General features: G+C 59.1%; 26 protein-coding genes, 1 tRNA gene and 7 pseudogenes (1 of these 34 only partly in view). 17 read left to right on the top strand and 17 right to left on the bottom strand.

Going from position 1 to position 47,119, the window contains the following annotated elements; genetic code table 11:
- Positions 1-385 (top strand): hypothetical protein (locus tag BLW78_RS24610; protein ID WP_210186900.1); only part of this gene is annotated, 385 nt, incomplete at its 5' end.
- A gap of 527 nt (positions 386-912) precedes the next feature.
- Here the strand turns inward: BLW78_RS24610 and BLW78_RS24605 are convergent.
- The 4 genes and pseudogenes from BLW78_RS24605 to BLW78_RS24590 all read right to left on the bottom strand — a co-directional run bounded on the left by BLW78_RS24605 (position 913) and on the right by BLW78_RS24590 (position 6,159).
- Positions 913-2,589, bottom strand: coding sequence for a methyl-accepting chemotaxis protein (locus BLW78_RS24605; protein WP_091682648.1), 1,677 nt, complete (start codon positions 2,587-2,589; stop codon positions 913-915).
- A gap of 472 nt (positions 2,590-3,061) precedes the next feature.
- Positions 3,062-3,376 (bottom strand): hypothetical protein, encoded by a 315-nt coding sequence (locus BLW78_RS24600; RefSeq protein WP_139307735.1) that lies wholly within the window; start codon positions 3,374-3,376, stop codon positions 3,062-3,064.
- 174 nt (positions 3,377-3,550) lie between these two features.
- Positions 3,551-4,734, bottom strand: a protein-coding gene (locus tag BLW78_RS24595; protein WP_091682645.1) for an IS3 family transposase whose coding sequence is annotated in 2 segments (ribosomal slippage) — positions 3,551-4,470 and positions 4,470-4,734 — 1,185 coding nt in all. Because the reading frame shifts where the segments join, the coding sequence is not laid out codon by codon here.
- A gap of 226 nt (positions 4,735-4,960) precedes the next feature.
- Positions 4,961-6,159 (bottom strand): annotated as a pseudogene (locus BLW78_RS24590) (IS256 family transposase).
- Positions 6,160-6,482: 323 nt separating this feature from the next.
- Between BLW78_RS24590 and BLW78_RS30785 the strand changes: the two are divergent.
- From BLW78_RS30785 to BLW78_RS31835, 6 genes and pseudogenes are all read left to right on the top strand, one after another.
- Positions 6,483-8,462, top strand: a complete 1,980-nt coding sequence (locus BLW78_RS30785) for a peptidoglycan-binding domain-containing protein (protein WP_210186899.1) — start codon at positions 6,483-6,485, stop codon at positions 8,460-8,462.
- A gap of 77 nt (positions 8,463-8,539) precedes the next feature.
- Positions 8,540-10,204: a hypothetical protein gene (locus tag BLW78_RS24580; RefSeq protein WP_091682644.1), complete on the top strand. Its 1,665-nt coding sequence runs from the start codon at positions 8,540-8,542 to the stop codon at positions 10,202-10,204.
- Positions 10,186-11,865, top strand: coding sequence for a Dyp-type peroxidase (locus tag BLW78_RS24575; RefSeq protein WP_139307734.1), 1,680 nt, complete (start codon positions 10,186-10,188; stop codon positions 11,863-11,865). The genes BLW78_RS24580 and BLW78_RS24575 overlap by 19 nt, the downstream gene beginning before the upstream one ends.
- Complete coding sequence (locus BLW78_RS24570) at positions 11,862-13,091, top strand: cytochrome P450 (RefSeq protein ID WP_091682641.1); 1,230 nt, start codon at positions 11,862-11,864, stop codon at positions 13,089-13,091. The genes BLW78_RS24575 and BLW78_RS24570 overlap by 4 nt, the downstream gene beginning before the upstream one ends.
- 122 nt (positions 13,092-13,213) lie before the next feature.
- Positions 13,214-13,453 carry a hypothetical protein gene (locus tag BLW78_RS31035; RefSeq protein WP_139307733.1) on the top strand — a complete coding sequence of 80 codons (240 nt, stop codon included), beginning with the start codon at positions 13,214-13,216 and terminating at the stop codon, positions 13,451-13,453.
- A gap of 2 nt (positions 13,454-13,455) precedes the next feature.
- Positions 13,456-13,587, top strand: a pseudogene (locus BLW78_RS31835) (IS701 family transposase); the annotation flags it as partial.
- A 34-nt stretch (positions 13,588-13,621) separates the two neighbouring features.
- Here the strand turns inward: BLW78_RS31835 and BLW78_RS31030 are convergent.
- Both BLW78_RS31030 and BLW78_RS24565 read right to left on the bottom strand, forming a co-directional pair.
- A complete protein-coding gene (locus tag BLW78_RS31030; protein ID WP_139307732.1) occupies positions 13,622-14,707 on the bottom strand; it encodes a hypothetical protein in 1,086 nt (361 codons plus the stop codon).
- A gap of 338 nt (positions 14,708-15,045) precedes the next feature.
- Positions 15,046-15,245 (bottom strand): annotated as a pseudogene (locus BLW78_RS24565) (transposase); the annotation flags it as partial.
- 95 nt (positions 15,246-15,340) lie between these two features.
- Between BLW78_RS24565 and BLW78_RS24560 the strand changes: the two are divergent.
- From BLW78_RS24560 to BLW78_RS31025, 3 genes and pseudogenes are all read left to right on the top strand, one after another.
- Positions 15,341-16,610: pseudogene (locus BLW78_RS24560) on the top strand (IS256 family transposase).
- A 335-nt stretch (positions 16,611-16,945) separates the two neighbouring features.
- Positions 16,946-18,148: a hypothetical protein gene (locus tag BLW78_RS24555; protein WP_210186898.1), complete on the top strand. Its 1,203-nt coding sequence runs from the start codon at positions 16,946-16,948 to the stop codon at positions 18,146-18,148.
- Positions 18,149-19,249, top strand: a complete 1,101-nt coding sequence (locus BLW78_RS31025; RefSeq protein ID WP_139307731.1) for a hypothetical protein — start codon at positions 18,149-18,151, stop codon at positions 19,247-19,249.
- A gap of 58 nt (positions 19,250-19,307) precedes the next feature.
- Here BLW78_RS31025 and BLW78_RS24550 read toward each other — a convergent pair whose 3' ends face one another.
- Both BLW78_RS24550 and BLW78_RS30780 read right to left on the bottom strand, forming a co-directional pair.
- Positions 19,308-20,237, bottom strand: a complete 930-nt coding sequence (locus tag BLW78_RS24550) for an IS110 family RNA-guided transposase (protein ID WP_107645856.1) — start codon at positions 20,235-20,237, stop codon at positions 19,308-19,310.
- A 185-nt stretch (positions 20,238-20,422) separates the two neighbouring features.
- A pseudogene (locus BLW78_RS30780) lies at positions 20,423-20,654 on the bottom strand (transposase); the annotation flags it as partial.
- Between the two features lie 273 nt (positions 20,655-20,927).
- On the opposite strand from BLW78_RS30780, the pseudogene BLW78_RS30775 reads away from it, so the two are divergent.
- From BLW78_RS30775 to BLW78_RS31020, 3 genes and pseudogenes are all read left to right on the top strand, one after another.
- Positions 20,928-21,074, top strand: a pseudogene (locus tag BLW78_RS30775) (transposase); the annotation flags it as partial.
- 6 nt (positions 21,075-21,080) lie between these two features.
- A pseudogene (locus tag BLW78_RS24545) lies at positions 21,081-21,952 on the top strand (integrase core domain-containing protein); the annotation flags it as partial.
- A gap of 744 nt (positions 21,953-22,696) precedes the next feature.
- Positions 22,697-24,184: a mitochondrial import receptor subunit TOM20 gene (locus BLW78_RS31020; protein WP_139307730.1), complete on the top strand. Its 1,488-nt coding sequence runs from the start codon at positions 22,697-22,699 to the stop codon at positions 24,182-24,184.
- 247 nt (positions 24,185-24,431) lie between these two features.
- Here the strand turns inward: BLW78_RS31020 and BLW78_RS24540 are convergent, their stop codons facing one another.
- The 3 genes from BLW78_RS24540 to BLW78_RS24535 form a co-directional block, all read right to left on the bottom strand.
- A complete protein-coding gene (locus tag BLW78_RS24540; protein WP_170855230.1) occupies positions 24,432-26,216 on the bottom strand; it encodes a type IV secretion system DNA-binding domain-containing protein in 1,785 nt (594 codons plus the stop codon).
- A gap of 77 nt (positions 26,217-26,293) precedes the next feature.
- Positions 26,294-26,797, bottom strand: coding sequence for a hypothetical protein (locus tag BLW78_RS31015; RefSeq protein ID WP_139307729.1), 504 nt, complete (start codon positions 26,795-26,797; stop codon positions 26,294-26,296).
- The gene (locus BLW78_RS24535) at positions 26,797-27,549 is read right to left on the bottom strand and encodes a hypothetical protein (RefSeq protein ID WP_091682635.1); all 753 of its coding nucleotides are present in this window, start codon (positions 27,547-27,549) and stop codon (positions 26,797-26,799) included. Before BLW78_RS24535 ends, BLW78_RS31015 begins: the two co-directional genes overlap by 1 nt.
- Before the next feature lie 320 nt (positions 27,550-27,869).
- On the opposite strand from BLW78_RS24535, the gene mobF reads away from it, so the two are divergent.
- The 3 genes from mobF to BLW78_RS24520 all read left to right on the top strand — a co-directional run bounded on the left by mobF (position 27,870) and on the right by BLW78_RS24520 (position 33,357).
- Positions 27,870-30,602: a MobF family relaxase gene (gene mobF / locus BLW78_RS24530; protein WP_091682634.1), complete on the top strand. Its 2,733-nt coding sequence runs from the start codon at positions 27,870-27,872 to the stop codon at positions 30,600-30,602.
- A 288-nt stretch (positions 30,603-30,890) separates the two neighbouring features.
- Positions 30,891-31,544, top strand: a complete 654-nt coding sequence (locus tag BLW78_RS24525; protein WP_091682632.1) for a hypothetical protein — start codon at positions 30,891-30,893, stop codon at positions 31,542-31,544.
- 145 nt (positions 31,545-31,689) lie between these two features.
- Positions 31,690-33,357, top strand: a complete 1,668-nt coding sequence (locus BLW78_RS24520) for a recombinase family protein (protein ID WP_091682631.1) — start codon at positions 31,690-31,692, stop codon at positions 33,355-33,357.
- 883 nt (positions 33,358-34,240) lie between these two features.
- Here the strand turns inward: BLW78_RS24520 and BLW78_RS31010 are convergent.
- The 6 genes from BLW78_RS31010 to BLW78_RS24485 form a co-directional block, all read right to left on the bottom strand.
- The gene (locus BLW78_RS31010; RefSeq protein ID WP_139307728.1) at positions 34,241-38,917 is read right to left on the bottom strand and encodes an NACHT domain-containing protein; all 4,677 of its coding nucleotides are present in this window, start codon (positions 38,915-38,917) and stop codon (positions 34,241-34,243) included.
- A 361-nt stretch (positions 38,918-39,278) separates the two neighbouring features.
- Positions 39,279-40,325 carry a hypothetical protein gene (locus BLW78_RS31005; protein WP_139307727.1) on the bottom strand — a complete coding sequence of 349 codons (1,047 nt, stop codon included), beginning with the start codon at positions 40,323-40,325 and terminating at the stop codon, positions 39,279-39,281.
- 15 nt (positions 40,326-40,340) lie between these two features.
- Positions 40,341-42,296 (bottom strand): AAA family ATPase, encoded by a 1,956-nt coding sequence (locus BLW78_RS24500; protein WP_091682625.1) that lies wholly within the window; start codon positions 42,294-42,296, stop codon positions 40,341-40,343.
- Between the two features lie 924 nt (positions 42,297-43,220).
- Complete coding sequence (locus BLW78_RS31000; RefSeq protein ID WP_139307726.1) at positions 43,221-44,993, bottom strand: hypothetical protein; 1,773 nt, start codon at positions 44,991-44,993, stop codon at positions 43,221-43,223.
- Between the two features lie 482 nt (positions 44,994-45,475).
- The gene (locus BLW78_RS24490; protein WP_091682622.1) at positions 45,476-46,540 is read right to left on the bottom strand and encodes a tyrosine-type recombinase/integrase; all 1,065 of its coding nucleotides are present in this window, start codon (positions 46,538-46,540) and stop codon (positions 45,476-45,478) included.
- Positions 46,541-46,645: 105 nt separating this feature from the next.
- Positions 46,646-46,722: transfer RNA gene (locus BLW78_RS24485), tRNA-Arg, on the bottom strand.
- 177 nt (positions 46,723-46,899) lie between these two features.
- Between BLW78_RS24485 and BLW78_RS24480 the strand changes: the two genes are divergently transcribed.
- Positions 46,900-47,119: the 5' portion of an acyltransferase family protein gene (locus BLW78_RS24480; RefSeq protein ID WP_091682620.1), read on the top strand. Its footprint extends 872 nt past the window's final position; 220 of the gene's 1,092 nt are visible here — the first part of the coding sequence; its start codon is at positions 46,900-46,902; its stop codon lies beyond the right edge, outside the window.

Raw genomic sequence — 47,119 nt, 5'->3', positions numbered from 1 at the left:
GGCGGCGGTGCTCGGCGCGGCCCTTCTCAGCACCTCAACTGCCGCGGAAGCGCGACGCGCCGCGCTTCGGGCAGACGTCGAGGGTTACGCGATGGCTGCCTGTCTGACCCGGCAGGACGTGCCGTACCTGCGCGAGCAGGGCCATCTGTGGGGCAATGCGATCTTGCAGCGCGGGCACGGATCAGTGGAGGATTGGACCACACTCGCCGACGCCGTCGGCGCAGCAGCCGCGCGGCAGACCATGTCCATGGCTCGAGGCGACGGAGCAGTTCATGACGCGCTGAAACCGATGCCGCTGCTGTTCTGTCACGAACTCGTCCGCAGCCCAGCGGTCCACGCCGCCAAGGTTCGGGCGATGCGGCGCTTGGGACCGGATTACCGATAGACCGACCGTCCCGACCGACGATTTCACAGGCGAGCGGGTGGCAGAAGCGATCAGTGAAGGCGTGGATCTTGGTTGTGCGCCCACCGCGTGAGCAGCCGATATCTCGGCTTTGCTCCTCTTTTTGCCCCTCAGGCGCAGCATTGGGCCTTCGGCGGCGGAGTCGCATAGCACCTGGGAAGCGGTCCGCCAGCTTGAGTGAACGTCCCGAACGACCTGACCTTGCCCCCTTGGCTGCCCAGGGCACGAAGCCGGTTGTAGATGGTCGCGTTCGGCCCGGTGAGGGCCCGCGGTGCGTCCGTCCAAACGTTCGCTTACGGCGGAAGCGCGGAAGCCTACGGCCCGGATCTGAGGCGAAGGTGTCTGCTTTCGGGGCGTGCTTATGGGTGTCCGTACGGCTGCCGGGGGTCGCTATCGGACTGTCTACTCGGGGTGGATTTCCGCCAGTCCGCTTCCACTCGGAGACAAAGCGGAAGCGGACGTTCACACGTTCAGCCAATTGACGGCGCGATAGGAAAGGTAGGGGCAGCTCAGGCTGCGCGCACGGTGGCGAGGAAGCGGGCGACCTCGGCCGTGAGGTGCTCCGATTGGCGCGACAGTTCCGAGGCGGCTCCAAGCACTTCGGTCGCCGCCGCTCCGGTCTCCTCGGCGGCCCCCGCCACGCCGGCGATGTTGCCCGTGACCTCCCCCGTACCCGATGCCGCCTGGGCCACGTTGCGGACGATCTCCTGGGTCGCAGCCCCCTGCTCCTCCGCGGCGGCGGCGATCGACGTGGCGACGTTGCTGATCTCGCGGATCCGCCCGGTGATCCCGCCAATCGAGGCGACGGCCTGCCCGGTCGACACCTGGATCTGCAGGATCTGGCCGGAGATCTCGCTCGTCGCCTTGGCGGTCTGCTCGGCCAGCGCCTTCACCTCGGCGGCCACCACGGCGAACCCTTTCCCGGCCGCCCCCGCCCGGGCCGCTTCGATGGTGGCGTTCAAGGCCAGCAGGTTGGTCTGGCTTGCGATGTTCGAGATCAGGCCCACGACGTCTCCGATCCGGGCGACGGCCGTGCTCAGTTCATGGACCAGCGTGCCCGCTTGATCGGCCTCCCCCACCGCCTGCCGCGCCAGCTCGGCGGCCCCGTCGACCTGCCGGCCGATCTCTTGAACCGAGGAGCCCAGTTCCTCCGCCGCCGCGGCGACGGTGTTGACGTTCGAGGCTGCCTCTTCGGCAGCCGCGGCCACGGCGGACGACTGGGCTGCGGTGTCGGCGGCGGTGCCGCTCATGGTTCCGGCGGTCGCCTGAAGCTCGGTGGCCGAGGATGACACCATCCCGATGACGCCACCGACCGCCGCCTCGAACCCGTCGGCCATCTCGCGCATGGCGCGCTTGCGATGCTCCTCGGCTGATGCTCGCGCTTGCGCCGTCTCCTCTTCCAGCTGTCGTGTGCGGATGAGGTTGTCCTTGAACACCTGCACGGCCGCCGCCATCGCCCCGATCTCATCTCTGCGCTCCGCGCCTGGCACCTCTCGGGTAAGGTCCCCCGCAGCGAGATCGGTCATGAACACCGTCATGGCTCGCATGGGTCGCGCTACGCTTCGCCCTATCAGGGTAGCCAGCAGACCGATCATCATCGCAATGATGGCCGCGCCACCGAGCAGACGCATCAGGGTCGGGCGCATCTGCGCCGCCGTGTCGTCCGCATAGATGCCCGATCCGATGATCCATCCCCACGGAGCGAAGCCTCTCACGTAGGAGATCTTTGCCACCGGCTGATCCAGGCCGGGCTTCGGCCAAAGGTATGGGACGAAGCCCGCGCCCGACTGCTTCACCTGTTCGACCATGTCGACGAATAGGTGCTTGCCAGCCGGATCGACGATCCCGCCAATGTCCTTGCCTATCAACTCGGCCTTGGGATGCAGCACCATGCGCGGTTGCATGTCCTGGATCCAGAAGTACTCGCTGCCCGCGTAGTGCAGGTTCCGAACTGCCGCTACGGCCGCTTGCTGTGCGGCATCGCGGGTCATCCGGCCGGCGCGCTCCTCAGCTTCGAAGTAGGCGAGCACCCCTTGCGCGGTCTCGACGAGGTCGCGCGTCTTCAACTCGCGTGCGTCCGTGACCGTCTGGGACATATCCCAGCCTGCGAGCCCGATCAGCGCCGCCATGCCACCGAGTGCGATCAGGGTGATCAGTTGAAGGCGCGCACCAACGCGGAAAGCCATGAGATCCTGCTACGAGCTGCGCCAGACGGGCGGGTGGGCAATCGTGTTTGGGCGCGTATCGCCGTGCCCGCGGCCTAACGTACAAGGTGGCCGTCGGTGGCTAAATGCATGGCGATGACAGCGGTCTATCAAGCAATGCGGTTAATAAATTTGCTTACACGCTTGGTGTAAGTGCCCAATCATACAATGCGTAGCTGGCCGCCTTCTGAAAGTTAGAGGTACTTTTCGGGATATCGCGATCGAATTGGCGCGATTTTACCAAGAATTAGCTCGTCACCCCTTCTGAGCAACCGCTGCCGGCCAGCCAGCATGACGGGTTACGGGATGCGCCTATCTTCGGCGGGATAGACGGTATGGGTGGTTTTCCGCCCGACCGCTCATGACCTACAGATGCCTCGAAGCGGACATCGCTGCCAATTTCCCTCGCGACCCATTGTTCGGTCTGCTACGAATACCCGACTTGCCGCGTAATTTAGGACTGGTTGGCCACCTCTAGCACGAGGGCCAGCAGCTGCTGACGCTTGTCGGGATCAAGAATGCGCCTGTAGACGTGCAGAAGCGCCTCGCAATCCCGCCCTAAGATATCATCACCGTCGGTTTTGTGCACTGGCATGACGGCAGTGGGCAGATTGTAGAGCTCTGCTGGGGGTACGTGCAGCGCTTCGGCGATTTGCGACACGAGCCGCGTCGCTCCAAAGGGGCGCGACCACGGAGATCCGCAATCTTCAACGTCTTCCCGCACTTGCTCACTCACGGAACTCAACGTTGGCCGCATCCGCTGTCCCATCGGTACCTCCACACTGAGGCAGAACGTCTCCTGTCTTCGATCTTAGCATAGGTTGAATTCTGAGCGACGGTGGGCACATTTTTGGGTTGCCGAGATTGCGACAGGCACAATTTGTGCGATATGTAGACAGGCCCGCCTACTGACCAGCCCCCACGCGGTGGTCCGAGTTCAAAGTTAGTGCAGGGTCGGCCTCTGCTCTACGGGTAGCTTGGCCGACGGAGCCGGTCGGGCGAGCGCAGTCGGCCAAGCGGTCATGGCTGGCACGAACACCTCCGGCGCTGGTGGCTTATAGCCAAGCGCACCGTGCGGGCGGATCGTGTTGTAGTGCCGACGCCAGCTTTCGATGATGATCTGTGCCTCCCTCAGGGTGTAGAAAATCTCGCCGCTCAGGAGTTCATCCCGCAATCGCGCGTTGAAGCTTTCGACAAAGCCGTTCTCCCACGGTGAGCCCGGCGCGATGTAGGCGGCCTTTGCGCCAATGGCCGCAATCCAGGACTGCACCGACTTGGCGATGAACTCGGGTCCGTTGTCTGAACGAACGTGCTCGGGCACGCCGCGCAGGATAAACAGGTCCGAGAGCACGTCGATCACGTCAGCTCCCTTCAGCTTGCGCGCAACGCGGATCGCCAGACATTCGCGGGTGAACTCGTCGACGATGTTGAGCATCCGGATTTTGCGCCCGTCATGGGTGCGCGCCTCGACGAAGTCGTAGGCCCACACGTGGTCGCGCCGCTCCGGTTTGAGCCGGATGCAGGAACCATCCCCGTCCCACAGCCGGCCCTTCTTCGGCTGGCGGCCGGGCACCTTCAGCCCCTCGCGCCGCCAGATCCGCTCGACCCGCTTGTCGTTGACCAACCAGCCGGCCGCCTTCAGCAGCGCGCCGATCTTCCGGTAGCCGTAGCGCCCGTACCGGCGCGCCAGCTCCACAAGATCGGCGGTCAGCGTCGCCTCGTCGTCTCTGCCCCGCGGCACCTTGCGCTGGGTCGAGCGATGCTGCCCGAGCGCACTGCAAGCGCGGCGCTCGGAGACGTCCAGGACGTCCATGACATGCTCGATGCAGGCGCGTCGGCGCGCGGGGCTGGTCAGTTTCCCCGGGCAGCCTCCTGCAGGATCAGCTTGTCGAGCGTGAGATCGGCGATTGCCTTCCGGAGCCGCTGGTTCTCGGTCTCCAGGTCCTTCATGCGCCGGACCTGGTCGCTCTTCAGGCCGCCGTACTCCTTGCGCCAGCGGTAGTAGGTGACCTCCGTCACGCCGATCGTGCGGATCGCGTCCCCAACGCTCTGGCCCTGCGAGACCAGCACATCCACCTGCCGCAGCTTGGCGACGACATCCTCCGGCTTGTGCCGCTTCGTTCCCATCTGTCCGTCCTCATCCTGGCCCGAAAGCCATACCTCAGGGCGGACCACTTCATTGGGGGCAGATCACAGGCGCGCGACCGATTCGTCGCGGATCACGGGATTACATGGAGTTACGTACCTCGAAGTCGTCGGAGGTTTGCCTTTTCCTGCCCCTCGGCGGGTTGTGTCCCCTGGCGTGGTGTAGCTTCGGCGTGGCCACCACGATCACCGGCCGGGGCCGGATTGATCAGGCTGCCAGGTTGGGCAGGCTGACGAGGGGATCATCGCCGATCGGGGCGATGCTTTCCAGGGTGATGTAGCGGGGCGCTGGACGGCCCACTCGTCGTTCTGTTCCAGCAGGATCGCGCCGACGAGGCGTGTGATGGCCGCCTCGTTGGGGAAGATGCCGACCACCTCGGTCCGGCGCTTGATCTCACCGTTGAGGCGTTCCAGCGGGTTCGCGGAGTGCAGCTTGACCCGATGCTGGGTGGGGAAGCCCATGTAGGCCAGCACGTCCGGCTCAGCCTCGTCCATCAGGGCGGCGAGCTTGGGGACCTTCGGCCGGAGCTGATCGGCCACGCGCCGCCACTGCTGACGGGCCGCCTTGGCGTCGTCCTGGGCGAACGCCGTGGCGATGAAGGCGGAGACGACACGCCGCCCGCTGCGCCCGGCATGGGCGAGCACGTTGCGCATGAAGTGGACGCGGCAACGCTGCCAGGTCGCGTTCATCACCTTGGCCACCGATGCCTTGATGCCCTCGTGGGCATCCGAGATCACCAGCTTGACCCCTCGCAAGCCCCGGCGCGCCAGCTTGCGGAGAAAGTCCGTCCAGAACGTCTCGGCCTCGGAGGGGCCGACATCCATGCCAAGCACCTCGCGATGGCCGTCAGTGTTCACACCGACCGCCACGATCACGGCGACAGAGACGATGCGTCCGTCCTGGCGCACCTTCACGTAGGTCGCATCAATCCAGAGGTAGGGCCACTCGCCCTCGATCGGCCGGTCGAGGAACGCGCCGACCCGCTCGTCGATCTCCTGGCAGAGCCGGCTGACTTGGCTCTTCGACACGCCTGTGCCGCCCATCGCTTGGACGAGGTCATCAACCGAGCGGGTCGAGATGCCCTGGATGTAGGCCTCCTGGATCACAGCCGTGAGCGCCTTTTCAGCCATCCGGCGCGGTTCCAAGAAAGCCGGGAAGTACGAGCCCTTACGCAGCTTGGGGATGCGCAGTTCGGCTGTCCCAGCCCGCGTCTGCCAGTCCCGGTCACGATAGCCGTTGCGCTGGACCAACCGCTCTGCGCTCTTCTCGCCGTGGGCCGCGCCGGTCAGGCCACCGACCTCCGGCTCCATCAGGCGTTCGGCCGCAAAGCCGATCATCTCGCGCAGGAGATCTGTGTTGGCGCTCTTCTCCATCAGCCCGCGCAGGGCCATCATCTCGTCGGTCATCGGGGGTCTCTCGGGTTCGAGGTTGGTGCTCGCAACCCGACCCTACCCGGCAACCGCCGATGACCACCCCGCGAGAGAGCCCGCCTGCTACAGCGCTGTGAAGGGCGCGCAGGCGGGCTCTCCCGCTACCGGCGAGCTACACCACCTCCAGGGACACGACCCCCCAGCAGTATGATGGTCGCCTGATAAGGATAATCTCGATTGGGAATGCGCTCGACTGTCATCTTTGCATCTTCCAGTTGCGACAGCTCCGGGTTAGGCTTTCATTTTCGCGAGCGATGAGTCGTGGATAGGGCTCATCGCCGCGATTGGAGGATGTTCTCATGACGAATTGTGTCGTCATTACGAAGACATCGCTTAGGCCAGATCCCGACGACACTTCTGCCGAAGTGATGGGGCTGGATATCGGACACGAAGTTGTCGTCTTACGCGAACTAAAGCCTTGGACCAAAGTGTCGGTCGCTTCTACAGGCGCTCAAACTTATCTGGGCTGGGTCCATTCGGACGCCCTGAAGGAGAACCAAACCAAGCCTATCCACCTCTACGATCAGCCGGAAGGAGAGGGGACGACAGTCATCGGCGACATCGTCGGCGTCCGCTTGCGGCTGCCGCCGTGGAGCAAAGCCGACGTGCGACTGGCGGACGGTCGCGTCACGACAGGTTGGATCTCTTCGGCCGAACCGGGGAGCGGAACGCCAGACCCCGCCGCTGCGGGGCTGCAGCCAGGCGGCAACCTCGTCCTCGGGCCCAACGAGATCTACCGCAGCTTCCTGATTGAGGCCGAGATTCGGACCGAGATCGATGCGGCGGCCATCGCTGCCCTCATCAACGCCGAAGCCGCCAAGCTGCCGAATGGACAGTGGAACAAGGACTCGCAGGCCGGGACCAGCAGCGCCGCTGGCCTCACCCAGTTCCTCGCCTCGACGTGGCTGGGCGAAGCCAAGAAGGCGCAGACGCTGCTGAACGAGTGCGGCCGGGCCAAGGGCTTGTTAACCGCGGCCAACGCGATCGTGGCAGGACGAGAGGCCGAGCTTCTCGCCTTGCGCTTCGATCCACGGCTCTCAATCGTCGCGGCGGCCGAATACGGATTGTTCAACCTGAACGCCCTCATCAAGACCGGCATCGTCGCCGACGAGATCGGCGACGACGAGAAGGCCCGCTTCATTTATCTCGCCCATCACGAGGGCCTCGGAGGTGCACAGGCTTTCCTCAAAGGAACGAAAGTCTACAGCTTCAGCGATTTCGCAACGCAAGTCGGGCAGAGCAAGGCGCAGGCTCTCGTCAACGCGGCCAACGGCAACACGACCCTGGCCTATCGAACTTGGCTCAACGGTTACCTCGATCGGAACATCCAGCCATCCCGTTATCGGAAAAGGTTGGAAATCGGCCCCTCATCGAGCGGCGAGGGCACCAAGGCGCTCGAGCTCTTCGACGGTCCGCCGCTCCTTATCACGAACCTCAGCTCCAACGGGGCCCTCGCCAAGGCCATCCAGTGGAGGTTGTCGGAACTTGGCTACCTCGATCCGCCGGCCGATGGGATGTTCGGCCCCGTGTCGGCTTGGGCGCTTAGCGAGTTTTGCGAAGGGAATGGCGTGTCGCTGCGCGACGGATTCACCCGAGCCGTAGCGCAGAGGTTGCTTGCGCCGGCAGCCCTCCTGCCCGATATCACCCAAAGCGGTACTTGGCTCGACAAAGTCATCGCCTATATGAATGCCAAGTTTTACTTTATCTGCCGCCATCCCGAGTGCAAAAATATCGTCTATCTCGAAGGAGTCGATCCGGACGGAACGCTAAACAACGATGCGTCGAATAGGTTCAACGACCTACGCATCGTTTTCACGATCGGCGCTGACGGAAGGCCGAATCTTGACGGTTCGATATGGGACAGCACAACCGAGCCCGGCCGGTTCTGGACGATGAACCCGATGAACGCCAAGGGCGCCGCACGCATTGCCTTCAATCAGTACAAGGCCTGGGTGGTGGGCACCCACCACCCCAATACCCCGTCGGCACACGAGGCATTGGTCCAGGCCGAGCCGATCAGCGTCTACCGAGACCTGAACAAGGACTTTAAGCGGACAGGCGATCAACTCGACACGGGCCTCTTCGCGATCAACCAGCACTGGGGCTACGATGCCTCGAAGGACGATCTCGGACGCACGAGCGCCGGTTGCCTCGTCGGTCGCACCAGGGACGGCCATCGTAAATTCATGGCGCTCGTCAAGGACGACCCGCGCTACAAAACCAACCATTCCTACCGCTTCATCACAGCAGTGATGCCGGGTGACGAGGTGCTCAAGTGACCGTGCGGATGCGCCTCATCCCTGTGCCGGGGCACAGCGGCGGCGCCGCTCGAGGCGGACCGGCCATGGGACCGAGCATGAGACAGTTGACGCTGTGTGTGCCTTTGGAGGTCAAGCCGGAGAGCTGCAGCCGGCTTTCGGCGCTGATCGAGAACTTCAAGGGGCGCGAGGACGCTTCGCGCACACCCGAAACGCCGAACTTCGCCCGCTTGAAAGTGCAGGTTCCGACCCTGCACTTCATGTCGATGAGCGTATTCCCAGGTGCAGAGTACGATCCGATTTTCATCATCGAGGCGAATATCGACGGCGAGCCCGGGCCTTTCTGGGGCCAGCTCCATGTTGTGGCCGGCGATATGCTCCAAGCCATGATCCGTTGTTGCAAGCGGCCTTCCGACGGAACGGGAGATCTCTATGACGCGGCGACGAAGGGGAAAGCGTCGATTACGGCGGCCGCCTACCTTGAAGCGCGAACGCAATGGCCAAGCGTCTTCCACCATGGGAACCGGGGCCTAACGCGCGACCGGATCCTGGAGGAGCACGCACTGTTCCTCGCCCTCAGCGAGGAAGTCGACCGTCCGGCCAAGGGTTACCACCGCCTCGCCAGGGCGGGCGCGTGCAGCGAACTCCATGCGGGACTGCGGCGCGTGCTGCGACCACGATTTCCTTGGCTCGACCAGGCCGCCCCTAAACGGGTGACCACGCGCGAGTTCCTCATGGACTACATCCGGTTCGTTCGCTTCCTGGTTCTGACGCTGCTTGGCTTGTCGCTTCCGGGCGTGCTGCTCGCGCCCCTCCTGCGTTGGCAACTCTACCTGATCGTCGTCGGCCTTGGAGCAGTCGCCGTCGTAGCGCTTTTGTGGGCGAACCGGAATGCGTTCGTGGGGAAGGAGGTCTTCAATCGTGTCCAGTTGAAAATCTTCGACGGGCAACGGTTGCTATTACTGATGCTGGGTGTCCTCGTCTATGTGGCGCTGGCTGTACTCATCCTCTCGCCCATCATCGTGTTCGCCCACGCCTTCGGTGTGCTGGCAGCAATTCTCCAACTCGGCCCCCAAATTTCGCTCTGGACGGCCGCGCACGAAGTCGTCCGCGCCGTGAGCCTCGGCCTGCTAAGCGTCTTTCTCACCTTCCCGCTCCTTCTTCTCCTCGTGCGATGGAGCGAGATGCGCGACAGCAGCCAGGACGCGCCGCCTGTCGCCGACGACACCCTTCGCGAGATCGTTCGGCGGGAGGACTGGATCACCCAGAACCATATGGGCTCTATCGTACTCATCAAACCAGGGGTGCTTCGGGCGACGATCATCCGCCTTGGCCACTATGGGCTCGGCCTCATGCTGCGTGCGACCGCACGGAATGGATATCTCGGCAACATGCGCACAGTGCACTTTGCGCATTGGGCGTTCCTCAATAATGGAAGCCGGCTCCTCTTCTTTTCGAACTTCGATCACAGCTGGAGCAGCTATCTCGACGACTTCATCGAGAAGGCACATGTCGGGCTGACACTTGCGTGGGGATGCGGCGTAGGCTTCCCGGCGACCCGCATGCTTATCTACGATGGCGCCAGCCACGGGCGACAGTTCAAGGCCTGGGCTCTGGCTTCACGGGCTGTGAGCCGCTTCTGGTACAGCGCTTACCCTAACCTGACCGTTGACCAGATTGAGCGCAATCACCGGATTGCGAACGGGCTTCGACTAACGACGCTGAGCGATAAGGAGGCCGAGGCATGGCTGTCGGAACTGTAGAGACTGCCGACACGCTCTGTGCGCCGCCGAACTGGAAGCTGGCCGAGCCGATCAGAGGGCGCACGCAGGGCCTGATCGCGAGCGGGTTCGGGCACCTGCCCTACGGGCGAGCCCTTTTTCTTGAATTTGTCTGGCCAGCTGAAACGCGAGGAGGGGCTTGGCTGAATGCCCTTGCGGCCAAGGTGACCGTGACGCACGGAGCGCCAGACGAGAAGGACGAGAAGCCGCCCCAGGCGGCGAGCCTTGCCTTCACGTGGACGGGGTTGAGACGGATGGGCCTCGGCAAGCAGGCGCTCGCCAGCTTTTCGCGTCCGTTCCGGGAAGGGATGTTCCAGGAAGACCGCATGCGCCGGCTCGGCGATTGCCGCGCCGGCGCTTGGCTGAAGTCGGTTGTCGAGGGCGGCCCGAGATGGAGCGCCAATACCCCCCGCAGGGATCCCACCCGCGACGAAGCCAAGCCGGTAGGGGGCTATGCCGTCCCACATGCGGCTCCGGCCGAGATGGAGGTGAAGACATCGGTGACCGTCCACGCCCTTCTGCTGCTCTATACCAAAGAGGAGCCGGCGGCGGACGGATGGGCCCTCCAAGTCAAGCAACTGCTCGGGAACGTCGGCGTCGACGTCGTCCATGAACTCGACCTGCTGCTCGATGTCGAGAAGAAGGGCATCAGCCGCGAGCATTTCGGTTTTGCCGACGCCCTGTCGCAGCCGATTCCCTTCGGGCTGAATGTCCCTGTCGATGAAACCAAGCTCGTCCTCATCGATCAGCAGCCCATGCAGAAGGATGAAGTTCACGGGATCCCGCTCGGCGAGATCTTGTTCGGTTACCAGAACGGTCACAGCGAGCCGGCACCTGGGCCGGTGGTGCCACGTCAGATCGACGGGGATCCGGCACAGGAGGATCCTCGTCCCAAGCAGGCGGACCTGCTCGATCATCCTCAGGCCGAAGGCTTCGCCGACCTCGGGATCGATGGCAGCTACCTCGTCGTTCGGGAACTGAAGCAGGACGTAGCCGCGTTCTGGAGGTCCCTCGACGAGCAGGCGGCCCGCATTCGGACCGCCGACCCCGACGCGGATCACGTCACAGCCATCTGGCTGGCAGAGCGAATCGTCGGACGTAGCCTTGATGGACACATGCTCTGTCCCGGCGGAGGCTACCATCCGGCCGACAAGTACGGTCTTCCAGATAGCTCCTTCCTATTTGCCAAGATTGACCCGCAGGCCCGGGGGTGCCCACCGGGCAGCCATGTTAGGCGCGCCTTCCCCCGTGATGCGCTGGCGCCCAGCCCGACAGAGGACAGCCGCCGCGAGATGCTGCAGGCCGCCAACAATCACCGCATTCTGCGGCGAGGTCGCAAGTTCGGTCCCAGATTCATGGTTGATCGCCGAGCCGACACGGAAGACCGCGGCCTTTTGTTTATGTGTCTTAACACGGATATCGAGCGGCAATTCGAGTTTATCCAGCAGACGTGGCTGCTGAACTGCAGTTTTGCGACACTGTTCGACGAGGTCGATCCGCTGCTGGGTCCGGCCGGCAAGCAGACGATCCGAGACGGGCCGCTCCGCCGGAAGATCGATGTCGAGACATACGTTCGGATGGCCGGCGGGGACTACTTTTTCCTTCCGAGCATGCCGGCCATCAAGTACCTCTCTCTGCTATGAGCGCGCTGACCTCGACGGACCCCTACCGGGCACCTGGCGGTGTCCGGGGCTGGCTGACCTCCCGAGTCTTGGCCGCAGCGCCGTTCGTCATGCGCATCTTGCGGAGATGGTGGCCCATCGCGGGCGGCCATTCTATCTGGATCGTCACGCGCTTCGATGATGTCGTGGAAGTGTTCGCGAACGACGCGGCTTTCGGCGTTCCCTATGCCGAGAACCTCCGGGTGATCACCGGCGGAGAGTTGTTCTTCCTAGGCATGGGCGACACGCCCGAATACCGTGTCCAACTCGAGGCCATGCGGTCGGTCGTGCGCCGAGAGGACCTCCCCGCCCTTGGCGATGAGGCGGAGGCTCGGGCCCAGACCCTGGTAGATAGAGCAGGCGGCCGCGTAGAGGTGGTCCAGCTTGTGCGCCGGGTCAGCTTCGACCTCATCGCCTCCTATTTCGGAGTTCCGGAACCGCGGAACGGACGACTCGAAGTCTGGGGAACTAGGTTGTTCGAGTTCCAGTTCACCGGCTCCCTTTCGGATCAAGCCTGGGTCGACGAGGTGTCCGAGATCGCCCGTGCATTCCGGGAGCACATCGATAGCGCGGTCGTCGCGCGCAAAGGCGTACGTGGCCAAACCGACGACGTGTTGGAGCGCTGCCTCGCGAAGCAGGACGACGGCCGGGACGGCTTCTCCGACGCGGAGATCCGAACCGCACTGCTCTGCATGGTGGTGGGGGGCCCGCCCCAGCCGCCGATGGTCGTTACCCAGGCACTGGAGCAGCTTCTGCGCCGGCCAGCGTGGCTTGGGCGCGCGGGAAGCGCGGCGCGGGAAGGCCGCGATAGCGATCTCCACGACATAGTGTTCGAGGCCATGCGCTTCGATCCTTTGGCGCCGGGCCTCAAGCGGCTCGCCCTGACGGACAATGAGGTCGCCGCCGGAACGTCGCGGGCCAGGACGATCCCCAAGGGCGCGACCGTCGTCGCGGCCTTCGCGTCCGCCATGATGGACGAACGCCGCATCGCGGAGCCGCAATCCTTCGATCCCGGTCGCCCCGCCCACAATTACGTCCATTTCGGACACGGGCTTCACGAGTGCTTCGGACGACACATCAACCACGCCATCCTACACCGGATTTTGAAACCACTTCTTGCTAAACCTGATTTACGCCGGGCGGGTGGCCCGCGTGGACGGCTGAAGAAACGCGGCGCTTTCGCCGAACGACTCGAGGTCATCTACTAATGGCATTTGCAAGGACGATCTCAGACTTGATAGTAGCGAGCAAGGCAGGCGGTGTGCTTGGAGGGTGATCCGGGAATGCCAATCTTGGCCTCCTAGACGAAGAGCATTTAGCGACCACACCGTTGAGCGATGAGGAGAGCGCTGATCTCGGCCTGTCCCGCCAGGAGGGACAGGGCGCGGTCGAGGCAGGAGTTGAGCTTGAACGGGAAAGTGCACCGGCCGGCTTCGATCAGGCAGTACAGGATGAAATGATGCACTGCCACCGCCGGGAGGAAAGTCTCGTGCGGAGGACTCGTGAAGATATCGGCAATCTGGCGAGATGTTCCAGCACCTATCGCGCGCCCTGCGGTTCGCCGACCTGAGCGTCGCCGACACTGCCAACGCGTTCCTGGACGCATTACTGTGTGATAGGCGGCGCAAGACTGGTAGCAGCCGAGCCAAGGCCGCCGGTGATCCTAACTTCTCGCACCAGCACGCTATCCTCGGTCGCAGTCAGCGAAATTGGGCCGCAGTATTGGTGTCCCTCTGTGCTACTCGACTGAAGCGACATCCTCCGATGACTTTGGTGCTTCAAGGTAAAGATAAGGAATCTTTTCCGAAGATGGTCTATCAAAATCTATGAGCACCCTGCTCTTTATATCCTTAATGGCAATATTGCTAGTAAGGAACACTCGGACACCGAACGATTTTAGTAGATCTCTTGTTGCTACCTTCCAATCTTTTATCGAGCACAATTGTGCGGTTTGTCTGCATGGATCAGAGGCCGGAAGCAATCTAGAAAATCCGAGCGGATGCCAGTCCTCGGAAATATCGCCAATAAGTTTCGCTACTTCGTCTCTCCGAGAGCATCTGAAGTTTTGAGCAACCTGACAATATTGCTGATAATGATCTTTGTAATTCTCCCAAGCATACGCCGACGGCGTTTCTCTCGCCTTTTCAAGATTGAGCGCAGAATAATCTTCTGGCTGAAGCGCGCGAGATATTTGAAATTTTTCAACAACCGCAGGATCCTGCTCAACTTTAGAAATAACTTGCAGCAATCCCCGAGCGTTCACAGGGTACAGTTTACGGCTAGCTACAGGAAATATAACGGCCGAGACTTTATCTTCTTCATTTAATTCGAGCCCAAGCATGCGAACGGCTTCTGCCGCAGTTCGCCCCCTCAGTTCATCGTAATCCGCCACAAATGTATATTTCTGGTCATCTTTTCCAATTTTTGCCAACTGGTCTATTCCTAGATTATTTTCTTCTGGCTTTCTGGGAATCAACCGAATCAACCACGTGACACGTTCGTTGTTTTGCAACCTTTTGAAAGCCTGCTCAGGTTTAGTGATTTCTCGCACCAATTTCTCAGAATTTTCTTTTCGCCAGGCCACAATTGTTCCTATTGTCGATCCAAGCAATAAGCAAACAGCTCCGGAAATGCAGCAGAGAGAAATTAGCACTTTCTGAAATGATTTAGTTTCATCAGGAGGCGAACTAATCGCTTTGTAAATCGCGTATGACCCAAGCGAGATTGCTAAAATGCCAACCAAAATGAATATCTTCCCCGGATCCCCCTGGGTTGCAGTTTGGACAAGGATTTTAAAAATATCTCCTAATGTAATATCTTCCATGGCGCGACTCCCTTTTATGTAGCCTCTCCTAGCTTACCAAGTATGACTTATCTGATAGGCAGCACTGACATTTTTATTTTGTCATCATACTGGCAAGGGCACTCAACCGTCATCAGAACAACATCCGTTTCCTGCTCAAGAGACAAATATTATTCTTCTGGTATTGCCCGGGACACATGCTGTTCATTTGGCACACATCTGACCGCTTTTACGAGCATACTTATCTGAGAAGACGCATGTCAATCGACTCACGTGACGAGAATCATCGGACAACCCAAATACGGCTCTGACGCTGAGTGCTGACCTGACCGATATTTTGGACCGAGCCAATCGAGAGGCTACTGCATGGTCGCGGTCATCGGTAGCCGGAAGGCCAGATCCGGGTAGCTGACGGGCGCAGGTGGCCGATAGCCCAGCGAAGAATGCGGCAGACGCGGTTGTAGGTGGTTTGCCATAGACCAATCACGATCTGCGCCTCCTTCAGCGAGTAGAAGATCTCTTGGCGTAGGCACTTGTCACGAAGCTTGCCGTTGAAGGAGCTATGCGGGAGATTGGGTGACGACGGTGAGTTGAAGGCGGCGTATCGAGGCGGGTGTCGAGCCTGCCAGAACCTCTCAGTGAGAGCGATACGCCATGGAGACACCTACCAACGTCGTCCGACTTCGTCATCCCGAAGACCTCGACGATCCCCTGACCGAGGTGCTGCGTAGCGGCGCCCGCCGCCTGCTCGCCCAGGCTGTCGAGATGGAGGCGGACGCGTTCTTGAGCGCGATGCAGGACCTGCGGCTGCAGGATGGACGGGCCCGGCTGGTGCGGCACGGTCACGGGCCGGAGCGGGCGATCCAAACCGGCATCGGCCCGGTACCGGTCGCGCGGGTCCGTGTCCGGGTTCGCGGTGCGAGCGGGTCTGAGGACCGGGTCCGATTCACCTCGACCATCCTGCCGAAGTGGGCGCGGCGCACCCGCAACCTGGATGCGCTGCTGCCGGTCCTGTACCTACGCGGTGTCTCGACCGGCGACTTCCAGGACGCGCTGGCAGCCCTCTTGGGTCGTGACGCCCCGAACCTGTCGCCGGCCGTCATCGCCCGGCTGACGGCGACGTGGGCAGACGAGTATGCCCGCTGGCAGGGCCGCGATCTCTCCGCACGCCGGCTACGCCTACGTCTGGGCCGACAGCGTCTATCTGCAGGCGCGGATGGCCGAGCAGGCCGAGTGCATGCTCGTGCTGATTGGGGCGACGCCCGAGGGTCGCAAGGAGCTCGTCGGCTTCCAGGTGGGCGTGCGCGAGAGTGCCCAGAGCTGGCGGGAGCTGCTCGTCGACGTGAAGCGGCGCGGGCTGTCGATCGCGCCCGAGATCGCGGTGGGCGACGGCGCTCTCGGCTTCTGGCGGGCGCTGGACGAGGTCTTCCCCGGCACCGCTCACCAGCGGTGTTGGGTCCACAAGACGGCCAACGTCCTCGACAAGGTGCCGAAGTCCATCCAGGCGGCGATCAAGGCGGACTTGCGCGAGATCCACGGCGCGCCGACCCGGGCGGCAGCCGAGGTGGCGCTGACCGTCTTCATTGAGAAATACGGGACCAAGTACCCCCGCGCCGCTGCCTGCCTGACCAAGGATCGGGAGGCGCTGCTGACGTTCTACGACTTCCCGGCCGAGCACTGGGACCACCCGCGCAGCTCGAACCCGATCGAGAGCGTGTTCGCTACGGTGCGGCATCGGACCGTGCGGACCAAAGGGGCGCTCTCGGCCACGACCGCCAAGCTGATGGTGTTCAAGCTGGTCATGGCGGCGTCGAAAACCTGGCGCCGGCTGAAGGGCGAAAACCAGTTGCCGAAGGTCGTGGCCGGCGTCATCTTCCGCGACGGGACCGAGGTCGTCGCGAGCCCAGATCACCGCGCCGCCTGACCACCGCCGTCACCTAAAATCCGGCATAGCTCCGCAAGGAGAACAGCGCCAGCATCGCGACCACCGCGGCCCAGTTCGGGATCTCTTCGGCGAGTGTGAAGCGTGCGTGCAGAGCGACCGTAGCGAAGGTCGCGAATCGAGCGACGGCCTGAAAATCGATAGCTCAGCAGCACGGCTCGTTCCATCCAAAATTATGGATAGCCAATAGCCATTCTGATGCGCTCTGCGAGCGGGCTTGACGATCGTCCGCATGCCGTCACAAGGAACGACTCACGAGCTGTGAAGGCTAGGTCCTGCCGGACTCCCTTGCATCAGCGATGATGGATGAGGCGGCAATGGCAGTGACGATCCTGGGGACTGCGACAGACGTCAGAACGGGTACGTCCGTTGTATACACGCAGATGAGCATTCCCGAGTACCTCGCGATTGTCGGCAAAGAGTTCGAGGATTTTCACCTTCAGCGGAGGCGTGAGTCCCACAAGGCCTACGAACGCCTCAAATTGGATATCAGTGAAGGAGCGTTGCTTCCATCCATTACTCTCGCTGTCAAACCCGAGAACGTTAGCGCGATCCTCCCCGTAGTGGAGTGCTATAGGAACGACCCATCCACAGCGGGACAGCTGGCCGCAGTACTCAACACTCCTGGAAGTGTTGATATCCTCGACGGTTTGCAGCGCACATATATCATGCGCGATTTATCAGATGACGGACAATACTTCAAGGAAGGTCAACGCATACTAGTCGAATTCTGGCTGGAAAGCGAACTTCACAATTTGATCTACCGGATAATCGTTCTCAACGCCGGGCAAAAGCCTATGTCGATCCGACATCAGCTGGAACTATTGTTTGCGTCACTGCAAGCTTCGATCGAAAAGAAAATTCCAAATATAGAAATCTATCGAGAACGAGATGCAACCCGCCGGACCAGGCCCAGAAAATTTGCATTCAATATTGTTGTCTCTGCCTACCAAGCAATGGTCACCGCTTCCCCGGAGCTGCAAAAGCATAACATCGTTGCCAATCAGCTTATGGAGAGCAGCGCTCTCGACATGGGTGAATCTGCGTTATCGCAGCAATTCGACGTGTTCATTGAGACTTTGAAACTCTACGCGGATTTAGACACTGAGGCGTTCCGCGTATATCGAGCGGCCCCAGCTGCTGATGTCGAGCAAGGTGCCGACGTCTCAGCTTCAGGCGACGGCGAGCCGCTTACTCCCGCCGACCAACATAACTGGCTCTCAAGCGAGAATGTTATGGCGTCTTTCTTCGCGGCACTCGCCCAATTCTCGACGAACGAGAACCGCCGTCAAAGAGCCAATACGGCACTTGGCGCGCTCAAAAATCAGCTCACCAATGCGGCCCCCGGCACTGACCCACTTTCGCTGGAGACATTCAATCGACTGCGAAGCGGCATTAGTCCGAGAAAAGTGAATGTTGGCGTGGCAACCCGGCGCCTCATTACGAACGGCTTTAAAGAGTATTTCAGAGATGCAGGAGAAACGCCTCTCGGCGAGTGCTGGAACCAGGCGGCCGAATAGATGACACCGCAGGAGATCCGCGAAGCAGCAGCTCTGCAGTTGCTGCAGATTATTGAAGAGGTCGATCCATCGACAGCCACGCTCGAGGATGGTTATCTCGTTGTAAGCCGCCGCGCTGTAATGCCATTGGATGGAGTAAGTTGGTCGCTCGATCGCACCAATGATTTAGAAATCTCTGATGAGCATGGAGTTATATTCGGGACTCTGTGCCTAGTAAGTGGCAAGGGCCCATACTCTATCGAAACAATGACGAGGTGGCAGTACTCTGCCTACCTCGCGGACTGCATTCGTGGGGCGGTGGGGAGCGAGACGCATCAATTCACGCGCGACTACGCAGTGATAGACGCATCCGAGTTGGAAAGGTATGTAGCCGATTACAAGGCCGGTTCTGCTCTGTGGGGCGGCTTTCATCATGGAGCATCATCAGTTCCCTACGCAGGATGGAAGCGAGATATAGTCGCTCGCCCGAAGGTAATTCTCGCGACCGAATATCATCGCCGATCTTTCATGCTGACCGCTCTCGCAGCGAGTCCTCAGGAGCAGTATCTAAAGTTATATCACACAATAGAACTTTTGTTTGATTACGTAACATTTAGAAAACTTGTCAAATCTGGAAATAACCTTGCCGGTTTTGGTAAGGTAATGTCCACTTATCAGAGAAGTGAATTGGACAAGCTTAAAGCTATATTCAAGGAATATTGTGAAAATCCCCGAGCTGTAGCATCCAAAATGCCTGCACTCGCCCCATATTTAGATCGCGCTGAAGATATGTTTCAAGCACATAGTAAAGAAGGCAATCCACTGGGGACTGATGACCAATGGGCAAGGTTTTGTGATTTAGTTCGCTCAGGTGCAATTGATTTTGAGGATTTCAAGCGCGTCAAACTTTGCCAAAAAATAGATTCATATGATGAGTTTATAACGAAAATCGCGGCATACCATGTTTATAGAATTAGAAGTTCAATTGCCCATAGTAGGATTGGGGAGTATGTTTTATCTGAGAGCGATAACGATTTCATCACGACGTATGCGATTCCACTCATTGAGGAGATCACAATTCAGATCTTCAGCGGGGAGGGCATGTCAGAATTGGTACGATAAAATATCTCTAATCTTACTGACATCTTGGACCGAGCCGAGTGAGCGACTGTCTTGGCGGTCAAGCGGTTTGCCATGGCGCTCCGTCCCTCAGGATGGCGTTGAGGATGGTGATCAGCTTCCGAGCAGTGGCAATCAGAGCAACGAGCTTGGGCTTGCCGGCCGCGATGAGCCGGTCACGGACGGTTTTCAGCGCGGCGTTGTGACGGCTGGCCACGAGGGCGCCCATGAACAGTGCCGTGCGGACGGGCGCGCGACCGCCCGCGATAAAGCTCCTGCCACGCCACTGACCGGATTGCCGCGTCCAAGGGGCCAAGCCAACCAACGCGGCGACTTGCTTTCGGTCAAGGCTCCCCAGCTCGGGCAGCTCTGCGATCAAAGTCCGCGCGATCGTCGATCCGATGCCGGGCACAGAGGTCAGAAGGGTCACCTTCCTGCCCCATGCCGGGGACCGGTCTACCGCTGCATCAATCGCGCGGTCGACCACACCCCGCTCCTGCTCCAACGCCTCTATGACGCGCCGGACGCTGTCTCGAATGCAGGATGGAGCTTGGCTCGCTCGCTGCCGCTCAGACGCAATCAGACCAACGATCTGACGGCGTCTCGTGACAAGATCAGCCAACGCCTGAGTCTCGGCATCGGCCCGTGCGCGAACGGGCTGATTGGTGGCCGCCGCGAACCGGGCGATCACCGTGGCGTCTATGCGGTCGGTCTTGGCACGTTGGCCCAGCGCGTGAGCAAAAGCACGGACCTGTGCTGGGTTCACGATCACGGTTGGCAGCCCGCAGGTGGTGAGGGAACGTGCCACCATGACTTCCAAACCGCCGGTCGCCTCAAGGACGACGAGCTTCGGCTTCAGGGACCGGAGGCGTTCGCACAGCTGCTCCACGCCCTCGGTCGTACGATCAACGGCGAAGTTTGCCCCTGCGGGATGAACGTGAATATCGAGGCGGTCACGAGCCACGTCGATCCCGACAACAGGAGCGTCCATCTGATCCCATCCTTGCGCAAGCGGGCTTCGCGTTGAGCGGCCCAAGCGACTGTTCGGGTTCGATGGAACGGCGGGCGAGGACCCTGGCTCACTTGCGGGCTTGGTGGCCCCAGAGGCTAACGGTCTCTCACCCGCCACCGCGCCGAGGAGTATACCCGACGCGGGATGGATCAAGTTACAAGAGGCTACTGCACGGCCGCTGCCATGGGTAGCCGGAAGGCCAGATCTGGGTAGCTGACGGGCGCCTGGGGGCCGATAGCCCAGGGGCGAGTGCGGCCGGACGCGGTTGTAGGTATTCTGCCAGAGGGCGATCACGGCCTGGGTTTCCTTGAGCGAGTAGAAGATCTCCTGGCGCAGGCACTCGTCGCACAGCTTGCCGTTAAAGCTTTGACAGTACCACGACCTCGGCGAAGGTGCGGCGCAGGTCCACTCCGATTACGCGTCGCGTGGCTGCTCCTCTCGTTGCCTCAGGAGGGGAGCTGCGGGCGACACGACACCTACGGATCCGCGCTCACGGCGCAACCGGGCAAGTCGCAGAGGCGGCCAACTACTAACGCGAGCTCGCAGCTCATCGTATACCTCGGCCTGCCCGCACCTTCGTGCTGCCGGTGCCTCTGTCCCGGATGGTCGCACCATACGCCAGGACCTGCGTCCCGGCCGAGTCACGGCACCGCTATCTTCATACCCGTTACGAACGCCATAAAGACCCTGAACGCCACGCTGCGCCGGGCCGAGCGCGCCCGCGGGCAGTTCCCGACCGACCAGGCCGCGCTGAAGCTGCTCTTCCTGGCCTTGAACCGCTTCGAGAAGGCGTGGAAGATGGGCCCGCATGAGTGGTTCGACGGGCGGTTTGCGGTGAAAGCGGTCGCCGACACGCTCGGCGTGGCCCGCTCCCACCCGGCCGAGCGCCTGAGTCGACCTGCTCGGTCGCGCAGCCTCTACTACTAGCCCGAGGAGGCGCAGCTGCTGCTGACGATCCGCGCGATCGTCGATGCCCGCCCGAGCTACGGCTATCGCCGCGTCACCGCACTGGTGAACCGGGCCATGCGCTCGCGCGGCGATGCGAGCGTCAATGCCGAGCGGGTGCTGCGCATCCTGCCGTCGAACGGGCTCACCCTCGCGCCGTACACCGCCCGCCGGCCCCGTTGCGCTCGAACGTGGAGCGGGTAGCTCGGATCACCTTGAACTGCGCTGCCGGGACGGTGCGATCGTGCGCGTGTTGTTTGCCATCGACGCTTGCGACCGTGAGATCATGGCGTGGTCGGCGACCACGACAGGCGTCTCGGCCGAGATGGTCTGCGACCTGCAGCGTGGCAGTCAGGATGAGACCACACGGGCTCTCATTCAGATCGTCGCGCTACAGCGACCTGATGATCGCCTGCTGCGAGCGCCGGTTCGGCGCGACGAAGACCCCGCACCCAGTCGAATGGCTGTCCGACAACGGCTCCGCCTACATCGCCAAGGAGACAGCGCAGACGGCCGCCGCGCTCGGCCTACGGTTGCTGTTCACTCCGTTGCGTTCGCCGCGGAGCAAGGGCATCGCGGAGGCGTTCGTGAAGACGCTCAAGCGCGACTATGTCCGCTTCGCCATCTTGGCCGACGCCGAGACCGTGATGCGGCTTCTGCCGGCTTGGTTCGAGAACTACAACACCGTCCACCCGCACTCCGGCCTGCGCATGCTCTCGCCCCGAGAGTACCTCAGCCGGAGCGCCTGAACCCGCTCCGCTGCCTGTCCGGTCAAAGAGGGTGCACTCCATCTGGATGGAAGCTGGGTGTCCCCAAGATGCGCCAGCACCAAAGGTGCACAGGTGTGCATCAATCTTGAATCTTTTTGAAGCATTTTGCAGCTGTTCGAACGGCTTCAAATTGCTTCGAATTGACGCGATTTCCGTGTGAGGTTCACAAGGGCCGATCTGTACAGCGGTCCATATGGACGCTGACGAACTTCGATCGAGCTTAGCGCGACTGGCTTCCGACCTCACCCTCGCGGGAGAGCCGATTGCGCTCGACGCCGTTGTTTCGCGCCATCTGCATGTGTTGCAGACTGCGCGCTCGGCAAAGTTGCGCTGGGCTAGTATTGCCAAGATCCTTGCCACAGCCGGCGCGCGAAGACTCGATGGCGGCCCAATTTCGGCTGATCAGCTGCGTGCTAGCTATTCACGGGCCGTCCGCCAGAGATGTTGGTCTACCAGACCGGATCGGGACGCCTCGGAACGTATGCCGTCCGGTGAAGAACGCTCGGCATTAGCGCTACCGCGGGGCGATACAATTGTGCGCCGCCGGGATCGAAAACCCGACATGGACAAAGCCGAGGCAGCCGAATCACTACTCCAGCGACACGTAGCGCCTTCCAAACGGCCACCAGTTCCGGATTTTACGGACGCAGAGCTCGCATTAGCTCGCGCTCGCCTCAAGCCCGAAAAGCGCTGAAATCAGACCTTAGATACGGGAATTATAGTATGGCGTTTCGCGCAAATCAACAAAACGATCAACAAGATGAAAATCTTCTACCTTGGGAGCAAATTGAATATATTAACGATCAAGAGACTATCGTTGCTGCTCGTAGTAATATCGATTATGTAATCTATTTTGATCCGGCAAGGCGTAGAAAAATATCATTCAAAAGTATCATACGAGAGATCAGAAAAGAAATCGCACCCCGATACCGCCGGGTGCGTTTCGTGCCCCTAACATACGACGATGTCGTAACGCGCACGCCATTTCTGACGTCGAAAGATGAAAAACTATTTATGGAGAAAGGTTACAGAACATCTCCGGCGAGCCTTAAGAACTTAGCTTCAAAAAAACAGCCTCGACCAAAAAATGAAACACGGATGGAAGCCCTAAAAGTAAATTTCGATAGCTTTTACGGCCTCTTCCTTAAAACAGACGCCTTTCTTGAAGCGATGAAGTATCTTACACCAACCTCATATCTCCCAGATTGGCTGAATAAGCCCACGGAAGATATACTTTTGCCGATTTGTGGATCTAGAGAAAACTGGAGGAAAGGTGATCCCGCCATCAGAGTAACAAGACAAGCCGGTTTGTGGGTTGGTTGCGACAATTTCTCAGTCAGTCGAAAGATCTATCCTTCTATCGCTGCCATCTATGGAACTGCTGTAGAGCAAGGTGGGAAGGCTGGCACCCGCTGGTACGGTCTGACACATGGGGAACTCAAAGCTCAGCTTTCGAGAGAAATGACCGGCTGTCTGATGGCACGTTGTGATGAATTCGAAGCCTCATCGATTGCCTTGTTTATGTGCCAGAATATCATGAGGTTGAGGCTTTCGGCAGAATTGACGCGAAGGATATCAATGACTATCCGGAATGGTCATACAAACGAACTTACCACAGACGCACACGAAGATTCGGAACTGAGGGATGAGATTTACGGCAAGCACGACATCGACCCTGAAACGAACGATATATCTATCAAACGCTGGCAACCTAGCCTCGTAGATCGCGTCTTAGTCGCTTTTTACGGTGGAAGTGTGCCTATCCCACATCAGACTCGTGCTTGCGAATGGCTTAGGATTGAGCGTCTAGCTCGCTGGGCAGGAGCCCTGCGCCGAAACTGTCAAGCCACTCTGGACCTTACGACGTCCGCGGATATCGTTGGTGTGTTTTGTCGGCCGTCTCCAGAATTCCAGGATTTGTTTGACTCACCTGATGCTTGGTCCGCGTTCAGAACACTTGAGTCTTTCCTCAGCAAGACTGCGTGGGAAACGATCGAGAGAACTGCAACTGTTATTGTCGAGCAATCGAACAAATTCACTGTCTCATACGTCTTAAACGATCATGGGCATCAAAAGTCCGGGGCCCACGTCGATATCGCACAACGTCACGTGACCGTAGTCGGCCCCGCCCTCCTGCTGCCGGTCGACAACCTCGAAAGGCTTCGAACATCCGTAAAAACGATTTCACCGCGCGGATTGTACGCCATCTGATCCCGCGTGGAATGGTTTCGCCTAAGCTTTGCGGGCGGATCTCGGCAGGTTAGTCCTTTCATGTTCTTCTTCTCGGTTCTGGCGCCGCTTCTAGCCTTCGAGCGCGTCGCATTACTTTTTCCGTTCTTGCGGCAACGTAACATCATTGCACTCCTATCTGGATGACAACGGAACTCGCGCGGGGGTGCGTCACCTCCGCTGGCCGTTTCATCATTGGAGTTTAGGCACCCCGTAGAGGTGTCGGTCGTCACGCAATGCCACCATCGCTTCGAGAGATATTTTCTGGGATCCGCCTGTGCGGCACGGCATCATCCTTGGAGCTGGACCTGCGGGGAGTGGTCAGCCACCGTGCGGCGACGTAGCCCTCACGTTTCTTCGGCCAGATCGTCAGCGGCCAGTCGAGTTCGTAGACATCGCCGAGACCGGTAACGACAGCGCGGAGGCGCTTATGCGTCGGGTCGTCTGGATCGGTGCCGACAAGGCGTACACCGAGATCGCGGGTTAGCGCGGTCGTCGACAGAAGCGGCCGCTCCCCGCGTTCAGTCCGGTAACGACCCTTGCGATCAGCCTCGCCATTGCGCTGATGCCAGATGAGCGTACGGCGCCCGATCAACGCTTCAGCCCGATCTGCCGAGGCCCCCATAGCAAGTGCGGAGAAGATCCGAAGGCGGAACAGATCCTGCACAATTTGACCGTTTTCGGTACCGTATAGAGCAGAGAGCTGGGTGAGGCTCTGAACGGCGGCGTTAACCACGAGGCCCTTCTCCCTCCCGAGCGCTAAAGCGCTCTCAATCCGCGGAATCCGGCCCAAGGACGCAAATTCGTCAAGTATAAAATTTATCCGTCTATTAATGCTTACGGGCAAGCTCGGGTCGCTAATTCCAGTCAATACGCGGCCGAGTAGGACCGTTGTGATCAGCCGCGACAACTCCTCATACTCAGGCGAAGTCTGTAGGATGACCGTTCTCGGGCCGTGACCACGCAGCCATTGCCTGATTGAAAAGCGCCGATGCCGCGGCGTTGCAGCCCACGCCAAAGCAAGCGGACGCACGCTGGAGAGCGCGCCGGACCACAGTGTAGCCATCACCCCGAACGTGGTGTTTCCGATCCCGTCCTCCCCCTGTCCGAGCAGGGGACTGGCGGAGAGATCAAGCCTAGCGACGCGTGCCTGGATCGCCCCCGGCTCGTCGAGCAGGCGGAGGAACAGATCCATGAACGTCCAGGCCCGACCGCGCTCGGCGACGAGGTCGTGCAGCACGTCGATGAACACAGCCCGCGCACTCTGCGCCCAGAACGCGCCACCCTCCGACATCGGAATGACGGCCGCGGCGAGGTCCATGTATGCCGCGTCGCCTACAAGGTCGGCGCCAGTGTCCCAGGCCCAGCTATCGGCGTGATGAGCACCGATCAACACGGCTTCGCCGGGCGCGAAGGACTGAGCGACATCACCCTTCACACAATGCAGCAGGACGCGGTCTCCGCGCGCTATGGCTTGGCTGGCGAGGGCCCGCAGGATGTTCGATTTGCCCGAGCCCTTGTCACCGACGATGAGGAGGCCCATCCCCTCGGCCTCACGCGGCAGGCAAATGCCTGGCGCGAGCCAGAGGCCTTTCTTGCTTCCTGCGCCGTATTGCTCGGTCAGCCGCTCGGTCAGCGCGCGGGCGGCATCCTCATCGCGATAATGACGAGGTTCGTCAGCGTGTGGCTGTACGACGCCACAGTCACTCAGCGGCGTGTCGCGGAAGGCGCGGCAGCCGGCGACCAACCCGGCGACGATCGCGCAGAGCAGAGCGAGAGCAGCGCGACGCTGGAGACTCAGTTCGACCCAGGGCAGGTCGGCACGAGCGAGGATGTGGAGGACCGGAACGCGCTCCGCACCGTCCCAAGGGCCGACGAAGGGCGGCGCTGCGATCGTCAACGCGGGCATCGCTGCGGCCGCGACCAGAACAAGAGTGAGAAGTGCGGTTTTGATCGCCGGCTCCAAAGAGCGGCGGGGCGCAGTGCCGAGATGTTGCAGGACTGGTGTGAACATCGCTTGTTCCTGGACAGGAATGGATGCTCGCGGGCGCGCAGGCGCGTCCGCGAGCACGTGCATTTGCCTGAAGGAGTTCAGAACTTGGTCTGGCGGAGCAGCGCGACGCAGATGGCCGCCAGCACCGCGCCCGTGGCGTAGCCCCAGCACCGCGCCCTAGCCTCGAAACCTGGAGCACCCTCCCGGCACGTTCGCCACCAGCCTTCGATCCGGGCGACACTCGGCTTCGCATATCGAGGTGGCTGGGTGCCGTCCGGGTTCGCCCCTGCCGTGTGCTCTCTGCTCTGAGGTACGCTCTGTCCAAGTGTCGATCGCGCACCGTGGCGGATCTCCTCGATGAATCGAGAGAGCCCGTCCGGTCCGAGGCGACTGAGCCGTCGCGCGGTAATCGCGCCAGGATTGAGCAGCGCTTCCTGAGCAGTTCGGCGCGCCAGAGCGAGGCGAGCAGCCCGCCCCTCGTCGAGGATCGCATGCTCGATCGCCTGCCGCGCCGATGCCGGTTGCGACGGATGCGAATCGGGCTCACACCTTCGCATGCCCAGGCCGTTGTCGGGCGGAGCCCGGCCGGCATCGTCGGCCATCACGCTTCCCCGGAGTCGACGATGCCCGGCAACAGCGGCGCAAGTTCAGCTCGCATGGTGCGCACGAACGCGGTCACCGCCGAGCGCATGATCTTGGCCTCAGAGACCTCCTCGCCGAGCAGCGCCGCAGCCTCGGCTGGTGCGAGGCTCATGGCCTTGATGAACCGCAGAGCGTGGTTCTCGTAGGCGCTCCATGCATCGGCTTCGATCAGCGGCATGACGCTATGGTGGCGACCCTCACCGCCCAGGAGCGGGGCGAGTTCGGAGCGCCAGACGACGGCGGCCTCCGAGCGCGGCTTGAGTTCCGACAGACGTCCGTCACGTTGGTTCTCGACAAAGACGATGTTCGCCCCCGGCAAGGCAGCTGCGAAGGCCCGGATCGTCACGGCTGCTTGGCGGAGCGCCTCGCTCTCAACGGGTGCAGGCACCAGAACGACCGCGGACATGCCCCAGGCAGTCAGATCCTCCTGCAACTCGGCCTTACGCGCCCAGAGTGCCGTCAGATCGATGCGGTTGGCACCGACATCGAGCAGGACGCAAGCCGCGGTTTCGCTCGTCTCGGCGCAGGCGTCGTAGAGTGGCGAGAAGGGCCCGGTCAGAGCCCGAGGCGCCCGCATCGCGGCCTCGTAGTCGGGTACGATGGTCGCTACACGGGCGCCGAGCATCGCGCCGAGTCTGCGCTGGTCATCGACTTGAAACGGCCTGTAGGCCTGCCCGGCGAGCGTCCAGAGATCGGCGACGAGGGTCGCCAAGGTCGACTTACCAACCCCACCCTTACCGCTCGCAACGACGACCAACTGCGGCCGAGCGGTTGCGGTGATGGAAGATGGAGGAGAACCGGGGTCATGGGGAGGCTGGGTACGCTGAAGGGGTTTGGCTGGCATTGCGTGCTCCATGCCTGTGCCGCGGGCGGAGGCCCATGGACGAGGCGGATCAAACACGGAATCCAGCTGACACTCTGAGATTTCCCTTCGAAAAATCTCACCGACTCGGGTCCAGATTTTGTGCTGTGAAATCTGATCGGCCCGCCCAGAGCTGCGCTTATTGAACTGCTTCCACTTTGGAGGCAGCCATGGTCGCGTCAGTCGCGGCAGGAACATCCGCCCGCTACTATCTCGCTGAGGCCGAGTACTATCTCGGGGGTCGCGAACCCGCCGGCTGCTGGCTCATCGTCGGGCCGGGACTCGGCCTCAAGGCGGGCAGTCAGGTTGAACCTGCGCCGTTCGAGCGCCTGCATGCCGCCCTTGACGATCAAGGTCGGCCATTTCTCGCGAAGACCGGTCGGCGCGACGAACGCGTCGGCGGCTACGACGTCACGTTCAGCGCCCCCAAATCCGTTTCCCTGCTCTGGGCACTTGCTGACCCGGAGATGCGAGCGGCGATCGAGCAAGCCCATGAGGCAGCCGTCGCCTCTGCGATCGGCTTGCTCGACCGCAACGCCGCATTCTGCCGCCGCGGCAAAGGCGGCCGGATCCGTGAGCGGGTCAATCTCACGGTCGCGCTGTTCCGGCATGGCGAAGCACGGCCAGCAGAACACGACGACGGCCTGATCTTCTCCGATGCTGCGCTGCACCATCACGCCTGCGTGCTGTCATTGGCGCAGCGGGAGGACAGCACCTTCGGTGCACTGGACGGCAAGGCCGTCTTCGCGTGGAAGATGGCTTCAGGATCTGTTTACCACAACGAACTCGCCCGCGAGCTGGAGCGGCTCGGCTTTGCCATCGAGGTGACCGGGTCGAACGGACTGTTCGAAGTTGACGGCGTCGATCGCGAATTGTGCGCCTACTTCTCGGCGCGCCGAAACGAGATCGAGGACGAGCTCGGAGCGGCGGGCATCGGGAGCAGCGCCGATGCGCCTGCGTTCGCCGCGGCCAAGGCACGGGCGACCCGCCGGGCGAAGGAACCGGCTGCGGAGGCTGGCGAGGATCGACACGCATTCTGGCGGGAACGCGCCGCAGCGCGCGGGTTCGAGCCGCAGGCGGTGTTGCGTGCGGCCCTCGCCCGGGGGCTCGGGAAACCTGTTCTGACGCACGGGGAGCGGGAAGCCCTGATCCGCGCCCGAATCGATGCCGTCCCACTCGCGCTCACGCAGACGCAGAGCATCTTCGAGCACCGGCATCTGGTCGCCGCGGTTGCCACGGCTCTCATGGGCACCGGCGCAGGGGCCGAGCGGGCCATGGTCGAGGTCGACCGGCTTGTCGCGGCTGGCGATGTCGTCGCGCTCGGGCGCGACGCTCGTTGGCCGCATCCGATCTATTCGACGCCGCAGATGATCGCGATCGAGCGCGAGTTGCAGGCGAGTGCTGTCGATCTGGCAGCAAGAAGCATCGCCCTTGGTCCAGACTCAGCGCGCGTCGAAGAACTCGTGCAGCGCGCGGGCCTCAATCTGGAACAGTCACAAGCCGCACGGTTTGCCGCCACACCATCGGTGCTCGGCATCGTCGAGGGTGCGCCAGGTGTTGGCAAGACGACCCTGCTCGCGCCCGTAGCTCAGGCTTGGCGGGAGGCCGGTTGGCGCGTCATCGGCGCGGCGAGCGCCTGGAAAGTCGCTCATGCTCTGCGCGACGATCTGGCGATCGAGGCCCGCGCCATCGATAGCTGGCTGGCGGGAGCGGACCGAGGACGTCCGTTCCTGCAAGATCAAACCGTGTTGCTGATCGACGAGGCGGGTCTGACCGGCAGTCGGCAGTTGCACCGCATCCTGCAAGAGGTCGAGCGTGCCCAGGCACGCGGGGAGCAGGTGGCTCTTCGCCTCGTCGGCGATCGTAAGCAGTTGCAGCCGATCGGCGGCCCGGGCCTGCGCATCGTCGCCGACGCGATCGGGACGCGGCGGGTGGACGTCATCGTTCGTCAGCGCCACGCCTGGGCTCGCGAAGCGGTGAGCCATCTCGGCGCCGGACGCGCCGAGGCCGCGTTGGGCCTTTTCGGTCGCCATGCTGCCATCGATTCGTACGTCGGGCCGCGTGCGACGACTACCGCGATGATCACCGCCTGGGTCGCAGCCCGCAGGTCAGACCTCACCGCGCCCGAACCAATCCTGATCGCGCGCACGAACAGCCAGGTGCTGGCGTTGAACGCTGGGGTTCGTGAAGCCTTGCGGGGCGAAGGTCGGCTCGGGGCGGAGGATGCCGTAAGCCTGACCGCAGTCACTGCTTCGGGACGCGAACACCAGCTCGGCTTGGCCGTCGGCGATCGCCTCCGCTTCCTTGCCCGACTGGACAGTGTCGGAGCGATCAACGGAACGGAGGCCATCCTTACTGGAATCGAGCGGCATACAGAGGGGTTGCGCTTAAGAGCCTGGATCGGCGCCCGGGAGGTCAGCTTCGCGCCCGAGGCGTTGGCCGACGCCCGAGGCCGCGTGCGGTTAGGTCACGCCTATGCCACGACCTGCTTCGGCGCGCAGGGCCTGACTACGGACGCGGCACTCGTCTGGGTCGATGCCGGCTTCGACCGGCACGATGCCTTCGTCGCAGCGAGTCGGGCACGCGAGACGACGCGCCTGTTCGTGGACTGCATCGGATTTGACGCGGCAGTTCGGAAGGAGCGGTCTCTGAGTGAGCGGGGCCGTCCGGTCACGAGCGATGAACGACAGGCAGTCCTCGCGCGCGTTCTCGGACGCTCGGGCGAGAAGGCCTCGACGCTCGACTACGGCGCTCAAACGGCCGAACGGCAGGACCAGCTCGACCTGTCCAGATCGGATGGAGGCAGAGCCAGCCCAGCCAACACCCTATCGATGCCGGCAAAGACAGCCGGCCAACCAAGACGTGACCGTCAGCGCGGAAAGGGGCTGGCCCTCGATGGCTGAGCCCGTCCGTTCCTCCTCAGCTTCGACCGTGAGTCGAAAATCTTTTCGGCGGCCGGCGCCAGTGCGCCTGACGGTCATACTCGAACATCTCGATCAGTCCTCGGTCACTCCCAGAGAGCTCGAGGTTCTGGAGATGTATCTCGGCGCTCAGCTCGACGAGATTCTCCGCAAGATGCGCAGGTAAGCTTGCGGCACAGAGTCCTTGTCGGACTTCTTGGCAGCAATGCAACTGAAGTCTCCGATCACGGGCTAGGCTAAAAACGTCCTCTAACACGTGAGAAAAACCGCATGACGACCAAGACCATCAGCCTCGACCTACACGGTCCGATCCAGCCGCCGAACCTCCTGCGATACGACCGGATGATACGCCGATACGTTGACGAACGCCGTGAAGACGGGGCGTTCGGTATCGTAGAGACGGCAGGCACTATGCGGTTGCGTGATCGTCTAACGCGCTTGAATATCGAACTCGTATCGATGCGCGGGGATGAAGCATTGCGGCCGTTCATCGGCCTCGGTGGCACCCTCGTCGCTCCCGGCCGGAAAACTCTGATCTGGATCGACAGCGCCGCTCAGGACAGCCCCGCTGCCCTGGCCGACAGGTTTTTCCATGAGGCAATCCACGCCACCGGTCGCGTCCTGCGAAGCCACGAGTTCCTGCCCGACGACACGCTGCATCCGCAGGAACACGTCGCCGAGGAGATCGTCGCCCTGCGCGGCGCGAACCTCATCGCACGGTTCGTCGGTATCGATATCGGTCCGCTAGCGCACCACAACCGGCAGCAAGCAACCCGTCATGCGAGACACCTGCTTGGGAACGGCTGGGAGTGCCATCAACTCAGTGAATTGAAGCGGCAGGGCCACCACGCTGCCCTGTTGCTCGCGGATGAGCGCTACGAAGGGATGTTCCATGCATCTCTGCAGATGAACAACGCTCCCTAGCGATTGAGACTCAGTTAACTTCGGATCAAGTCTGCCCGTCGCGCGTCAATCGCGACGGGCAAAAATCTGCATGCGCAGACCGTCCGCTCGGTTGAGAACGCGCGGCGAACGAATCAGACTCAGTGAAGCGCAATCGAGCGACCTGATGCCAAACAACACCAGCCAGAGCCCAGATATGCAATCTCAGATTGGATCTACGAGGGTCTCATGCTACTTAAGAGTGTCAACAACTCGACAGGCCGGGTCGGATCTCTCCATCCCAGATCAGCGAAAGAAGCTGCAGTCCTTCTGTGATGATAAGGGCTGGTCGCTCGTCGCTGAATATGTCGAGCCTGGAGCCTCGGCGACGGACGACAACCGGCCCGAATTCCAGAAAATGATCGAACGGGCTTGCGATGGCGATCACCCGTTCGACGTGATCCTCGTCCACTCGTACAGCCGCTTCTTCCGAGAAGCCTTCGGCCTTGAGATGTACCTGCGCCGCTTGGCAAAAGCTGGTGTACGGCTGGTATCCGCAACTCAAGAACTCGGCGACGATCCTGCTCAGGTGATGATGCGGCAGATCATCGCCATGTTCGACGAATATCAGAGCCGCGAGAATGCCAAGCACGTTCTGCGTGCAATGAAGGAAAACGCAATCCAGGGCTTCTGCAACGGCGCCCGGCCACCGCTCGGCTACAAGACGCAGGAGGTAGAGCAGCGCGCGAATCGCACAAAGAAACGTCTGGTTATCGACTTAGTTGAAGCCGAGACGGTAAGACTAATTTTTCGCCTCTATACTCACGGCGATGGCACGTCCGGCGCACTCGGTATTAAGAAGCTCACGTCGTGGCTAAACGACCGCGGCTATCGCACACGCACGGGCGCACGCTTCGGTGTCGCTTCGATCCACACCATCCTGACCAATCGGGTCTATATCGGGGATTGGGTATTTAATCGGCGAGATTCGAAAACTTTGCTCGAAAAACCGAAATCAGAGCAGATCTCCATCGCTGTCCCGGCAATCATCGATCACGCTACCTTCGAGACGGTCGCCAAAACCCTACAGGCACGTGACCCGCGGGTTACGGCACCGCGCGTGGTGACCGGCCCAATCCTCCTGACCGGGCTCGCGACCTGCGCAACCTGCGGCGGCGCGATGACGCTCCGAACCGGCACGTCGCGCTCGGGCGAGGTGCATCGCTATTACTCCTGCTCGACGAGCGGGCGCATGGGCAAATCGGCTTGCAGGGGTCGAGCCATCCGCATGGATACGCTTGACGCGCTGGTGACCGACAATCTGGTCGAACAGCTCCTTCGGCCGGACCGGCTCACGGCGACACTGTCGTCGTTATGGGCCAGCAGAGCTCAGAAAGCGTCGGAGGTTGACGGCCGGGTCGCCGTTCTGCAGGCGGAGGCGCAATTGGCTGAAGACAAGCTGAAGCGGCTCTACAGCCTGATCGAAGAGGGACTCACCGAGCTCGACGATATCCTAGGCGAGCGCCTCGCCAGCCTTAAAGTGGAACGCGATCGTGCGCGCACAGCGCTCGACCGCATCCGGATCGTGCAACAGCCTCCGGCAATCATCGGACCGGAACTGATCGAGCAGTTCGGCGAGTTGATGCGCGCGAACGTTACAGATGGGGAGATCCCGTTCCGCAAGGCATGGCTGCGAGCCGTCGTCGATCGAATTGAGGTAGACGACACTGCCGTCCGCATCGTCGGCGACAAGACCAGCTTGGAGCGGGCCGTAGCTGAGAGCCAAACCGGAGCCATGCCCGCGGTTCGCAGTTTTGAACGGAAATGGCGCACCCGACACGATTCGAACGTGTGACCTTTGCCTTCGGAGGGCAACGCGTCTGGATGAGCTGCAACGAAGTCTCTGCGGAAGAGCGTCGGACTGTTCCCATGGCATCAACCACTTAAGGGCAGAAGCGTATGCGCCTGTGGTTACAGTGGTCAAGCTGTTTGTGCCGCCTTCGCACGCTGAAGTGTGACCGATTTGGGACCGACCAACCGGGGCAGGGGGGACACACGTCCGGAAAGTCATCTGATACCTGCGCGCAAAATTTTGTCGTTCTATTGGCAGCGAAGCTCAGAGGAAAGAAAAGCGCTTGAGACGTAGCGAGCTCAAAAGGGATTCTATGACGTTACGACGGCACAACGTTACAGACCAAAGACCGTGGCAATATACAGCCCTAGACAACATAATCCATTTGGTGTGAAAAACAAGTACAAAGGTCAGCGCTCACATAACCCTCCACCTTGCACCCAGATAATTTTTGATAATGCTGCACACAGAGCGTACAGCCGCGAGGAGGTGAGGTTGGATAGGAACAAGAACAGGCGACGTGATTGGACCGCCGAACAGAAAGCACTTATCTTCGCGGAATGCGCGCCTCCCGGCGTCACGTTGACATCTGTTGCTCGCAAGTACGATATCAATCTTTCTCAACTATGCAGATGGAGGCGAGAGGCGCGCAAATCCAGGAAAAAGAATGTAGAGCAGAGTGACATAAGAGCGTCTTCCTCCGAGATCCCAAGCGGAATCGAAGTAGTCCTCGCGAGTGGAAAAGTACGGGTACATGCGGATGCCGACATACTGAGGCTACAGGTCGTTATCAAGATTATGTACAATCTTTCACTCCAGAACCAATTGCCGTAGCACGCTCAACCGATAAATTTTACCCGAAAACGTAAGAGCAACATCTCAGAGATCATCTCTCGTGCGCGGCTACAACCGCCTCAACCCCATATACCTCATATCGAAGCATTTCATCAACAATGTCCAGCAATCGCTTCCTCAGAATAGAAGAGTGGTCTGAAGTAGCATACTCGCGCTTAATTAGATCGAGAAGCTGGTTCATATCCCTTTGCGGTCTCTGCAACGTCTTGGCGTCAACGGCCAGGCGCACTAAAGACCTCTCCGCCGCCTTCACGAGCAACATTGCGACATCACAACAGGCATCCTCAAGTACGTGATAAAACGAGAAGGCTGCCTCCTCGAACGCCGCGCTGTCGACATAAGCTTCAGCAAGGTCCATGTGGAGAGCCATTTCTGACCCCTCAAGCTGCCGGAACACCTCTGCTGATTGCTTTCGCACATCTCCGTCAGGGTCGTTGAAGAAAGCAATAAGCTGTCTCTTTGCACGATGTTGAAACTCATCGCGAGTGACTGCGCCCGCTGCCACACTAGCCGCAATTCTTCTATGCACACTGCTCTGCTCAATCAGATAGTCAGCAAGTCGCACGTACCGGCAGTCGTGAAAACTGCCTCTAAAAATGTGCCACGCAGCTACCAAACGCATCATATCGTCTTTGGACAGCAGCAACCGTACGAGCAGCCTTTCTCCTACCCCCGGAACGTTATGGATGATATACGGCAGTAGACGGGTACCCTGATAAGTCACCAAGGGCGAAAGGTGCGCACTTTTCTTAGATATATCTATGCTCGTGCTACCTGACGCCGACTTTGCCTTACGCCTCAGCACCATCTGTACACAGATGATACCAAGGCAATGCAAGAAGGCTGGGATCTTCGCGGTCGGCAACGCAGCTGCCGCAACCATCCTCTCAAGCGCACCTTCGGCTTTGTGCTCGCCAGTGGGACCACGCCGCCGAGCGAGCTCATCGACCGATGAGGCGCACCTCGTCCGATCATCGTTGTACAGAGCCGCCAAGGGGGTTACCAAACAACATCGGACGCTAACCAATTCTTCGGCCGCGATGCGCCTCTCAATGACTGGCCAGGCCTTATGGGAGACCTCCGGGACTTGCCACAGAACTTTGCCCAACGCTTCCGCAGCCCAGCCTCTAACCCCATTGACACCACGCACATGCAGTTTACCGGATCGCTCTAATAAGTCTTCAATCCGGACTACTTCCCGCTCAGTACTTTTCTGCTCAACGAGCTCAACATCGTTTGCGTCACCAAACTCGATGTACCAGAAAAGTGTCTCCAGTACTCCGTCATAACAAGCAACTCTAGGGAATTCGCTGCAAAGCCGTGCAATTTCTGACCCAAAATTTCTATGACTCCGTGAATGTGCGAGGCGAATTGCCTCTGCAACGGTTTTCACGTCCGCACTGTCAGATTCGGCCAAACCCCACAAGACTCCTTGTACGTAAGCAGGATTTGCCTCACGAGGAAATACCCGTAATAGAGATACAAAGCGCGCGGGATCATTCTTCGCCGCATGCTGCAGTTCGCTAGCAAGTTGTCGGGCACCGCCATCATATAGCGGTCGGCCTTCGTTGCGATGATCATTACTTCGGTAACGTGCTATCGCCCCCAGCCATTGTGAGTCCGTCATTCGCTCGGTGCTGCCCCTCGCAATAGGGCTGGGAACAAAGCCGCCTTCTTCGTCTCTGATAAGCCGAGCGTTAGCGCCGAATTTACGACAGAACATCTGCAGTCGCCGGCAAGCGGCGGCAGAAAGCCTTTGATCTCCTATCGTCTTGAGCACACAAAATTGTTCAAACCCCGATCTTCCTAGGTAATGTAAGATAGTTATAGGCTTCCAGATCTGTACTCCATCTCCTTCTCGGTTAGCTCGTAGAAACCTGCTTGCTTGTTCAATCTCTGGGAAATGGGATAGAATGGTCTCCTCGATCCGTAGTACCTCAGGAGGCTGCAAGTGCTCCAGAGCTGCACTTGCAGCCCGTGCGAATGATAGCCAGTCCGCCCCGTCGTAGCCTGCCTCAAATAGATGTCCGCACCTTAGAAGTGCAGGAAGTTCTGCTCCTAGTGCTAAACCGTTTGCCGCAATTGCCTCCAAATGGAGATGCATAAAAACTTCGTGCTTGGTAGCATCTAAGCTCGAGAGCACATGGACCGCCCTCTCAGGTTCCGATTTTGCAACTTCGATTAGCGCATCTCGGTAGAAGCCAATGAACTCATCTGCGCCGAATCGATTTCCGGAGAGGGTACGGTGATTGAACGTTGTGTCCCACTCCCCAGCTTCTTGATTTTTGAGCACTAAATCTACAGAGAAATCTAAGGCCCTTGTCGTTCCCTCTAGAAAGGCGAAAGGAGCACGCTTTGCAATCTCGCCCAGGGCGTATGTATCTAGCTCCCGCAGTTCCAAACGTTCAAACGGATGAAGTCCTGGATGCGTATGGAACCATGCATCGAAGTGCGCTTGCAAAACCTTAGCGCTGCGCGCCGCATGTTCGCCCGCAAAAACATTTATTAGGAAATGGCGCCCGAATGGAGTGCGCTTCTCGAAAAGCTGCGATGGTGCAGAGCGGATGACACGCTCGCAGAGATCCAAAAGGCACGGGGTTGGATCTGTGCGGAGGAATGTGGCGAACCAGTCTAGAAGCGCATTGCCGCGCTCCTCGTCGCCGTCCCACCACCGCTCAAGGATGCTGCTGATCTGGGCCGGCCGCTCACCTGCGATGGACGCTAGCCACCAGAGAATTGGACGGCGCCTTGCGTCGCCGCTGGCGAGGTTGACCTCCACCCAACCAATCGCCACGAGTACATCAAACCAACCCGCATTTTGCAAGGCAGCGTAGCGAAGAAGCGCAGGCAACTCCTCAGACCCAGTGTCAATACGAAGGACGATGTCGCGCTCGGCAGGGGAGGGGTCTCGTTGAGTACCCAGCCACTGAGCAACCGCAACTTTGATGTGATAGCGGACCGCCGTACTATCCATAAGGTTCTTCAGTTCGCTTAGATATCTCGGATAGTCCGATTGCCGCAAAGTCTCCAGAATTTGCCTCACCTGGGTGCGCCGAAACAGATGCTGCTCTGTTGAGTTCAACAGATCAACGACTGAACAATGCTTCGAAGAAAACGCTCGTGCGTATATGTAATCAAAAAAGCTCTCATGGAAAAAGTTTACCCGGCCGCGCGATATGACAATCAGATGCTCTGATCTTAGGAGGTCTTGAGCTCCACCAAATGTATCTAAGAGACTGACCGGCGCCTCCAATCTCTGCCGATCGCTCATCCAGTCCGCCAGTGCGGACAGTGGATGGAACAGAGACCATGATGCCTTGCGCGCTCGGACCGCTCGCTCCTTATGCTCGATCAGATACCGGAATAGATCATCCCGCGACCGAAAGCCCGAGCCAAAGCCTGGAGGAACATCGATAAACATCGCTAAGTTTAACGGAAGCCTCAGCAATTCACGCTGAGGAGAAGAGATCCGGCCTATGTCAACGTCCTTGGATTTCAGAAATGGCTCCACTTCCGATGACCAATCAAGAAGCGGGGTATCGATGATGGTCAGATCTGGCGTGTTGCGCATCTCCTTGAGGCGCCGATCACTTTCCAGATCAAACGTACGACATACCAACATAATGCGCACAGACCTGTATGCTCGTACGTCAGCCACCATCCGTAGTACGGCATCTTTGACTACACCATTCCGGCCGGAGATCTCGCTGACAGCGTCGAGCTGATCGACAATCAAGACTGACCGACCTGATGGCTCCAGGCCCTTAAGTGTTGCGGCTGGACTTTCTGACCTTCCGGTAACTGCTCGGCCTATAGCCTCACGCGTACTGCAATCGAGATGATGGTCGACACGGAGCGCCAGATGAGTGACACGGTGCTCCTCCAGCTCTCGTATAACACCTCTTACAACACCAGATTTGCCCGCCCCAGCAACGCCTGTTACGAGCGTGATCATCGGACCATCGCTCTGGGTGAGGATTTTCATAATTTCGGCAACTTGCGGTCGCAGAATATCTCTTCCACCTGCTCCGTATGGGCTGTACGTCTCCAAATATGACTTTGTCTCCGCACGCAATTTCTCACGTAAGCTCGGATCTAAGGACCAGTCTTTGATTGTTAATTGACAATCTTGTCGGACAATCTCGCGAGCCGAATCTGTTGTGAGGACTTTATTGAAATTCTTTTCTAATACGTCTCTCAGTTTTGGAAACACCGTAGACGATTCATCTGCGAAACACAGCGCCGACTTGGCCTCAATAGTCTCGTCGATGACGGAAACAGGGACATTCTTCACGAAAATACGACGCAACCATTGGAACGCGATCTGTGATTCGATGGACCAAGTATCTGATAGCTGCTTTAGTACGTCTCTATGATCTTTAGATAGCAGCAGCTCTAACTCGTCAGCCGTATTTGCGATACGAGCTTTCTCTGTCAGGACACCAAGATCCTTAGCTGGATCCTGAGATACAAAGAAGCATTCATTATGCTCTTCGTGCCTCAACCTGTCGCCAAAAGCTTTGATGAGACCTTCGCGTGATAGAGCGCTTATCGTCCAGTTTCCATTGGGGCTACTGAGTTTCGTCTGATGCCAGGATACCACTCGGTTGTGACAGACGGCGAACTCAAATCCTAGGTATTCGTCGGTGACACCTTCGAAGCGCAGCCAGTCAGCACGTCCGGTAATGACGTCAAGGAATTGTTGCACCAGCCATTTCGCTTCATAGCGGTTTCCAAGCTTGTCCCCGATGCCTCCTGACAGCACGTCTCACTCTTCCTCAGATGTGTCTTCTGCGATCGACTCTAACTCACTGAACAACAGCAGCACCGTTGCGGAGGTCCGCTGTCCCTTTGAGATTCGATAGCGACCTCACAGACCGGGAGCTCGATACAGATAAGTGTCACGCAACCGGCCTTCTTGCCAGTGCCTCGTTACCCGCTTCCCTTCCGCGAGCTAAACGATAATATCCTACCGGGCTGATGAGGATAGTGACACGATGTTAGCTCAAGCCGATTACCATCACCGCGATTTTTTTCGGCTGAGCGAACTACAGAACCCTGTTTCATGGCTAGAATTCTGCTCGGTGCAAGGTTCCACCCTGCAAAATACGGAGTTCATTCTTCGGTCCAACGTTTGCCAGCTCGGGTACGCCATCTTTTTTCCAGAACATTAGCCGGTAAGCTGCGCCACCTTTTGTGATGTGCATTCTGTGTGAGGTCGCTTTATCTCTGGTTCTGATTTCACCGAAATCGCGAACGAAAGTGCCTTTAGCACCGGTTACACATTCCGCGCACTTTCTGAGCACAACCGCCGAATTCTGCTGGTTGTCATTAATCCCGTGCCGATCAAGCGACCAGATAAAATCTGAACCGACAAAGAACTTGCTTTCACCTTCCAGCGGCAAGCTAGAGATGTTTAGATCCATATCCCTCGCTACCTGCAGAGAGACAGCAAGATGAATTTGTTCCGGTGTCTCTGCATCAGTCCAGACCTGTAGGGGATCTAAGCTCCTGAGAAAGCTCTCGGGGGTATCAATATGAGGTATTTCAACCGTCATGCGCTCTGGTTCGAGCACAACTTGTGTCGCCCCGTCTTTCTGGCGAACTGCTTCAACCGTCGTAGAGACTCTCAGTATCTCACCGTTTACAGGAAAGCTTGAAAGTATCCTCGTATTCGCTGAGCGCTCTGAGTGAGCTATCGTGCTGCACAATCTCTCGAAATTTTCGACAAGGATCTTGTCACCGCAGACACTCAGGTCAACTCCGCCGATGGCACAGTTTTGATATTCATCGGTTTCGCACCCCCAGCTCTCAAGCACGGTCTCCGCATTAGACATGATTGTAAGCATGCGCGAGCTGATGTCGTTGGCAGAGAACACATGCGACAATTCGTATAATTCCAAGAGTGCATTTACGTTCTCAACGAGCGGATAGCAGTTTGCAGCCGAGAGCACATCAATTACGTCATACGCTATCAGGAAGTCTGCGACGTTCTGATTGGTCATGCGGTCTGCCCAATCATTTATGTTCATGAAGATATCTTCTATATCATCAACATGCTCGGATGCTCCAGGCATTGCGAAGTAACTCGCATCGAACAACACGGACGGCAACATTATCACTCACCCAGATTACGGCCGGTTCTTCGTTTTTTGATTCTTAAGCTTGCGCTGAGCCGCCTTGAGTAGCTCCGATGTTTCATCCTGGCTTTGATCGAAGAAATCTTTGGGCCAGTTTTTCACGGCACCGTACTCCGTGATTTCCACGGGTTCGCATACCGTATTACCGTCCTCGACATGGGTGAAATAGATATTTATCTTTGACTGTAGACTAGATCCCTCGGTCTCCGCTATCCTCCGCCTCAACCTCTCCACTAAATATTCGCTGTGTGTTTCCAATATACATTGGCGCCCGCACAAACCGAGACTTATGAAGAAATCGGCCAGTCTCGTCTGCACACGCGGGTGAAGATGCAGCTCGGGCTGTTCGAAGATCAATGTCGATGGTATTGGTGCTAGCAGGGCCATAACGATGATTGGCAGAACTTGGCTCACACCTACACCGACGTTCGTTAAATCGTGATGCAAAAAAACGTCTTTCGTTCTGACTTGCAATTCATGCCCCATCTTACCCCGATCACCCGTCCGAATGCTCTGGGCTACACCGAGGTAGATAAGCCAATCGATCACAGCATCCTGTAGTGTGGTCTCAGTTTGAGGCGCATCGGTGGGAGACCCGACATATGCACTACTAACGTATTTGATTTCTTTGTCCTTGTTTAAGTCCAAAACTGCCGCGGTATGCTCGCCTTTGTAACCAACATCCGTGGGATTTGCGACAGCTTCGAGCGGATAGATAGGTTTGGGCTCGTCTCTCAGCGGGCCGAGATATCGTATTGCGTGCTGGAAAAAGCTGATGGTTAGATCTGCGGCGGACTCTATTGCGTAAGGAGCAGAAGCCTCAAAACCCATGTCATTATCGACATCTATCCGGGCCAAGAGCATACTTTCGACCTCGGATTGTATGGAATTCAAGGCATTTACCACTTCGTTTTTAGGACGATCAGGAAGGTATCTCAATATATTACTAGTGGTATCGAACAATTCCTTTACACTCTGCTGGCCGTCGAGAGTTCGAGTAACAGCGCTCTCAAGCAATTTCTTTATGTAGGTGGCGCCGGTTGGCACGTTGCTGCTGTGCACAGCGGTCATTATCGTCTTAACCAAAAGGTTAGCTACCACCTGCGGGACTATAGTACCCACTACGTCGGCGTCGTACATGTACGAAGGATAAGATCGATAGGATGTTAGCATCGTCGCTATTTTACTGGATACATCGCGACGCTTGTTGTAGGTGTACCCGATCTGCGAAGGCAGAAAATGCTTTGTTGTAGCTCCGACCAGTGTCGACCCCGGGCGATTTTCGGTAACCTGCGACGTAGTCTCGCTGTCCATATAGTCGATCTTCATGGAAAATAAATTTTTTATATTTCCGAGCGCTGCATCGGCGCCGTAGTACTGCGGACTACGATCAAATCTTCTATGTACGAGGCTGACCTCGTTCTTTCTGATCGGCGCGTCTTTTTCAATGCCGTCAGAGTACTCTGTACGCATCTTCACTGCATCCAGCGCAGGTTGAAGCTGTTGCAACTCACTAGTGCTCAGCGCAGCACGCACAAGTTTGTTAGCTCCGGGATCCTCGATCACGCTGAATCTAACCGAGCAATCGATTTTTCGAATCTGGAACCTTTGTCTGTACCCAAAATACGGCACTATGTAACTGGAATTTCTCTCATAGTTGTGATACGAGCTTGCATCCGTAAGAGTCCACGAGAACCCTATCGTCTTTTGTTCGGTATTGATGTTTTTGATATCATCGAATCTGCCGAGCTTTAGAATTGGTCCGTTGAGACCCAAAGGTCTGTTTGGATTATTATATAGTACGGTCTGCTTTAGCAGCAGCAGACTTTGAATGATGGTGCTTTTGCCGCTGCTGTTTGCTCCAGCCAAAACCGTAATTGGAGCGAGATCGATGTCGCCACTATCGCTGAAGGATTTGAAATTATTGAGTGACCATTTTGCAAGCATGACGCGACCGGTGAGCCAAAGCGTGTGGCATACTTCTTAAGATAGTTGGCGGTTTCGCTCAAGTGGTTGCGCGTCAATTACAGAGCGCGGGACTCCTATTCCCAAAAATCCAACCGCGTTACGTCTTATGCGGCAGGATCTTGGAGTCGAGGCACGGTCAGGTCTGCGGCCTCGTCGTTACTTCGAACATCCACGGTATCGTATCTGGCCGCCTTTGATGCCCCTGGAGATGCGTCGAAGGTGACGTATCGCTCCGCGTCGCTTGGTAGGCGGTGAAGACGCGGCGGTTGTCATTAGCGCCGGTGCACGCGCCTGTCTGGGGCACCAGCGGCGAGCCATCTCCGCCCGCTAGCCCTAATGGGCACATCGTGGCCAACCTTGGTGGCTATGTCTGCCGGTATAGAAACAGATACCGGCCGCGCGGACGGGGCGCTAGGCCCCGCCCTTCATCTGGTTCTCCCGTTTCCATAGCGGCTGCAGATTTTTGAATTGGCATAGCTCCAAGAGCTCAGCCTCGGATTGAGCCGCAGAAAGTGGTACGATGTGGTCTACTTCCCACTGTCCGTATCGCGCCCACACCATGCCTTCTTCGAAGCGAGCCGATATGTGCTCACGCAGGGTTGCACGATCGCATCCGAGAGCTCGCCTAGGGCTATGCCGCCCTTTGAGCACCTGACCGGTCCTGCGCTGCACGCTTCGGTACATCCGGTACGATGGATCAGTTCGGGAACGGGCGGACTCCCTCGATCGGGCTTTCTGAGCGTTACAAGCGACGCACTGCTTGTTGGACACGTACCGCTCATCGTAGTGACCGAACCGACATGCTTCCCCTGTTCTGTAGCGCGTCCAACCCTTCTCCCTGGCTTGATCCCTGCTGATAATCTGTTGGCGAGAATTCGCCGTTCCGCTCAACGCTGCGGGTCCTCAGGCCGCCACGCTGAAGCGGCACTGCGCGCTCCGCCCGTACTCAGGAATGTACGTCACCCCATACGCGTGGACGGCCTTAGCCACATCCGACTCTGGCCTGCTCAGCTCCTGTAAGAAGCGAGAGTAAGAGGTACCGGACACGACAGCGGCTTCCCGGACTTCCGAGCTGAGGTGTTCACCCGGTGGGAGGGACACCAGGACCCGGAGCACCTTCTCGGTTGACCGGGGCAGCTTGGCCTTCTTGGTTCCGAGCTTCAGGTCCCAGTTCCGTATGACGATACCGGGCATTTCGTCCGCAAGCTGTGCAACAAGATCTTCGCCTGCCTTACCCCGAGGGCAAAGAACGAACACATCAGCTGCCTCGCATCCTCCTTCGGCATCAACCGGCTGCCGACATCTGATCCGATTGATTGCTTGGGTTACCTCGACCACATTGTACGAAGCGATGATTTTTTCGCTTATAGCGATGCGATCTGGATAGTTGTCATTTAATCTGCCGGATTTTGTCCCAGCCAACGGAGTTAGCAACGCGGCACAAGCCTGCGTCGGAACTATAGGGTTAAGGTACGGAAGACCATAGATTACGACTGTAGTATTTCTGCACCAATCGTTCTTGCCGGTCATGTTCCCATAATGAGCTGTTTCATACGATCCGAGCCTCGTGTCTGCATTCCGGATGATTTCTTCTGCATCCTTATGGCAACAGATCAGAGGATCCCCACCGTGGCGCCGTAAAGTTGCGACTGCGTCAGCCACCACTGGCCAGTCATTGCCGGCGCTCTTAGTGAGGTGGCACTTGCCCACTCGCTGGTCCCTAGCTACCCATAAGGTAACGTTACTGTAGTTTCTCAAGCGTACCTTTGGGCGATGTAGGAAGAAACGACCGTCGACCAGTTTGTATCGCTCGTCTTTGGATGCAGTAGCATCAAGGATTACTCCTCCGATGGCGTCCGGAATAGATGGCTCGGAAGCTGAGATGGTGATGACATTCCCTAGTTTTGTGGTGAACGCCCTCCCGATTCGCTTCATCTGACTGAGTGTTTCGATAGTGGCTCTGCATGCCTTAAGTGTACTTCCTGGGTCCAGGTCCTTGGATGAGAATGAGAGCAAATCGTCTGAAGTTATCGTATTGAAGTCCGCACGAACATCTGAGAATGTGAGTTCGGACATTTGCTCCATAAGCTCGTCTGATAGAAATGCGTCATCGGGGGCAACGCAGTCCCGAATGCGCTTCATCTCGGTTAAAAGTTTCCCAGTAAACTCGTCCATCTTTCGCAGGCCCGGATGGATCGCGTTTCGCAGCACTCCATTGAGTACTCCGAGATCATGCTGTGCAAGGCTGAATGATCGCACTATAGGGAAAGCTTCGTCGATGACTATGAGCCGCCGGCGGCCATGACGCCAATTATCTAGATATCTTACGTCTGCGCCGGCCGATCTGCCGTTGATGTTGTCTAGAATTGCTTGGTCGATACCAGCGTGCGTAATGGACAATATTAGTGCCCCTTTTCGATCTTCTTCGTTCTGCGCCGCTTCACTATGAGCAGCTAAGGCTCTGCTCTGCCCGGCAATCCTATTGATGCTGTCAGCGAGCTTGTTAGCTTGATCGATAGTCCGATTAACTAATAGTACACCGCACTGTTCCAATCCCTCGATTAGAGCGCAGTAAACAGAGAGGGCTTCCGTTTTTCCAATTCCGGTGGGGAGGCATAGTACATCCCATTTCCCATCCCTCCGGGTCATAGCCTTGTTTAAGGTGTCTGCGTACATCTTCCAGGTCGTGCTCTGTGCATCGCTTGTTTGTCTGCCGAGCTGCGATCTGTAGGCTGTTAGTTTCTGAACAAATTCAGCGGGACACGGTCCCATCGGGTCTCCTGTAAATGGAAGGCTGCCAGATCCGGCCGGCATACCTTGAGAAATGACCCCAGTTTTCTCTTAAAGGAGAGAAGCCTGGAAAGTGGGGGATATTAGCTGCGGCGGGAAGCCGGCAAGGAGGCCGTCCCGTCAGGGGACGAGCTATTCCACGTATGAAGGAATGGGAATTTAGCGGCTGCTCTTAGGTAATCGATCGCACCAAGCGTCTGATCTACCGCTCTGATAGGTGATCTTGAGTTAAACTAAGATCGAAATGCGTGAAGATCCGGACTCCGACCTACGATAAGATTTGGACCTCATTTTTATTATGACGATCCGAGCGTATCCCGGCTTCGCCGTCTGATTCGTATCCACACGAGGTGAATTACAGATTTGGCTTACTGCTGCTGATTGCGGGCAAGCGGCGTACTCGTCGTCTGTAGCTTCGCGACGATAGCTTCTGGCTTAAGGTGCGTGTAGCGGAATAGCATCCGCATATCTCTGTGCCCGCTTATGAGTGCAACTTCAGCGGTACTCAGGCCGAGTTCGAAGAAGCGACTGACAGCCTCATGGCGTAGATCGTGGAAGCGGAGATCGAGTATATCAGGCTGCGAGCGAGAAGCCCGTAGCTTGCACCGCTGCCAAGCCAGTTGGAAGGCATCGGGTTTGACACAGAACACGCGCTCCTCGTTCCGTGCTCCCGGTGCGTCTCGCAGTTCCATAAGGATCGAGACCGCCTTTGACGTGAGCGGGATGCGGCGGGAGATGTCGGTCTTTGTTCGAGGGATCGTCAGTAGGCCTACTCTGAGATCAACGTCGGACCAGCGAACGTTGAGGAGTTCCCCCCTTCGCATCCCGGTCTCGATAGCGAGCTGGATCGCAGCTCTGAGCCATATGGTGCGACCGATCGAGCTAGGTTTCAGTAGGCTGTCTAACTCGCCTTCTGCGAGCCGCCTCGTACGTCCCTCTGGTGCTGTCGGCTTTCGTACCTTGGCAACGGGGTTTGCGGTCAGGGGTACGTCCCACTCATTCTGCGCGGTCTCGAACACGGATCGGAGCAGGCCGAGTTCACGGATGATGGTCCCCGGGCTCACCTGCCCGGCGCGGTGATCGCGATAGCGGCTGAACACCTGAGGGGTGGCATCAGATAGGGGGAGGGAGGCCCAGGGCTGGCCCAGGAAGGCGTTCAGCCGGTTGATCTCTGGGATGTGCCCTCGCTTGCGAGGCGTCACTGTGTCCCTGTAGCGCGTCAGCAGGTCCGCGATTGTCGTGCTGGCAAGCAGCTTGGCACCGGCTTGCGCGCTCGTGACCGGCTGTGCCTCAGCGGCATCAAGCTCGGCCTCCACGTCGCGGATCCACCGCTGGGCCTCAGGTTTGGTAATGAAGCTTCGCGCTCGCGACGGATGGCCGCTCCTGCGGACCTGCGCCTGCCATTTGCCGTTCCGCTTGCGGACGGTGGCCATCGGATTTCCTCACAGCTGGGACCGATTTGGGACCGGCTGATGCTGAGGAGCTTGTCTAGCGCTCAAGCCAAGGCGCTAAGGCCTTGTTTTTCCTAGGAGATCTGTTGGCGCACCCGACACGATTCGAACGTGTGACCTTTGCCTTCGGAGGGCAACGCTCTATCCAGCTGAGCTACGGGTGCTGGCCGTGGCCATTCCCTAGCCCAACCGCGCCGGGAGTGCAACGGCGCCCGCACCGTCCCGTGCAGCCGCGGGCGACGCGGCAAGATCTCCGACGCGTGTTGCCCCGGCGTCCTTGCCTTCGCGCGCCGTTTCCCGGCCCCTGGGCGCCGGGCAGAAGCGTCGCGGAGTGGGCAGGGGTGGTGGAGGCGACCGACGGCCGGAATCCGCGGGCGAACAATTTCGGGTCCCTGCGCATCCTATTCGCGGGCCTCGTGATCCTCGCGCACGCCCCCGAACTCGTTGACGGGAATCGGTCCCGGGAGTTGCTGACGCAGGTCTTCGGAACCCTGTCCCTGGGGGAGATAGCCGTCGACGGCTTCTTCCTCGTGAGCGGCTACCTGATCACCGCGAGCTACC

Origin of the sequence: Methylobacterium sp. 275MFSha3.1 (assembly GCF_900108435.1) — a bacterium.
Taxonomy (GTDB): Bacteria; Pseudomonadota; Alphaproteobacteria; order Rhizobiales; family Beijerinckiaceae; genus Methylobacterium.
Note: the sequence above shows the minus strand (reverse complement) of the source record. Positions and strands in the feature narration are given on the sequence as shown.

Coding starts and splice junctions, on each gene's coding strand:
- mobF (WP_091682634.1), top strand. CDS start 27,870: ATGGTCGCGTCAGTCGCGGCAGGAACATCCGCCCGCTACTATCTCGCT.
- BLW78_RS24570 (WP_091682641.1), top strand. CDS start 11,862: ATGAGCGCGCTGACCTCGACGGACCCCTACCGGGCACCTGGCGGTGTC.
- BLW78_RS24490 (WP_091682622.1), bottom strand. CDS start 46,540: ATGGCCACCGTCCGCAAGCGGAACGGCAAATGGCAGGCGCAGGTCCGC.
- BLW78_RS24520 (WP_091682631.1), top strand. CDS start 31,690: ATGCCAAACAACACCAGCCAGAGCCCAGATATGCAATCTCAGATTGGA.
- BLW78_RS30785 (WP_210186899.1), top strand. CDS start 6,483: ATGACGAATTGTGTCGTCATTACGAAGACATCGCTTAGGCCAGATCCC.
- BLW78_RS24550 (WP_107645856.1), bottom strand. CDS start 20,237: ATGGACGCTCCTGTTGTCGGGATCGACGTGGCTCGTGACCGCCTCGAT.
- BLW78_RS31005 (WP_139307727.1), bottom strand. CDS start 40,325: ATGTTGCCGTCCGTGTTGTTCGATGCGAGTTACTTCGCAATGCCTGGA.
- BLW78_RS24575 (WP_139307734.1), top strand. CDS start 10,186: ATGGCTGTCGGAACTGTAGAGACTGCCGACACGCTCTGTGCGCCGCCG.
- BLW78_RS24605 (WP_091682648.1), bottom strand. CDS start 2,589: ATGGCTTTCCGCGTTGGTGCGCGCCTTCAACTGATCACCCTGATCGCA.
- BLW78_RS24600 (WP_139307735.1), bottom strand. CDS start 3,376: ATGGGACAGCGGATGCGGCCAACGTTGAGTTCCGTGAGTGAGCAAGTG.
- BLW78_RS24500 (WP_091682625.1), bottom strand. CDS start 42,296: ATGCTTGCAAAATGGTCACTCAATAATTTCAAATCCTTCAGCGATAGT.
- BLW78_RS24525 (WP_091682632.1), top strand. CDS start 30,891: ATGACGACCAAGACCATCAGCCTCGACCTACACGGTCCGATCCAGCCG.
- BLW78_RS24540 (WP_170855230.1), bottom strand. CDS start 26,216: ATGTTCACACCAGTCCTGCAACATCTCGGCACTGCGCCCCGCCGCTCT.
- BLW78_RS24580 (WP_091682644.1), top strand. CDS start 8,540: ATGAGACAGTTGACGCTGTGTGTGCCTTTGGAGGTCAAGCCGGAGAGC.
- BLW78_RS31020 (WP_139307730.1), top strand. CDS start 22,697: ATGGCGTTTCGCGCAAATCAACAAAACGATCAACAAGATGAAAATCTT.
- BLW78_RS31025 (WP_139307731.1), top strand. CDS start 18,149: ATGACACCGCAGGAGATCCGCGAAGCAGCAGCTCTGCAGTTGCTGCAG.
- BLW78_RS31000 (WP_139307726.1), bottom strand. CDS start 44,993: ATGTACGCAGACACCTTAAACAAGGCTATGACCCGGAGGGATGGGAAA.
- BLW78_RS31030 (WP_139307732.1), bottom strand. CDS start 14,707: ATGGAAGATATTACATTAGGAGATATTTTTAAAATCCTTGTCCAAACT.
- BLW78_RS24555 (WP_210186898.1), top strand. CDS start 16,946: ATGGCAGTGACGATCCTGGGGACTGCGACAGACGTCAGAACGGGTACG.
- BLW78_RS31015 (WP_139307729.1), bottom strand. CDS start 26,797: ATGGCCGACGATGCCGGCCGGGCTCCGCCCGACAACGGCCTGGGCATG.